Source organism: Henriciella algicola, assembly GCF_003576245.1.
Taxonomy (GTDB): Bacteria; Pseudomonadota; Alphaproteobacteria; order Caulobacterales; family Hyphomonadaceae; genus Henriciella; species Henriciella algicola.
In genome coordinates, this window is sequence record NZ_QWGA01000007.1 from 109968 (window position 1) to 164579 (window position 54612).

Genomic DNA, 54612 nt, shown 5'->3' on the forward strand with positions numbered 1-54612 from the left:
GTTCGCCATGCCGCAGGGCGCTGATTTGAAGCCAGCGGAGCGGCGCAAGGCCATCCGCAAGGTCCTGAAATCGTCAGAGTTGATCAATCAGGGGCATCGCCGGCTTTATGCGGTGGGTGGGTCGTGGCGAGCGCTGGCCAGCATTCACATGGATATGAAGGCCTATCCACTTGCCATTTTGCACGGCTACCGCATGACAGGCCCTGCGATCCGATCCGTCGTACGGACCGTGCTGGCCACACAACGCGACAAGGAACTAGCGAGCCGTATATCCAGCCTTGTCGGGCGTCGCTACGACACGATCATCCATGCCGCGCTCGTCCTTGATGAAGTCTTTGACGCGGGCGGGTTCAAGGAAGTCCTGATTTCGGCGAATGGCCTGCGTGAAGGTGTTCTCTTTGACCGCGGCGAAAAACTTCTTTTTGAGACCATGCGCGAACCGTTCGGCGATGCGCTGATTGATGGCACGATCGCCTTCCTGAGGCTTGAAGCCTCGCAGCTCGCCTTTGGTGAGGCGCTCTACAAATTCATCAAGCCGGTTCTGCCAAGGTCGCATGCGCGCCAGCGCCTATTCAGGGCAGCCTGCCTGATGGCTGATTGCGGTGGGCGATTCCATCCCGATCACCGGGCGGACATGGCCTATTACCTGATCCTGCGCTCTCCCATTCGCGGGATCACGCATGATGAGCGCGTGCTTCTCGCCCACGCGACGGGCGCGCGCTACACGCACAAATTCCAGCGCCCGAAGCCGTTTGCGCGGCTCGGCCTCGAATCTGATGATCAGCTGGCCCGGATCATGGGCGCTGCCATGCGACTTGGGGCGGTCTATTCCGGGCGTTCAGCGCCGCTTCTCAAACAGGTGAAACTGAAAACCTCAAAGTCGAAACTGATCCTTGAGGTTCAGCCGGGCTGTGAGGACATGATTTCCGGCACGGTGAAGAAGCGGTTCGAGCAACTCGCTACCTTCATGGATCTCGACGCGCAGATTGTGACTGCTGATTAAGCTAAGCCGACGAATGCGCGCTTATTGTTCGAACAGCCGAACCTGACCGTTCTCAAAAGATAGCGCGAGTTTGCCTGTGAGCAGCGCGCGCGCCTTCTTGCCGAACACATCATAGCGCCAGCCAGTCAGGGCCGGGATGTCCTTGTCCGTCTCGCCGCGCGCAATCCGTTCGATGTCGGCAGCGTTCGCGATCAGACGCGGGACGACATCCTCGTCTTCGCTGACATACTTCAGAAGAACTTTCAGCATCTCTGGCGCGCCAGCGGGCGTCTGCGGGTTCTGCTTGCGTGGTGGAGCCGGTGGGGCATGCGCGTCAGGGTCTGCGAGCGCGGTTTCAACGGCGCGCATCAGGCCATCTGCATTGCGTGACCGGATAAAGCCCTTCGGTACGGCGCGCAGCCTGTCGAACGCCTCTTCCGATTTCGGCTTCTGGTCCGCGATTTCTTGAATAGCGTCATCCTTCAGGATGCGACGGCGCGGTCGGTCCAGCGTCTGGGCCTGACGCTCGCGCCATTCAGCGACAGACGCGAACACGGCAAGGTATTCCTTGTGCGTCTTGCGGACTTTTAGTCGCTGCCAGGCATTTTTCGGATCGGTGTCGTACAGCGCCGGGTCAGAGATGCTGTCCATCTCTTCGGCGATCCATTCCATCCGACCACGCTTTTCAAGCTCGTCGCGCATCCAAAGATAGGCGTCGCGCAGATGGGTGACGTCGCCAAGCGCATAATCAAGCTGCTTGTCCGACAGGGGACGCCGCTTCCAGTCGGTGAACTGGCTCGACTTGTCGATATGACGGCGAAGCACGCGCTGGATCAGATTGTCGTAGGAGATAGAATCGCCAAGGCCGAGCGCCATGGCGGCGACCTGCGTGTCGAAAACCGGGGCAGGCGGCGTACCGATCAGCTTATTGAAGATTTCCATGTCCTGCCGGGCCGCGTGGAACACCTTTACGCGCGAGGTGTCGGCCAGAAGGTCGAGGAAAGGTTTGAGATCGATCCCATCTGCCTTCGGGTCGATCACGCCTTCGACACCGGGCGCAGACGCCTGGATCAGGCAGAGCTCTGGCCAGAAGGTCGTCTCACGGTGAAATTCGGTATCGACACAGATGAAATCGCTCGCCGAAAGCGAATCGCAGAACTTTTGCAGCTCTTCCTGCTGTGTAATCGGCGTCAGCGTCTTGTCAGTCATGGCGCGCACGCGTATCGCATCCGCACAACAATGGCGAGGGGAAGGTTCACAAATCCTCTCAGGCCTCAAGAATCCTCGGAGTGAGAGAATGCACGCTTACCGCACCCATACTTGCGGCGAACTCACCAAGTCTGATGTCGGCGCCACGGTCAAACTTTCTGGCTGGCTGCACCGCCGCCGCGAGCATGCCGGCGCCCTGTTCATCGATCTGCGCGACCATTACGGCCTGACGCAGGTTGTGGTGTATCCGAATGCAGCCTTCTACGAAGACGCCAAGCGCGCGACTGCCGAAAGCGTGCTGACGGTCACCGGCAAGGTCATTGCGCGCGACGCTGAAGCGGTGAACCCGGAGCTGCCGACCGGTGAGGTGGAGCTTCCTGCCGAGACGCTGAACATTGAAAGCGCCGCAGCCAAGCTGCCGCTGCCCGTGTTCGCAGAGCCTGATTATCCAGAAGAAATCCGCCTGAAGCATCGTTATCTCGATCTTCGCCGTGAGACGCTGCACAAGAACATGATCCTGCGTAGCCAGATCATTGCGAGCCTTCGCCGCCGCATGATCGAACAGGGCTTCACCGAGTATCAGACGCCAATCCTGACGGCATCCTCGCCTGAAGGCGCGCGCGACTTTCTCGTGCCATCACGCCTGCACCCGGGTGAGTTCTATGCCCTTCCGCAGGCGCCGCAGCAGTTCAAACAGCTGCTGATGGTGTCGGGCTTCGACCGCTACTTTCAGATCGCGCCATGTTTCCGCGATGAGGATGCGCGCGCAGACCGTTCACCGGGTGAGTTCTACCAGCTCGATATCGAGATGAGCTTCGTTGAGCAGGAAGACGTCTTCCAGGCGATCGAGCCTGTGATGCGCGGCGTCTTTGAGGAGTTCGCAGACTGGCAGGGCAAGGGTCGCACCATGCCGGAAGGCCCGTTCCCGCGCATTCCATACGCCGAAGCGATGGCGAAATATGGCTCTGACAAGCCTGACTTGCGCAACCCGATCGAGCTTGTCGACGTCACTGACTTCTTTGCTGATGACAGCAAGACGGGCTTCTCCATCTTCGCGAAGATCATTGCAGGTGGCGGCAAGGTTATCGCCATTCCGGCTCCAAAGGCGGCCGAGCAGAAGTCCCGCAAATTCTTCGACGACCTCGACAAGTGGGCGAAGAAGGAAATGCAGGCACCCGGCCTTGGCTATGCGCGCCTGAAAGAGGCCGATGGCGGCGGTGTCGACAGCCAGGACCCTGTCCTGAAGAACTTCGACGCCGATCACCTGAAAGCCTTCCTTGAGCAACTCGGACTTGGCGCCGGCGACGGTATCTTCTTCTCAGCTGGCAATCACGACGCCGCTTACAAGCTGGCCGGCGCTGCCCGCAACAAGGTTGGCGAAGAGCTGGAGCTGATCGAGCAGGGCATCTTCAAGTTCTGCTGGATCGTCGATTTCCCAATGTATGAGTGGGACGAGGACAACAAGAAGATCGACTTCTCGCACAACCCGTTCTCCATGCCACAAGGCGGTATGGAAGCGCTGGAGCAGGCTGATACGGTCGAGAAGCAGCTTGAGCTGAAAGCCTTCCAGTACGACATCGTCTGTAACGGGGTTGAGCTGTCCTCCGGCGCGATCCGGAACCACCGCCCTGACATCATGCTGAAAGCGTTTGAGCTTGCTGGCTATGGCGCAGACGTCGTCGAGGCAGAGTTCGGCGGCATGCTGAACGCGTTCCGCTACGGCGCCCCGCCGCATGGCGGCATCGCGCCGGGCGTTGACCGTATTGTCATGCTGCTCGCTGAAGTCGACAATCTGCGCGACGTCACGCTGTTCCCGATGAACCAGCAGGCACGCGACCTGATGATGCAGGCTCCATCGCCAGTCGATGACAAGCAGCTTCGCGAGCTTCACATCCGTCTGGCCCCACAGGCCAAAAAGGACTGAGCGCGGGCCGGCTTGATTGTCGAGAAATGGAAAAGCGCCCTCTGACTGTTCAGAGGGCGTTTTTTATTGGCCAGCTGTCTGGATCAGGCCGCCGCGCAGCTCTTCAGCTCCTGGTAGCCGTACAGCCTGACAGGACAGCAGCGCGATCCCTGCGGGTACGTTTGTGTTCTCACCTGCGCAACTGCCTTCGAAATTGGTGCTCTCGAGGCCGGTCGCGCCTTCAAAGCTGACATTGATCAGCCGGATATTGGTAATGCGCGCACCGTGCAGGTCTGCATTGGCGAACGAGGTCCCGTTCAGGATTGCGTTATTGAACTGCGCTTCACGCAGGATCGCACCATTGAAAATCGCGCCGGTCAGATTGGCGCCGGTGAAATCTGTTCCCGACGCGCGTGCACGCGAAAAATCTGTCCCCGTCGCGTTCGCTACGCCAAGGCGTGCGCCGGTCAGGTGAGTGTCTGAAAGTGAGGCACCTGAGAGGTTCACATTGAGCAGGCTGGCCCGCTCAAAACGGGACCCTTCGAAACGTGTATTGGACAGTCTGGAGCCGTCGAGGGTCGCGCGGCGGAAATCAGTACCCTTCGCCATGGCGTCCGACAGGTCGATATTCAGCGCCCGCGTGCCACGCAGGAAGGCGCCTGAGACGTTGGCTTTGGGATAGTGCGCTGCCGAGATATCCCCGCCCGACATGTTACGTCCGCGAAGGTCGCAGCTCACGCAGGAGCCGCCATAGGAGGGGGCCCAGGAGACGCGCGTCGACTTTGACTGCGCGTTTGCCGCGCCGGACGCGGCTCCGCAAGCAGCAAGTGCCAGAATGACAGACAAGCGACTAAATCTAAGCATGCAGCGTATTTACGAGGTCTGGAGCCTGCTTTGAACTGAATTCCCGGTAATGACTGTAAACAGATGCAGGGGTGTGTCTCTCTAGCCGCACCGAGGGATGGTCAGCCCGGCAGGCAGGCGCGTTGCCTGATCACCGCATGCCTGACGCAATTGTCCTTGCGTCAGGCCTTTGGCGAGGCGGAAGTCTGCGCCGGACAGATTCGCACCGGCAAGGCTGGCGCCCGCAAAGTTCGAAGACCCGAAATAACCACCGACCAGTGTCGCGCTCTCAAGGTTCGCATTCGAGAAGTTCGAAGCGTTGAACCGCACGCCGAACATGTTGGTGACCGAGAGGTTGGTGCCGCGCAGATTCCAGTTGTCGAAGGTGGACAGCTGCATGTCGCTCTGGCGAAGGCGCGCACCTGAGACGTTGATATTGGCGATATCCAGATAGGCAAGATCTGCCTGGAAGAGGTTGCATCCGGGGCAGGATTGGCCGCTCCGCACCTTGGCGATCTCGCTGGCGTCCTGTGCCGTGGAGGGCAGGGCGAGGGCGGCAAACGCGAAAGCGGTCAGGAAATGTTTCAGCATGGCACACCTGTGGAGCTGGGAATGAGACTTACCCGGCTCTCACGCAATCGCGCTGCCAGATTCCCCACTTAGTTGAATCCGGATTCAGACCGTGTCGGCTCATTACACGTCGCACAATGGGCCACTCGCTCGTCGCCGGTTGCCATCAGGGTGAAGCTTGAACAGTTCGGGCACGGGTCGCCTAGATAGTCTTCTTCGTCCTCATCCTCCTCGCTGGCGGAGGCAGATGCTGCTTCGTCGCGTTCAGCGCGCTTGCGCTCAAGAATGACGATATTGTCTGGCAGCTGTCCGCGAGAGAAGCCGCGCGAGATAAATTGCACCGCCTCATCGGGCAGCGGTTGTGGGCCTTCGCGCGTGCCATCCTTCAGGCCGCGGCCAAGGCCATCATGGCTCACATCGTCGCCAAGTTCAGCAAGGTCATCACGGCGCAGATAGGAGATGGCCAGCTCCCGGAAGATATAGTCGAGGATCGAGGTCGCCTTGGTGATGCGGTCATTGCCCGTGACCTCGCCTGCCGGTTCGAACCGGGTGAAGACAAATGCGTCGACATATTCGTCCAGCGGCACGCCATATTGCAGGCCGAGCGACACGGCGATCGCAAAATTATTCATCAGCGACCGGAAGGCAGCGCCCTCCTTGTGCATGTCGATAAAGATCTCACCGAGTGCGCCATCGGCAAACTCGCCAGTGTGCAGGTAGACCTTATGGCCGCCTACGGTCGATTTCTGGATGTAGCCTTTGCGGCGGTCTGGTAGTCGCGTGCGGCGGGCAGGCTTGCCGGTCGCGTCGAGGCCATCCGCGCCAATGCCTGTGTGGGTCATCGCCCGGGCCTCTTCGGCGTGAAGGTCTTCGGCAAGCTCCATGATCGCGTTCATACGGTCTGATGCTGCGCCGTCTTCGCTGCGGTCCCGCGCGCGAAGATAGAGCGCGATGCCAGCCTCAAGGGCTGCGGTGCGGTCGTCATGCTCTTCCCAGTCGCTTGCATCGACGCAGACCAGCGCGCCGCTGGCTGCCAGCGGCACGGCGACAGCGAACTCGAATGCGCGGGGAACGGGCAGTGTGATGCCATGCTTGAGCAGCACTTCGCGTGCAATCGTTTCCGAAGCGGCACTGACGGCCGCATCTGCAGCGGCGATTTCATCATCCGAAAAGCCGATCATCCGGAGCAGTGGGCGCCCATCGGTATCAAAGCTTTCCGGCGCAAGCTTAAGGCGCGACGCGATGACATCATCGCCCAGCACCCAGCGTGAGAAGGCCGCGCCAAGTGGCAGACCCTCCTTCAGCGCATTGCGCACGCGGATGATCGCTTCGGCTGAAAAACCGCGTGCCTTCAACGCGTCGCTGTCGATGCCGTCCAGCCTGTCGAGGTCACAGCCTGCATCGAGCGCGCTGCGCAATTCGTCTGCGGCTTCAGGTGAGAGGCGCAGCAGCGCCGTGATGGCGGCTGGCGAAGGGCTTGCGCCTGCTTCTTCGGCGGCCTGCACAAGCGCAATCTCGCCCGACAGGCCGTCGCTTGTGGGCGCAAACTCGGTCTCATCGCTTGCGCGCAGCGGCATGGCAGCGAGGCGGAGGCCACTAACAGGTTTGAAATCATCTACGCTCGCGCCAAGAAGCGCCGCTGTTTCAGCAGAGAGCTTCCAGCCCGATACGAGACAGGCAAGCGCCTCACAAAGCGCGCGGCCGTTTTCAACAAATGACGCCTCGTCTGTTGCGCCGAGGGCGAGTGCGCCCGCCGCCACACCGTGGAGGACGACCACCACAGCCTCGTCCGGCACAAGCTGCGGAAGCGCCGACAGTGTGTCATGCAGCAGGCTGGCTTCCAGGCCCTGCTCGGAGATGAATGCTGAAACGTCCACCGCGCAGGCTGGCATGTCGCCAGAGGGGACAGCGCCCGGCCAGACGCTGAGGCTGATTCCTTCGTCGAGGGCGTGATCCGCCAGTGTCGGGACATCCAGATACTGTGACGCTTCGAGACCGATGGGCAGATGTTCGTCTGCGGCCATGGCGCTGCTCCTCAGCCAGCGCTCAAGCCCCGGAAAACCTTCGGGGTGGATAATGCCCGCTTCGATCATCTGCGCTGGCAAGCCTGCGTTCAGTGCTTCGGCCAGCTCTGCATTTTTCGGGGCAACACCCAGCTGCTCGACCAGATCGGCGAGACCCAGCCGTGCTTCCTTTTCGAGCCGCTCGCTTGTGCGCGAATCCATCGCCTCACGAAGCGCAGCCGTTCCGTCTGCGGCAAAACGCCTTTGCGGCAGCAGGACAAGCGTCTCCAGAGGCAGGACCGGACTGACGCGTCCTGACTGCATTGCATCGCGGAAGACCTTGTCTGCATGCTGCTGTCGGCTCATATCGTCTATCTCTCGCATCGGTGTCGGCCGGTCCTCTTCATCGCCAGATGGGTGATGCAGAAGGCTTGACGGCCCGTTACAGATATTGTGAGCCGATCCATAACTGGATTCGCCGCAGGACCTGCTCCATATTCCAGATTGCGCACAGAAGTTTCAGGATCGCGATATGCTCAAACTCTTCACCTGGTGGAATGGCGTCACGCTTGGCGGCCTGTTCGACATCAAACGCCGTAGCGACTTTGTCGGCACCGATGACTACGGCAACAAATACTATGAAGACCGCAAGGTCTCCATTGAGCGCCGCAATCGCCGCTACGTGGTCTATAAGGGCCTCGCTGAGCCGTCCAAAGTTCCAGCTGAGTGGCATGGCTGGCTACACTACACGCTGGATGAGCCACCGACGCAAAAGCCGCTCGATCGCCGTGCTTGGGAAACCGATCACAAGCCAAACATGACAGGTACGCTGTTTGCCTACCGTCCAAAAGGTGCGCTCAGCGAAGGCGGCACACGCCGCAAGTCGGACGCCGATTATGAGGCATGGACCCCAGATGCGTGAATCAGCTCTCGAAACAATTATCGGCGCTGCCGTGCTTGGCGTCGCCGCCGTCTTCATGTGGTTCGCGATCGGCAATGGCACTGATCGCGCAGAGGCTTCCTCCGGCACAGTAGAGCTTGGCGCGCGTTTCAACAGTGCCAAGGGGATCAATGTCGGCACTGAAGTCAGCATGGCCGGCGTGAAAGTTGGCACGGTGCGCAACATTCGCCTGAACACCGAGCGCGCCGAAGCGCTCGTGACGCTCGCTATCAGCCGCGATCTCGTACCCCTGGAAGATGGCACCACGGCACGTATCCAGTCCGAAGGTCTTCTGGGCGGCAATTACATCAATCTTGAGCCGGCATCCGGCTTTGGTCAGATCGAACCTTGCCCGCAAGGCGAGGAGCTTTTCGGCGAGAGCGGTTGCGGCGAGATCCTGTACACGCAGGGCAGCGTCGACCTTCTGACGCTGATGGCATCCTTTGCGAGCGGCGGCGGCGATGACAGCTCATCCTCGTCTGGCTCCTATGATGATGCGATGGACGCGCCAGCGCCTTCGAGCACTGACACCAGCGCGCCTGAAGATGATGCCGATCTCGACACAGAATCTCCGGAATCAGATGGCTCTGTCAGCGAGACCGACGAAGAACCGGCAGGAGACACAGAGTGAAACGCCTTTTCTGCACCGCAGCCATAGCCGCGCTGACCCTGAGCGGGGCTGCCGCGCAGGAAGAAACCACTTTCGACGAGACCGCAACTGACGCCATGACGGCTGAGGATGAGGCGCTCGAAGAGGAAGAAGAGGCGAGTAACGCGCCGACTTATTCTCAAGAGCGGATGGCAACGCTACGGGCGCTGGACAAGATTACAGGTCGTTCTGCTGACTTTGAGATCGAGGTTGGCGAGCCGATCGTCTTTGGCGTCCTCGAAATTGATCTTAAGGTCTGCTTCCAGACGCCGCCTGAAGAGCCGCCGGAGAGCGCAGCCTTCCTTCAGATCGAAGAAGCCGACTATGTTGAGACCAATACGCTTACCGAGCCGCGCCTTGCCTCAGAGGTTCGCGCCGAAATGAGCGACGTCGAAGCACCTGCTGATGCGCCTGCGGTGACTGAAGCTGATGAAGAAGAAGAGGCTGGTCCGCTCTTCTCCGGCTGGATGTTTGCGTCGACACCCGGTCTCAGCGCACTCGAACACCCTGTCTACGATGTCTGGGTAATCAGGTGCAAACAGCCTTCGCCAGAGAGCCTGTCCTCGCCAGTCGTTCCTGACGAATAGAAGTCGCCTTCATGCGATAGCGCCGATTGCAGGCGCGCCATGAAGTCAGCCTTCTTCATCTCGATCAGTCCGAACTGTTCGAGGTGCGGATTGTGAAACTGTGCGTCCAGCAACTCATAGCCACCCGCGATAAGCCGCGCGACGAGGTGAACGAGGGCGATCTTCGACGCATCTGTCGCGCGGGAGAACATGCTCTCGCCAAAGAAAGCCGCGCCGAGCGATACCCCGTACAGGCCGCCTACCAGCTCTCCATCCTCGTCCCAGCACTCAACCGAGTGGGCATAGCCGCGCTTGTGGAGTGAGCTGTAGAGGTTCTGGATCGGCACGTTGATCCAAGTGGTCGGCCGATCAGGCGTATCTTCGGCGCAGCCTTCCATGACGCGGCTGAAGGCTTGGTCGATTGTGACGCGGTACGGGTCCTTGCGGACCGTCTTGCGCAAGCGCCGTGGCACGTGAAACCCGTCGAGCGGAAGAACGCCCCTGATCTCCGGAGAGATCAGGAACAGATTCATGTCCTCGCGCGAATCGGCCATGGGGAAGACGCCCTGCCGATAGCAGTCGAGCAGCATGTCCGCATTGAACCGGTCTGACATGTATCCAGCGTTCGTTGGGGCCGCCTATTTGGCTGCGAGGAAGCGCTCCAGCCAGTGAATGTCGTAATTGCCGTCCACGACGTCCTGGGCTTCCACGAGGCGCTGGTGCAGCGGCAGCGTCGTGTTGACCCCGCCAACGACCATTTCGTCGAGCGCGCGGCGCAGACGCATGATGCACTCATTGCGCGTGCGCCCATGCACGATCAGCTTGCCGATCAGGCTGTCATAGTTTGGCGGGATCCGGTAGCCGGCATAGGCCGCGCTATCGAGCCGCACATCCGGGCCGCCCGGTGCGTGGAAATCGGTGATCGTGCCGGGGGACGGCGCAAACGTCTCAGGGTGCTCGGCATTGATCCGGCACTCAATGGCATGGCCAACCAGCATGACGTCTTCCTGCGTAAAAGACAGTTTCTTGCCATCGGCAATGCGAATCTGTTCGCGCACCAGGTCGATGCCAGTGATCATTTCCGTCACCGGATGCTCCACCTGCAGACGGGTGTTCATCTCGATGAAGTAGAAGTTGCCGTCCTCATAGAGGAATTCCATCGTGCCTGCGCCGAGATAGCCAAGCTTCTCGACAGCGCGGGCAACGATGTTGCCGATCTCTTCGCGCTGCGCCTGATTGAGGGCAGGGGAAGGCGCTTCTTCGAACACTTTCTGGTGACGGCGCTGCAGCGAGCAGTCGCGTTCCCAGAGGTGGGCGACATTGCCATGACTGTCGGCGATCACCTGGATCTCGATATGGCGCGGCGTGCCGAGATATTTCTCGAGATAGACTGCATCATCGCCAAAAGCAGAACGTGCCTCGGTTTTGGCTGCGCGGATCGCGCTTTCGAGCTCTTTTTCGGTCTTGGCAACGCGCATGCCGCGGCCACCGCCGCCAGCAGCTGCCTTGATCAGGACCGGATAGCCGATCTTCTTAGCGATCTTCTTGGCGTCGCCAATGCTGTTCACGCCGCCATCGGAGCCCGGAACAACCGGCACACCAGCGTCGATCATCGCCTGCTTGGCGGCGATCTTGTCGCCCATGGTGCGGATGTGCTGCGCCTTGGGGCCAATGAATTTCAGCCCGTGCGCTTCGACCATCTCCGCGAACTGTGCGTTCTCCGAGAGGAAGCCGTAGCCCGGGTGGATGGCATCAGCATTCGTGATTTCTGCGGCGGCGAGAATTCGCGACTTCTTCAGATAGCTTTCAGAAGACGGCGCCGGTCCAATGCAGACGCTCTCGTCGGCCAGCCGGACTGCCATTGCATCCCGGTCAGCCTCTGAGTGCACGACAACGGTCGCGATGCCCATTTCCTTACAGGCCCGGTGAATGCGCAGGGCGATTTCGCCGCGATTGGCGATAAGGACTTTCTCGATCATGCCGCTAGCCTCACTCGATGACGATCAGCGGTTCGCCGAACTCCACAGGCTGTGCGTCCTGCACGATGATTTCCTTCACCGTGCCGGCCTGCGGTGCCTCGACCGGGTTAAACGTCTTCATGGCCTCGACGAGCATCAGCGTGTCGCCCTTCTTCACCTTGTCGCCAACCTGGACGAAGGCTTTTGAGCCCGGCTCTGGCGAGAGGTAGACAGTACCGACCATTGGGCTGGTCACGGCATTTGCAGAAACGGGTGCAGCGGCAGGCGCCGAAGCGGCGGCTGCAGGCGCTGCGGGCGCGGCTGGCGCTGCGGCCGGAGCTGGCGCAGCTGCGTACTGGACCGGGGTAGGCGCGGCTTGCATCGGGCTTGCCTTGCTGACCCGGATGCGAAGGCCTTCATGCTCGACTTCTACCTCGCCAAGGTCGGCATCCCGAAGGATGGCGGCAAGTTCCCGGACAAGGCCGGTGTCGAGGCTGTTCTTTGCGGTGCTCATCAGATTGCGTGTCCTCAAGCTTTCATTCTTATCGCGGCTTCGAGTGCGACTTCATACCCATGCGGGCCAAGCCCTGCAATCGAAGCCATCGCAGCAGAAGCCACATAATTTGTCTGGCGAAACGCTTCGCGCGCCGCCGGGTTAGACAGGTGAACCTCAATCAGTGGAGCGGTGCAAGCGCGCAAGGCATCATGCAGCGCGATAGAGGTATGCGTATAAGCGCCGGCGTTCAGGATCAGGCAGCTCGCCTCGCGGGAGGCTTCCTGAACCCAGTCGACCAGCTCGCCCTCGCTATTGGTCTGACGGAACTCCAGCCCTCGCTCGCCCGCTTTTTTTCGCAGGCGCGATTCGATGTCTGCGAGCGTGTCATGCCCGTAGATTTCCGGTTCGCGTGTGCCCAGAAGGTTGAGATTAGGTCCGTTAAGGACATAAATCGGCTTGGTCATGGCTCCCGTTTGCGCGTGTTTCCGGGGCAAGGCAAGCCATTGATCCTGAGAGGAGAGCGCCAGATGAAAGTGTTCGTGAACGGCGATGAATTCGAGATCGAGGATGGCGCAAGCCTCTCTGACCTCGTGATGAAGCTCACTGATGATCCGCGCGGCATGGCCATTGAGCGCAACCGCGAGATCGTTCCGAAGTCGCTGCACGCTTCGACGGTGCTGCAGCCCGGTGACAGGTTGGAAGTTGTGCAATTTGTAGGCGGCGGCTGACCTTCCCTAGCGGCCTGCCTTTTAGCTGCCTCAGAGCGGTGCTACGCCTCAAGACTGACAGTTAAGGAGCGTTCCCATGGCCAAGAAGCTGAAGAAACACGAGGAAGTCGGCGAGGAATTCATCGCGGACGCGTCCAAGACCAAGCTCGTGCGCCATGAGTTTCCGTTCCCCCGTGAAGTTGTCTGGAAAGCACTTCTCGATGGCGAGACCTGGACCAAGTGGTTGCCGATCACAAAAGTTGAATGGACGTCGCCGCAGCCTTTCGCGGTCGGCACGACGCGCACCGTATGGATCGGCGAGCAGGCCGTAGAGGAAGTCTTCTTCGCCTGGGAAGACAATAAGCGCATGGCGTTCCGTTTCGACAAGTCGACGCTCCCCGTAAAAGCGTGTGTCGAGGATTATCAGCTGGTGAACACGCCGGGTGGCTGCCGTCTCGACTGGCGTTTCCGGGCCAAAGCGCCCTTCATTCTGGGGCCGCTGATCTCTGGCCAGATGAAGTCAGGCATCAAGAAGGGCCTGCCGCAGCTGGAGACCTATATTCGCGAGCACCCGGAAAAGTTCGGTCTTTCCTGATTGGTATACCAGTTCTGACACCAAGCCCCCTAGCGCCGGGCGCCATTGTCCCATACCTAGCTCGCCATGACAGACGACACGCTCAAGATCGCCGGGCGCGAGTTCAAATCGCGCCTCATTATCGGCACAGGCAAGTACAAGTCCTACGCCCAGAACGCTGAGGCTGCTGAAGCCGCTGGCGCAGAAATGGTCACGGTTGCCCTGCGGCGCGTGAACCTGTCCAACAAGGATGAGGACCGGCTGCAGGACCACGTCTCGCCCGACAAGTACACCTATCTGCCTAACACAGCTGGCTGCTTCACGGCCGACGATGCCGTTCGCACACTGCGCCTGGCACGCGAGGCCGGCGGCTGGGATCTCGTAAAGCTCGAAGTGCTTTCGGACCAGAAGACGCTTTATCCTGACATGGAAGAAACGCTGAGCGCAGCCAAGGCGCTGATCGCGGATGGCTTTCAGGTCATGGTCTATTGCTCTGACGACCCGGTCTACGCACGCAAGCTCGAAGAGGCTGGCTGCTGCGCGATCATGCCACTCGGTTCGCTCATCGGGTCGGGGCTCGGTATCCAGAACCCGCTGAACATCCGGCTGATCGTAGAGCAGGCCCGCGTGCCGGTGATCGTGGATGCAGGTGTGGGCACCGCGTCTGATGCAGCGATGGCGATGGAGCTTGGCTGCGACGGCGTTCTGATGAATACCGCCATTGCTGAGGCCAAGGACCCCGTCCGCATGGCGCGTGCCATGAAGCACGCGGTCATTGCTGGCCGCGAAGCCTATCTGGCGGGTCGGATGGGCCGTAAGCGCTATGCTGACCCATCCTCACCACTTGCGGGTCTGATTTAGCCTAGCTTGCCTGCTCGACGGCGGCGTCCAGCATCTGCGTGACGGCTGCCCGGTTCGCGCCTGAAACGAGCTGGTCGCCAACAAGGAAGGCCGGCGTGCCATCGATACCGAGGCGGCGGGCCAGCATCTTGTTGTCGGCAACAACTTTCTGAAGGCGCACAGAGCCCATGTCAGCACGCATACGGGCGACATCGACGCCTGCACGCTCTGCGGCCGCATCGATCTCGTCAGGTGTGAAACCACTTGAATTGTCGAGGTCCATGAGTTCGCGGTGCATCTCGGCATAGAGATCCTGTTCACCCGCGGCGAGAGCCGCGAGGGCAGCTTTTTCGCTCTCAGGCGAAAGGATCGGGAATTCCTTGAAGATAACGCGGACCTTGCCGTCATAGGCGTCCGGAATGTCCATCGTCCATTCCATCGAGCGCTTGCAGTAGCCGCAGCGATAGTCGAAGAACTCGACGATGGTCACCGGCGCATCATTGGGGCCGATGGAATAATCAGCTTCGTTCTCATAGAGGTCCGCCGATGCCGACGCGATTGCCTGGCGCGAGACCTCAGCCTCTTGGGCCGCCGCGCGCTGCTGGAGTTTGACGATGGCCTGCTCGATGATTTCCGGGTTTTCCAGAATGTAGTCGCGTACAATCGCTTCGATCTCTTCCCGGTTCTGCGGCGCACTATCGTCCTGCTGCGCGCAAGCGGGCGTAAAGGCTAGGAGGGAGAATGCGGCAAGCGGCGCCAGTTTGAAGGTCATGTCTCGTCCTGTATCGAATTTGTTCGGTGGGCGTCGTTACCCGGGAATCATTGAGTTTGTCTCAACACGCCCGCAGACCTGCCGCTGACAATCTCGTGATCTGCCGCCTAGCCGCGGCGGCGCCAGTAGTCCTGATTCTCGGGCAGGGCAGGGTCGGTCACGTTCCGTATGTCGTTCGCCCGCCTTGCTTGCGATGTGCCGTCCTCAAGATCCTCAATCGCGCGGCGCGCGAAGATATGCGCACGCTGATAGTCGCCGATGTGATAGGCGGACTCCGCCGTTGCGAGTTCTGCCTCCGCACGTCTGCCCTGTTTTTCGAGGGCGGATGCCAGCTGATTCCAGGCAAAGGAATTATCAGGCTCCCTGATCAGCGCATCACGCAGGGCTTCCTCACCAGCTTCAAGGTCTCCCTCATCAGCGCGGGCAATCAGCGAACGGCCGTAATTGATGAGCAGGAGCGGGTGGCCGGGCAGATATTCAAGCGACTTGGCGTGAGGCTCAACGGATTCAGCTGCGCGGCCCATCTCAAACAGAGCCTGACCCTTCAATTCCCAATAATACGGGTTCTCGGGGAATTCCTCGAGCAGGGAATCAATCTCGCTTAGCGCTGACGTCATGTCTGATGACTGCATTGCAGCGATGGCGCGGGCGTAGCGGGCTGGCTCACTCTCATCGTCGCGCGGATATTTCTGATAGACCCGGGCGAGCGGCTCAAGAAAACCGATCAGCTTGGCCTGCATAAGCTCAAACTCGCGCACCGTTTGCGCATCAGGCTCAACATCCATGAGGCCCGTGTCTTCGGCGAGGGCCCGCGTTGTCCTGATCCGGTCAGAGGCGAGCGGGTGAGAACGGAAGTAAGGATAGCGGCGCGACTCCGAGAGCACTTCCTGCACGCGGTACTTGTCGAAGAAATCGACGATGCCAGAGGGCGATTGTCCGAGTTGGGCGAGATAGGACACGGCAGCGGCGTCTGCTGTCGCCTCTTCGGCGCGGGTGTGAACGAAGAAGTTGAGCGCTGCGAACTGCTGTGAGCTCGCGATCAGCGCGGCGCCTGCGTCACCTGCGCCAGCGGCCATGGCTAGGACGCCAAGACCGATCGAGATGAGGGCCGGCCGACTGGCCACATTCGCGGCACGGGACCGCGAGATGCTGTGACCGCACGCGATATGGCAGGTTTCGTGGGCGATCACGCCCTTGATCTGCCCCGGCGTGTCGGCGGCAATCAGCAGTCCGGTGTGAAGGTGGATGCGCTGGCCATTTGCGACGAATGCGTTCAGTTCCGGATCGTTGATGATGTAAAGACCGACATCGTCAGGGTCGAGACCAGCAACTTCCAGGATCGGATCGGTCCAGTTGCGCAGCGTCGTTTCGATTTCGGCATCGCGGATCAGGCTCTGCGCAGAGGCCGTCATTGCGGCAGCTGCGGTGAGCGCTGCGGCAAGCGCACCTTTCAGAAAACGTGTCGGCATGGAACCTCACCTCTCATACTAGGGTGGAGCCTATGGGATGATTGCGGCTTTGGCGAGGCCAGCGACCTCAGCTTACTGAAATGTCAGGCAGTGGCAGTCTGCGGCGCGGTGAAGACAAATTCAGGCGCGAGAGACACCGCAAGCTTGTCCCCAGCCTTTGGCGTGAACGGACCCAGCGCAAGCGCGTGTATGGTCTCGGTGTCAGTCAGCTTGAGCTCAATTTCGATCAGCGACGATGTACGTTGCGCGGCGACGACCTCAAGCATCGCGTCTCCGGCTGGATCAAGCCGGACGGCTTCAGGGCGCAGGCAATAGGTTTCTGACGGGGGCACCTTGGACTGCCAGTTCTCTGGCAGCGCGCCCCGCCGCACCGAACGCAGCGGGCCGAGTGCCCGCGCGACAGACATGCTCACAGGTTTGAGATATAGCGCTTCCGGTGTGTCTTCCTGCAGGATGACGCCGTCGGACATGACCGCGACGCGGTCTGCCGCGCGCATGGCCTCTGATGCGTCATGGGTAACGAGAAGGGCAGGGATGCCGGCTTCGGTGACGGCAGCAAGCGCCGTTCGGCGAACTTCTGACTTCAGCGTTACATCAAGACCCGAAAACGGCTCGTCCATGAGGATCGCGATAGGCTGCGCAGCAAGAGCACGCGCGATCGAGACGCGTTGCTGTTCGCCGCCAGAAAGCTCATGCGGATAAGCCTTCGCGCGATGGGAAAGTCCGAGACGATCAAGCCAGTGACGCGCAGACTCGCGTCGCTCTTTCCTGTTCTGCCGCGTCAGGCCAAACCCCACATTGTCGATAGCATTGAGGTGCGGGAACAGCGCGAAGTCCTGAAAGATCAGGCCGATCTGGCGTTCTTCGGCGGGGACGTGTTTGGATAGAGTGGAAACCGGAATGCCGCCGTGGGAAATGTCCCCTGCATCGACCGGTTCGAGTCCGGCGAACAGACGCAGCAGGGTGGACTTGCCTGCGCCAGATTGGCCGAGCAGCGCGGTGATCTTGCCGGGCTCAAGCGTCAGTGACGCGTCCTGCACGACAGCACGGCCATCATAGCGGCGGGTGACGCCGCGCGCGTGAATTGGTTGAAGATTGCTCATCCAGCCGCCCTTGATTGACCGGCCCGTGTTAGCTGCAATGACAGGAGAACAACAGGGCCAAGTCCTGCTGCGGTGATGAGAAGCGATGGAAGTGTCGCTGCCGCGAGACGTTCATCCGACGCATAGGCAAAGGCCTGCACAGCCAGCGTATCCCAGTTGAAGGGACGCAGCATGAGCGTTGCGGGTAGCTCCTTCAGCATCTCGACGAACAGGATGATAGCGGCTGCTGACGCCCCGGACATGGCCACAGGCAGATCGACCCTAACAAGGCGCTGGAACCGGCTCGCGCCGAGGCTGCGGGCGGCGTTTCCAAGGCTCGCTGGCGCGCGGGAGAATGCGGCATTCAGTGGCTCTGCGCCGGCGGCGGTGAAACGGCTCGCATAGATCCAGACAAGGAAGATCAGCGCAGCCGGGCCGGCAACGGAAAACCCCGTCCAGGAAAGGATGAAGAGAGCGCCGAGCGCCAACACGATACCGGGCGCGGCATAGCCCGCGCCTGCTGCAAAGCGGCCTACAAACTGGCTAAAGCGGTTCTGACGTGCGCCGATCGTGATCGTCAGGGCGAGCACGAAGGCCGCGGCAGACCCAGCCAGGGCGAGCGTGAGGGAGTTGAGGAATGGCCGGACAATCTGCCCCTGCCCAAGACCTGTTTCGGCGCTGACCCAGATGAGGCGCGTAACGGGAATGACAAAGCTTAGCAGCAGCACGAGGGAGCAGCCGATCGCGACCGCCCAGCCGCTGAGCGCGCCGAGCTTCTGGCGGCGGGGGGTGCGCCAGCGCGTTGCCGTTTGCTGGATTCCGCCGCGCCCGCGCGCAATGCGCTCAATGAACTGGAGGCCAAATGCAATCAGGATGAGCAGAACGGCAAGGCGCGCGGCAACCGCAGGCTCACTGAAGCTGTGCCAGGCCCGAAAGATGCCAACACTCAGCGTCTGGACGCCAAGATAGCTCGCTGCGCCATAGTCAGCGGCGGTTTCCATCAGGGCGAGGGCCAGACCTGCAAAGATCGCTGGGCGCGCGGCTGGCAGGGCGACTTGCAGGAAAAGCCTGCGCGGTGACGCACCTAGGCTACGTGCAGCCTCCATCGTGCAGAGAGACAGATTGGAGAACGCCGCCCGCGCGGTCAGATAGGCATAGGGAAACAGGGCGCTTGCCATCACAAAGGAAAGACCCGGCACCGAATAGACATTCGGGAACCAGTAATCGCGCGCCGAAAGCCCGGTCATGTCACGCAGCGCCGACTGGATCGGCCCGGCGACGTCGGCTGCATCTGCCCAGGCATAGGCGAGCACATAGCCCGGTGCAGCCAGCGGCAGGATAAGCGCCCACTCAAAGAAGCCGCGCCCGGGAAACTCATTCAAACTGACAAACCAGGCTGTCGGCACCGCAAAGAGAAGGATCAAAGCTGCCGTCAGCGCGATCACCGCCAGTGTCGTCATCGTGTAGCCAAGCAACTGCGTCGACACGATGTGTGTCCACGCATCTCCGCCGCCGCCAATGACGCCGGTGAAGAGCGCAAACGCGACCGGCGCGCCAATCAGACAGGCCGCAGCCAGCGTGATCAGCGCGACCGGATTAAGTCGCGGCGGGTGAAAGGATGATGCCCGTATGGCCTGCATGTTGAAGCGCTAGTTCCAGCCCGCCTCGTCATAGATGCGCTGGGCTTCAGACTGGCGCTCGCCGAACGTGTCCAGCGGCGTGTCGCTGTCCTCAAACTCCGGAATAGCGTCCAGACCCTGTGGCCAGGTTACATCTTCGATCACCGGGATTTCCTTGGTCTCGTCGACAAGACGGTGCTGGCCATCGGAGCTCAGCAGATATTCAACGAACTGGATCGCCTCATCTGTGTTCTGCGCATTCGCAGCCATGGCGACGCCCGTAATGTTCACATGGATGCCCTCGCCGTCACCAAAGCTCGGGAAAGCGATCTGCGTGGCAGCAGCTGCTTCGCGGGTCGCATCGGAACCGCTCTGCGTCATGCGGACCCAGTAGTAGTGGTTCGTAATCGCGATGGAGCAGAGACCAGCGGCCACCGCTTCAACCTGGTCGGTATCGCCGCCCTGCGGCGTCCGCGCCATGTTGGCGACGACGGCATTGGCCCAGTTCTGAGCTTCCTCAGCGCCCCACTGTTCAACCATTTCTGCCATCAGCGACAGATTATAGATGTTGGTGGAAGAGCGAACGCAGATCTCGCCTTCGAGCGACGGGTCAGCAAGGTCCTGCCACTCATCGACCTGGTCCGGGCTGATACGCTCCGGGTCATAGGCGACACCGCGAATACGGCGCGCAAGCCCGACCCATTGACGATCTGGCTCGACCAGACGCTCAGGGATAAGCTGTTCAAACTCGCCTTCCGGCAGTGGCTGGGTCAGGCCTGCATCCTTGAAGCGCCAGAGGGCGCCCGCATCAGACGCGATGATAAGGTCAGCCGGGCTGTTCTCGCCTTCGGCACGCATGGTTTCCAGAAGCTGGTTCGCACCCGCCTCGCGAAAGCGTACGCGGATGCCGGACTGCTCTTCGAAAGCCTCATACATCAGCTTGTCAGAGTCATAGTGACGGGCTGAGTAGATGTTCAGCGTGCCGTTGCTGCCGGCTTCGACCGTTGCAGCCGTTTCGCCGTTTTTCTGGGCGGTTTCAGACTGCGTTCCTTGATCGTTTGAGGCAGGCGCTGCACCGCCATCCGAACACGCGACGAGCAGGGCCGTGAAGCTGACGCTCGCAATTGTTTTCATCGTCGTTTTCATGGCCTTGGCTAAATCACAAATGAGAACCAATCGCAACTAGCCGCTTTCAGTCAATGTCGATCAAGTCAATCTGTCGCGCTTCTTGTGAGGCAAGCTGGTTGAGCGCAGCGGGCGGCTTTGCCTAAAAGTGAGAAATGACCGCAGAGCGCGCCACCTCTCAGACGATCGCCATCGCTGGCGCAGGGCTTATCGGCCTCAGCTGCGCGCTTGAGCTGACCATGCGTGGGCATGACGTGACGCTGTTCGATCCCAACCCGGCAGAGATGTCGACAGGCTGGGCGGCCGCCGGGATGATCGCACCGGCCTATGAGTTGATGCTTCAGCCGGGACCGGTGGATGAAACGTTCGCCGCCTTCTGTTTCGAGAGTGCCCGGCTCTGGTCAGGCTTTGCCCAATCAATCATACGCCACACAGGTAGTCCTGTCGCGCTTTCAACCGCTCCGACCCTGGCGCTGGCCCGGCATGAGGAGGAGCAGACGCGCCTCAATGCTCTCGCTGACGTTCTGGATAGGCTCGGGCATGGCTACCGCCGCATTTCAGCATCTACGCTTCAGAACCAGTTCGGCCTCTCAGCTGCAGTCCACAGCGGCCTGCAGCTGCCAGATGATACGCAGGCCGACAATCGCCGCGTGATCAGCGCGCTCAGGCGCTTTTTTACCGGGCAGGGAAAGCTCATCTCGGCTGCCGTCACAACGCGTAGTGAGATGGAAGAGCTGGCAGCCTCGCCATTCGACGCCGTCATCTGGGCGCGGGGCACGGCGGAGACCGGATCTGAGGCCCAGGTAAAAGGACAGGCCATCGCGCTAAGCCCGGTCTCGGGTCAGCCATCCAACGTCCTGCGCTTTGGTGCCCGCTACATCGTACCCAAAGCCGACCGCACCATCATCGGTGCGACGAGTGAGCCAGATTTCGCAAGCAAGGGGATCGATCCGGCAGTCGCTGACGCGCTCCACGAAGAAGCCGCGCGCATTCTCCCGCAGCTCGCCGAAGCGAACAGGCTTGAGCATTGGGCCGGTTTCCGCCCGCTGGGAACGGTGGAACGCCCTCTTATCGGCTCGAAAGCGCCGGGCGAGTTCATAGCGACAGCACATTACAGAAACGGCGTTCTACTCGCGCCTGCGACCGCGAAGCTGATTGCCGATCAGATCGAAGGGCTTACTTACGAGAGCGCTTACAAAGCTTTCGCCCCGGCGCCCGGACACGGCGCGACGGCGTGACACTGGTTCAAACGACCGCACCATGTTTAGACAGGGCGATTCGAGGAGGAAAAGAGATATGCATTCGATCGGTGAAATGACGGAAGACCAGCTTGCCATCAAGGATGCGGTCGAGAAGACCTGCAGCCAGTTCGGTGAAGATTACTGGGCCAAGACAGACGAGACTGGCGACTGGCCAGAAGAGTTTTGCAACGCCATGGCCGAAGGTGGCTGGCTCGGCGTCGCTTTCCCGGAAGAATATGGCGGCGCGGGCCTCGGCCTGACCGAAGCGGCGCTCGTGATGCAGACGGTCACGCGCTCTGGTGCTGGCTATTCAGGCGCCTCTGCCATCCACCTCAATATCTTTGGTCCAAAGCCGCTCGAAAAATTCGGCACGCCAGAGCAGAAGCAGGAAAACCTGCCGCGTATCATCTCCGGCGAAGAGAAGATGTGTTTTGCCGTCACTGAGCCGAACTCCGGCCTCGACACGTCCAGCCTCGAAACCAAGGCTGAGCGCACGAATACCGGCTACACCATCAATGGCCGCAAGATCTGGACGACGGGCGCGCAGCGCGCTGACAAGATCCTGATCATTGCCCGCACCACGCCAAAGGACCAGGCGTCGAAGCCATACCTCGGTCTCTCACTCTTCTACACCGACTTTGACCGCGGCAAGATCGACGCCAAGCCGATCCCGAAAATGGGCCGTAAGGCGGTTGAGTGTAACATGCTCTACCTCGACGGCCTCGAAGTGCCGAAGGAGCATCTCATTGGCGAAGAGGGCCAGGGCTTCAAATACCTGCTGCAGGGCCTCAACCCGGAACGCGTGCTGTTTGCGGTGGAATCAGTCGGCCTTGGCTTCGCAGCGCTTGAAAGGGCGACCACCTACGCCAAGGAGCGCGTCGTCTTTGGTCGTCCGATCGGCCAGAACCAAGGCATCCAGCACCCGCTCGCCCAGCGCTGGGCAGAGCTGAAAGCCGCAGAGCTTCTCGCCTACAAGGCAGCCGGCCTCTACGATCAAGGCGTCGATTGCGGGGCAGAGGCGAACGCCGCCAAGCTGCTCGGCACCGAAGCAGGCTTCAAGGCGTGCGAGACGGCAGTCCTAAGCCATGGCGGTATGGGCTATGCCAAGGAATATCATGTCGAGCGCTATATGCGCGAAGCCATGCTCGCCCGCATCGCCCCGGTGAGCCGCGAAATGATCCTCAACTTCATCGCCGAACGCGTGCTGGGTCTGCCGAAAAGCTATTAGGCGACTGGCCTGCGGCCTGACACGCTTGTCGCGCACCCAAAGAAATGCTTGCGGAAGGTCACATCGAGGCCTTCCGCTCGCAATTGTGCTGCGAGATTTGAGGCGTCACCGAAATTGGTTGAGTAGGTGCCGATCATGGCAAAGTCGCGCGCACCTTTCAGGAACACTTTCTCGACCATCGGCAAGACCTGTTTGAGATAGAAGATATAGAGCGGCCTTAGCCACCATCCTTTGGGGTCCGAAGCCTCAATGAAACAGAATGATCCGCCAGCCTTCAGCGTTGATGCTGTCAATTCAGCGAGCTTCTGATGCTGATCGCTGTTGAAGGTCTTGAGGCCGAAGGTGGAGACGATGAGGTCGGCGCTTGCAGCAGGCAGATTGCTCGCCAATACATCGTCTTCGATAAAGCCGATCTTGTCCGAACGCATTTCATGTAGCCGTTTCAAGGCGCGCTTGTGCATCCCGCTCGAGATATCGACCGCCACGACTTTTTTGAGATCAGGGTAGCGTTTCAATACATGCGGCCATATTTCGCCGGTTCCCGCCATGAGATCGTAGCATGTTTCCGGCGTGTCGTGGGTCTGCGGCAGCGCGTCCACGCATTCCCTGCGCCAGCGTTCGGTAAACCCCATCGAACACACATAGCTGAAAAGGATGTACTTGGTGGAGCATCGGTCGAAAAGGTCTTTGACGAAGGCTGGATCGTAGATGCCTTTCCCTGGATTGGTCATCATGTGCTTTTCAAAGGTCGGCGCATGATCGTGCCTGAGAAGTTCAGGCATGCCTTGCCGTCGCCCGTAATGAGGCCCCTTACAAAGGTCAGGTTCCGGCCGGACCGCAGCACTTCGCCGCGCGCTTCGATATAGGCGCCTTCGGCGGGCCCCGAAAGGAACTCCGAGGTAAAGGCGACGGTGACCCCGTATTCGCCTTCGAGCTGTTCGTGCGCAATGGCGAAGAGGGAGAAGTCGGCGAAGGCCATCAGGCAGCCGCCATGGACGACCCCGCCCTTGTTCATATGCTTGCGTTCCGCCCTGAAGGCTGCGACCGGGCCCTGTTCGTCGACGCGGAAATAGAAGGGACCTGCCGTTTCGAACTCAAACGGCTCATCCGGCCAGGTTGACCAGCCTTTGAACTCTCCGCTCTCGCAAACTTCTCCTGTCACCATCGATTCCTCCGCAATTTATCTGTTCGCCCCCTCCTAGACGCGCTTGTTGCCTGCTGCCAAGCGACGCGGGGCTTGCCCTTCGACAGAACTCCCCCCAAAGCCTATGTTGACCCGAAATCGGATGGGAGAAGAAACATGGCTTTTGATGCCGAAATTCGTCAGGCGCTTATTGAGCAGGTGCGCCGTTTCGTAACCGAAAAATGCATTCCTCTGGAAAATCAGGTCGGCGAAACTGATGAAGTACCACAGGAAATCGTCGATGAGATGAAGCAGCTCGGGCTGTTTGGTCTGGCCGTACCAGAAGAGTTCGGCGGTCTTGGTCTCGATATGGAAACCGAATGCCTTGTCGCGCTGGAGCTTGGCCGTACCTCGCCAGCGTTCCGCTCTGTCGCCGGCACCAATATCGGTATCGGCTCGCAGGCGCTGGTCCTGTTCGGTACGCCCGCACAGAAAGATAAATGGCTGCCAGGGATTGCTGCAGGCGATCTGATTTCCAGCTTCGCCCTGACAGAGCCGGGCGCAGGTTCGGACGCAGGCAGCCTGACGACGAAAGCCATTCGCGATGGTGATCACTATGTGCTGAACGGCACGAAGCGGTACATCACCAATGCCAACAAGGCCGACCTCTTCACCGTCATGGCGCGCACGGCGCCCGACGTGAAAGGCCCCAAGGGCGTGTCGGCTTTCGTGGTGGAGCGTAACACGCCAGGCGTCAGTGTCGGTCAGCCAGAGAAGAAGATGGGTCAGCAAGGCGCTCATGTATGCGACGTGATCTTTGAAGACGCCCGCGTCCCTGTCGAAAACCTGATTGGCAAAGAGGGCGAAGGCTTCAAGGTCGCGATGAGCGTGCTCGACAAGGGTCGGCTGCACATCTCCGCCGTGGCCACCGGCATGTCCGAACGCCTCATCAAGGAAATGGTGACCTATGCCAGTGAGCGCGTTCAGGGCGGTAAGCCGATCATTGATCATCAGCTTATCCAGGCACTGCTCGCTGACAGTCAGGCCGAAACATATGCCGCTCGCTGCATGATCATGGACGCAGCGCGACGCCGTGATGCCGGTGAGAATGTCACCATACTCGCCTCATCGGCAAAGCTGTTTGCGACCGAGGCAAATGGCAAAGTCGCCGATCGCGCCGTTCAGGTCTTTGGCGGGGCTGGCTATATCACCGACTACGGCATCGAGCGGTTTTACCGTGACGCCCGTATCTTCCGCCTGTACGAAGGTACGAGCCAGATCCAGCAGATCATCATTGCGAGAGAGCTGAAGCGGGCGGCGCAAGCCGACCAGCTTTAATCGCCGCAATCACGCCAGAAGGAAGCGGACCACATGTCAGAAAATGAAGATGGTATTCAGGCATCCGATGTCGGCCTGAGTGAAGAGCGGCTCAACCGGATTCCGGAATTCTTTGCCGACAACTATCTCGACACCGGTAAACTGCCTTGCGTGGCAACGCTCGTGTCGCGCAATGGTCAGATCGTACACGAAGCTTATCGCGGCCGCGATGAGCTTGATGGCGGCAATCCAATCGGTCCTGATACCATCTTCCGCATCTATTCGATGACCAAGCCTATCACATCGGTTGCGGCGATGATGCTGTTCGAGGAGAGCAAGATCCGTCTTGATCATCCAGTTCACAACTACATTCCGGAATTTGCTGATACAGAAATGTGGGTGAAGGGGACGGTCGATGATTATGAGACCCGCAAGCCCCTGCGTCCGATGGAAATACGTGACCTCTTCACGCACACATCAGGGCTGACCTACGGCTTCCTGATGCAGCATGAAGTCGATGCCCTCTATCGGCGTGAGAAGATTGCACGCCCTGACGAGAGCCTCGAAGAAATGTGCAAGCGGCTGGCAAAGCTGCCGCTTCTCTTCTCGCCCGGCACGCGCTGGAATTATAGCCATTCCACCGATGTGCTCGGCCGCGTTGTCGAAGTCGCATCAGGAATGAAGCTGGATGAGTTCTTCCGTGAGCGGATTTTCGAACCTCTAGGCATGGTCGACACAGACTTCTTCGTACCGAAGGAGAAGATCCATCGTCTCATGGCCTGCTATTCCCGCGACCCGCAGACCGGCAAGATCAGCGAAAGTGACGGCAAGGGAGAGGCTTCGCGCGCCTATCGCCATCAGCCGCCGCTTCTCAATGCGGGCGGCGGACTTGTTTCCACGCTACGGGACTATCACAAATTCTGCCTGATGCTGCTTCATGGCGGCGCGCTTCACGGCACGCGGCTGCTCAGCCCGAAAACGGTGGAGTTCATGCGCATGAACCATTTGCCGGACAATCGCACGATCAAGCAGATGGGGGACAAGACCTTCTCCGAGGCGCGCATGGAAGGAAACGGCTTTGGTCTCGGTGGCAGCACGATCGTGAATGTCGCCGATTCCATGCAGCCCGGATCGATCGGCACGTTTAGCTGGGGCGGTCTCGCCAACACCTTCTTCTGGATCGATTATGAAGAAGAGATGATCGCGATCCAGGCGACGCAGATGATCCCGTCAGGTTGCTATCCGCTTCGCCCGCAATTCCAGCAACTCGCCTATGCAGCCATCGAGTGGTGAGCGAGGAAGACCGTAAGCGGCGCCAGAAAGCGTCACTCGATGAGCTAATCATCGAACTCGTGTCTGAGCGCGGCGCAGACAAGACGGTCTGCCCGTCTGAAGTGGCGCGCGCCAAGCGCGATGAGAACTGGCAGCAGCTCATGGGCGAGATCCGCGTGCGCGCGGTGAAACTCGCCGATGCGGGTCAGATTGCGATCTACAGAAATGGTAAGCCGGTAGACCCCCATGACTTCAAAGGGGTCTACCGGCTCGGTCTCCCGGGTACGCAGTAGTGCGCGCTTAGGCTTTCTTGAAGTCTGCCGGGCGCTTCTCGAGGAAGGCTTTCACGCCCTCTGCAAAGTCTGGTGAGCGGCCAGCCGTGCGCTGTGCAAAGCGTTCAGCCTGAAGCTGGGCGTCGAAGTCGTTATCTTCCGCCTGCCAGACGAGGTCGCGGATCAGCGCCAACGCCGTGGTCGGACCATCTGAAAGTTGCTTGGCGTATTTCTTGGCTTCGTCGAGCAGGCTGTCATCAGATACAACGCGGTTGACGAGGCCCCATTCGAGCGCCTGAGCGGCTGGGATCTTCTCGCCGAACAGGGTCATCTCCATGGCGCGGGCACGGCCAATCGCGCGGGTGAGGAGATAGGTCGAGCCGCCATCCGGGACGAGGCCGATGCGGCGGAAGGCCTGAAGGAAATAAGCGCTCTCGGCGGCGACGATGAAATCGCCTGCCAGAGCGATGGAGCAACCAACGCCTGCAGCTGCGCCATTCACAGCCGTGATCACCGGGTGAGGGTGGGTGCGGATCGCCTTGATGAATGGATTGTAGAGCCGGTCCAACTCACGGCCCGCATCTGGCTTACGCTCAGATTTCCCGCCGCCCATATTGCCGGACAAGTTCGCTCCAGAGCAGAAGCCCCGACCATTCGCGGTGATGATCGTGCAGCGCGCTGCGTCACCGGCTTTTTCGAGCGCCAGGCTCATCTCGTCGACAGTGTCGACACCGGCGGCATTCATGGTTTTCGGGTCGTTGAACGCGATGATCGCGACATCGTCCTGGACCTCGTAAGTGATCTTCTCAAAGCTCATCGCAGCTCTTCCTCCTGTAAGATTTGAAGGCGACTGTAGCGTGCTGCGATGACAGCAAAAACCGTGACGCCGGGGCAATCTTTGGATTGGGCGCCAGTTCCGGTACACTACACTCTAATCATATGGGTCTAGGAGGAAATCATGGCACTTGAAGGCGGACCAGGCGAACTCGGTACGATCCTCGCAAAACAGAAGGCCGCGCACCTGCGCGATGGTATCCCGTCGGTGGAAAAGCGGATCGACTGGCTCGACCGTTCGATCGACCTCCTCACGACCCATGGTGACAAGCTGAACGAGGCCATGCGCGAAGACTTTGGTCACCGCTCCGTCGATCAGTCCAACTTCACGGACATCGCTGGCTCCATTGGTGCGCTCAAGCATGCCAAGAAGCATGTGAAGACCTGGATGAAGCCGGAGAAGCGTTCGACCGACTTTCCGCTTGGGCTGTTCGGTGCAAAGGCGCGCATCCAGTATCAGCCGAAAGGCGTCATTGGCGTCATCAGCCCGTGGAACTTTCCGGTGAACCTCACCTTCACGCCGCTTGCTGGCGTGTTTGCGGCCGGCAACCGCACCATGATCAAGCCGTCGGAATTTACAGAGCGCACCTCTGAGCTGATGAAACAGCTCTTTGCCGAATACTATTCAGAAGAAGAGGTCGCAGTCGTGACGGGTGGGCCGGACGTCGGCGCGGCTTTCTCGAAGCTTGCCTTCGACCATCTTCTCTTCACTGGCGCGACCTCAATCGCCTACCACGTCATGCGCGCGGCAGCTGATAACCTTGTTCCTCTGACACTGGAGCTAGGCGGCAAGTCGCCCGTCATCCTCGGCGAATCGGCAGACCTCGAAAAGGCTGCCAAGCGCATCATGGCGGGCAAGACGCTCAATGCCGGCCAGATCTGCCTTGCCCCAGATTATGCCTTCGTGCCGAAAGCGAAAACTCAGGACTTTATCAAGGCCGCCAGCGCCTCAGTTGAGAGCATGTTCCCCACCGGTATCAAAGACAATGAAGACTACACCTCCGTCATCAATCAGCGCCATTTTGAGCGCCTGAACGGTTATATCGACGACGCCCGCTCAAAAGGCGCCGAGGTCATCAATCTGAACCCGAAACAGGAAGACCTGACCCAGCAGCCGCATCACAAGATTGCGCCGACCATCATCGTTGATCCAACCGATGACATGAAGGTTATGCAGGATGAGATCTTTGGGCCGATCCTGCCGATTAAGACTTACGGCTCTACCCAGGAAGCGGTGGACTATATCAACGCCCATCCACGCCCGCTTGGCCTCTACTATTTTGGCCAGGACGCCGATGAGCGCGAACACGTCCTGAACAACACCACTTCAGGCGGTGTCACCGTGAACGACGTCATTTTCCACGTCGCACAGGAAGACCTGCCATTCGGCGGCGTCGGTCCATCTGGGATGGGCAGCTATCACGGCGTCGATGGCTTCCGCGAATTCAGCCACCGCAAGTCGGTCTATACACAGGTTGGACCGGATCTGATGGCAATCGCGCGTCCCCCTTATGGAGAGAAGTACCGCAAACTGGTTGCTGGACGCCTCAAGAAATAGGCCCACGCGCCAGCGCGCCCCTTGAGCAGAGATGGGCCGGAACGCGCGTTTCGGCCCTTTTTTGCGCGCCTAGGTAGTTTCACTATTTTCATTTTTGCGGGATGCTGTTCTATCTCGCCGCTCAGCCACAAGGAATTCGGCGCTTGGAGAATAACCGGGAGAAAATCCAGCTGGCCGTGCTCGACCAGCTAGGCGAGGGCATCATCCTCGCTGACAAGGATGGCAAGATTGTCACCGTGAACCGCGCCGCCGAAGTGATTCATGGTCGCAGCGAGCTGGATGTCGAGCCGGACGACTATAGTGAAAGCTACCAGCTACTGACGCTGGATGAAGACCCATATCCGCCTGAAAAACTGCCCCTCACGCTCGCGGTCAAGGAAGCCCGCACGGTCGTCGACGTGCCGTGGAAAATCCGCCGGCCCGATGGCTCCATCGTGATTGCAGTCGGCACCGCGCGGCCGGTGTTTGGCAAGGATGGCAAACAGGTCGCGTCTGTCTTGACGATGCGGGACGAGACTGCGCGCTACCATGCAGAGCACAAGCTCAAGGACGCGCTCGAAGTGAAGGAGACGCTGCTTTACGAGGTCAATCACCGCGTCAGAAACAGCCTCCAGGTCGTCTCATCGCTGGTGACTATGCATATGCGCACGGTCGAGGATGCAGATGCCCGTGAAGCGCTCGACGCCGCGCGCCGCCGTATCGACGTGATCACCGCGACCCATCGAAGTCTTTATGAGCTTGGCACACATGACTGGGTGGACTGCTCCTATCTCCTGCCGGACCTTTGCAAGCAGATCGTCGAAACCTTTTCGGCAAAGCAGAATATCGTGCTGAAAACCCGCAAGACGGGCGTCGTCATTCTCGCGGTCAGCCAGGCGGTCTCGCTCTGCCTCGCTGTGACAGAGCTGATGATCAATGCCTGCAAATACGCCTTCAAGGGGCGGGCCGCCGGTCGGATCAATCTTGTCATGGAATGCTGCGATGATGAGCGCGTGCTCGTTAGCGTAGAGGATGACGGGATTGGTATCGAAGATGCGGACACCGACAGCCGCAAGGGTATCGGCTCCATGATTGTGAGCAGCCTGACCCAAAGCCTCGATGCGACTGTTGAGCGGGAGACGGGCCCCCTCGGCACGAAATTTACGATAAGCTTTGTGCGCACCGAAGAAGGAAAGCGTTCTGCGCTGGGTCTTCCAACCTCACCACAGAACGACCCCCTCGATCACTGGCAAAAGAACCGCCTGGCCTGACGCCGCTTCGTTAGCGCTTCAGGAAGTCGGGAATATCGTCGCCAAAGCCGCGAACGCCGTCAGAGGCTGGCTGCAGCTTGTCAGATTTGTCCGACTTGTTCGACCGGCCGCCGCGCGAAGATGACCGCGAATTGCGTGGTTTGGCGTCCTTGGCTGGACGCTCATCCTTGCGCTCTTCTTTCGGTGCGCTCTTCTTTTCTGGCGCATCATTGGTCTTGGCGTCCTGCTTCTCAGGCGCTGCCTCTTCTGACTGAACTCTGTCGCCGCCGCGCGAACGCCCGCGTCCGCCGCTGCGGCCACCGCGACCACCGCCGCCATCGCGGCCTCGGCCACGTCCGCGTCCGCGACCACGTCCGCCAGTGTCCTCGGGCAGGCTTTCGATTTCTTCGGCAAGGCCGGGCAGGTCCAGGTCCTTCACGTCCTGCTTGATGAGTTTCAGCACACCGTCCCAGGATTGCTCATCTTCAGGCGTCACGATCGTTACGCTTTCGCCCTTGCGACCCGCGCGGCCCGTGCGGCCAATGCGGTGGACATAGTCCTCATCCTTTGGCGGCGGGGCATAGTTGAAGACGTGGCTGACGTCCGGCACGTCGAGACCGCGTGCAGCAACATCAGATGCGACGAGAAGCTTGAGGTCGCCGTCACGGAAACGGTCCAGCGTCTGCGTGCGATAGGCCTGTGGCAGGTCGCCATGAATGGCGGCAGCATCAAAGCCATGCTTGTTCAGCGACTTGGTAACGATGTCGACATTGCGTTTGCGGTTACAGAAGACGATGCCGTTCTTCACTTCGCGTGATTCGATGATGCGACGCAGCGCGGTGCGCTTCGCCTTGTCATCATTGCGCGACAGCTTCACCACATATTGCGTGATCGTCTCCGCCGTTTGCGCCTGGCGTGCCACCTCGACCTTCATCGGGTCCTTCTGGAAACGCTGGGCCAGCTTGTTGATCTCAGGCGGCATCGTCGCAGAGAAAAGCAGCGTCTGGCGGCGCGGCGGCAGCAGGCCGCAGATTTTTTCAATGTCAGGGATGAAGCCCATGTCGAGCATGCGGTCGGCTTCGTCGATGACGAGGACTTCAACACCGGTCAGCAGAATCTTGCCGCGCTCAAACTGGTCGATCAGGCGGCCGGGCGTCGCGATCAGAACGTCGACGCCGCGCATCAGCTTCTGTTCCTGTTCCTTGAACGACACGCCGCCAATCAGCAGGGCCATCTCAAGCTTCAGGTTCTTGCCGTACTTCTCGAAATTCTCCGCGACCTGAGCCGCCAGCTCGCGTGTCGGCGCCAGAATCAGCGTGCGCGGCATGCGGGCCCGTGCGCGGCCACGCTCCAGGCGGTGGATCATCGGCAGAACGAAAGCGGCCGTCTTGCCGGTACCGGTCTGTGCAATGCCGGTTACGTCGCCGCCAAGGATGACTTGTGGGATAGCCTTCGCCTGGATCGGCGTTGGCGTGTCATAGCCCGCTTCCTCAATGGCCTGCAGGATTTTTGGGCCAAGGCCAAGGGCGGCAAAGGTCGTTTTCGGGGTTTCGTTTTGGGTATCAGTCAAATTTGTCTCTTTTCCGGAGATTGGATGAATTACGCTCGGGGTGAGAGCCGTCCGTATGACGGCTATGGACCGGGCGCTTTTCCATGCCCGGAAGAACATATGGCGCCGCAATAGCCGAATTTCCGCAGGTGCGAAAGGGTCTGCATGTCGCGCTAAAGAATTGGCCCGCTTCCAGACCGGAAGCGGGCCATTCGAATACTGTCGATTTAAGCTCGACTAGCTCGCATCAGCGAGGTTCTGGTTGACGAAGTCCCAGTTCACCAGATTCTCAAGAAACGCGTCCATATAGTTCGGGCGCGAGTTCTGGTAGTCGAGATAGTAAGCGTGCTCCCAGACATCCATCGTGAGCAGCGGCGTTGCGCCAGCTTCGGTCAGCGGCGTCTCGGCGTTCGGCGTCTTGCGGATACCCAGCTTGCCATCCTTCAGCACCAGCCATGCCCAGCCCGAGCCGAACTGACCGCCGCCGGCAGCCTTGAATTCTTCAGCGAACTTTTCGTAGGAGCCGAAGTCCTCGTCGATCTTCTTGGCGATCGCACCGGTCGGCTTGCCGCCGCCGCCTGGCTTCATCGAGTGCCAGTAGAAGGTGTGGTTCCAGACCTGCGCGGCATTGTTGAAAAGGCCAGCCTTGGAGCTGTCGCCAGAAGCGTCAGTGATGATCTTCTCAAGCGGCGCATCGGCGTGGTCGGTGCCTTCGATCAGCTTGTTGAGGTTATTCACATAGGCCTGGTGGTGCTTGCCATAGTGGAAGTTCAGGGTCTCTTCAGACACATGCGGCGAGAGGGCGTCGCGCGAATACGGAAGAGGGGGAAGATCAAATGCCATTAAGTCACTCCTTGTTATCTTGCTGCCTTTTTATTCAGGCGTTTGCTCACAGATATGGTTTCCATGACGCATAGTTCCACCCCGCCGACCCCTGAAATATGGTTGAATATTGATAGAAGGCTGCGGACAGGCGACGAAGACCGCTGGCTTTCGTCCCGCTATGCGCAATCAGAGGCCCGCAATGACCTGATCGCGCTCTATGCTTTCTGCTGGGAGCTTGCCCGTGTCCGCCTCATCGTGACTGAGCCGACGCTCGGCGCCATTCGCTTTCAATGGTGGCGCGATGCCCTGACAGAGCTGGAAGAGGGGCGCCCGCCGCGCGCCCATGATGTGGTGTCAGTTGTCGCGGTGATGCTGGATCGGTCCACCCTGAATACGGCTGATCTCATGTCGATTGTCGACGGCTATGAAACAGCCTTCGAGCAAAAGGACCGCGCCCTTGAGCCGGAAGCAGCCATTGCCGGCTTCGCGTCGAGAATCGTCGCGCCGTCTGTCGACCTCGGCGCTGACATCGAAAAACTCGCTCACGAATTTGCTGCGGCGCGCCGGGGCGAGGCAGTTGCGTCGCCTGCGCCTATCGTCCGCTTGCCGACCGCTGTCCTGCCTGCGCTAGCGCATTTTCGCCTGCGTAAGCTCTATGCCCGAGAGGTCTCGCCGCGTCCGTTATCAAAGCGGCTCAGCGTGTTACGGGCCGTCCTGTCGGGCAAGGTCTAAGCATCCCCAGCTTGGTGCGTGACATCGAAAATCAATAAAGCTACAGTCTTCTGATCGGCCCTTCGTCGGCCACGCGCTGCCCGCTACGGCGCATCAAACTTGATCAAAGGACACGTCATGAAGCTCAGGGCCTGCACAGCGCTTGCAACCATACTCACTCTGGCCATCGCGCCTGCGACCGTCGCCGCGCAGCAAGCTGGACCTGCCGAGGCGCAGACCAGCGTCGCAGAAGAGGTCGCCGCGGCACCTGAGTTTGAAATCGAGTTTGAGAAATTCACGCTGGAAAACGGCCTCGAAGTCATCCTGCAGGTCGACAGGTCTGACCCGATCGTCGCCTTCTCCACCGTTGTCCATGTTGGCTCTAACCGTGAGCGTCCGGGCCGGACCGGCTTTGCACATTTCTTTGAGCACATGGCGTTCAACGATTCTGAAAACGTGCCGCGCGGCTGGAACCGCAAGGCCATCCCCGATTGGGGTGGCAGCCGCAATGGTGGCACCTGGTCGGACGGGACGATCTATTATGAGGTCGTCCCGAAAGACGCCGTCGACAAGATCCTCTGGATCGACTCCGATCGGCTTGGCTACATGATCAATACGGTGACCGAAGCGGCGCTGGAGCGTGAGAAACAGGTCGTCAAGAATGAGAAGCGCGAGCGGGTCGACAATCAGCCTTATGGCTACACCCAGGAAGTCATCCGCAAGGCGCTTTATCCTGAAGGCCACCCCTATAGCTGGACCGTCATCGGTCAGCTGCCGGACCTGCAGGCCGCAACGCTTGATGACTTGAAGGAATTCTACACCGAATATTACGGGGCAGGGAATGCGACGCTCGCCATTGTGGGCGACATCGACATCGAAGAGATGAAACAGAAGGTCCAGCGCTGGTTTGGTGAAATCCGCCGCGGGCCAGACGTCGAACCGCTTACGCCGATGCCTGTCTCGCTGGAAGAGACAAAGTCCTTCTGGTTCGAGGACAATTTCGCGACGCTGCCAGAACTTCGTCTGACCTTCCCGACGGTCGCCTCCTATGACGAAGACGAGCAGTCGCTCAATGTCCTCGCGCGCCTCATCGCAGGCACCAAGAACTCGCCGCTCTACCGTGAGATCGTAGAGGAGCAGGCGCTCGCCCCGGATGTCTCGGCCTACAATAACAGCATGGAGCTCGCTGGAGAGTTTGTGTTCCGTGTACGTGCAAAGTCCGGAACGGACCTTGATGCCGTGAAGACTGCCCTCGATACCGCGCTCACCGACTTTGAAGAAAACGGCGTCAATGAGCTCGACCTGCAGCGTATCAAGGCCGAACAGGAAACAATTCTGTATAATGAGCTTTCGACGGTTCTTGGCAAAGCCAACCAGCTCGCTACGGATAATGAGTTCGCAGGCGATCCGGCCAACTCCATCCGCACGGCCGAGCTGCTTCGTGCCGTGACGGCTGAAGACGTGATGCGGGTCTATGAGACCTACATCAAGGACAAGCCATCCATCATCACCAGCTTTGTGCCGCAGGGCGAAACGGCTCTCGCGCTGGAAGGCGCCGAACAGGCCGAAGTCTGGATCGAGGATGTCCGCTCCGACGTCGCCAGCGAAGAAGTCTCACAGGGCGAAGAGGCTGACTACGAAAAGACGCCGAGCCAGTATGACCGCTCTGAGCCACCATTCGGTGAGGTACCGCTGATCGAGATGCCCGAAGTCTGGCAGGCATCGCTGGGCGAGGGCGCAGAGCTTTTCGGCATCGAGAATGATGAGCTGCCGCTGGTCACGTTCGATATTGTGTTCGATGCCGGCTCCTGGCTCGATCCGCAGGACAAGGTTGGCACGGCAAATCTCGTTGCTGAAATGCTGAACGAGGGCACGGCCACGAAGACGCCTGCCGAACTGGAGCAAGCCATCGGTCTGCTAGGCTCCGGTGTCAGCATCAGCGCTGGCGCGACCAGCGTCACGATCAGCGCCACCTCGCTTGCCCGCAACTTCGAGGAGACACTCGCGCTCATCGAGGAAATGATCTCGTCGCCGCGCTGGGATGCGGAAGACTTCGAGCGTGAGAAGTCTGCGGCCCTCACGACCATCCGCGACCGTCAGGCCAATCCGCAATACATCGCTGCTGGCGCTTTCGCGCAACTGATCTATGGCGCGAACCATCCGCAGGGCCGCTTCAGCATCGGCACCGAAGAGAGCGTCAGCGCAATCGAGCTCGATGATCTCAAATCCTACTTCGACCAGATGCTGGCCAGCGACGTGCGCATGCATATTGCCGGCGACGTCTGGCAGGCCCGCGCCGAAGCCGCCTTCGCTGGCGTCGCAGACTTGCTCTCTAATGAAGACATCGCTCGGCCTGAATATCAGGTCGCCGAACAGGATGATGAAGGCAAAGTCTACTTCATCGACGTGCCGGGATCGAAACAAAGTGTACTGAATATCGGTAAACTGATTGTCCCGACTACGGATCCTGACTACAAGCCTATCGACTTCGCCAATGAGAAGCTCGGCGGCGGTATCAGCGGCGACCTTGCCCAGGTCCTGCGTATTGAGAAGGGCTACACATACGGCGCCTATTCCTATCTGAGCGATGGTACCGAGCCGCAGACCTTCAGGATCGGCACCAGCGTCCGCGCCAATGCGACGGGCGCGTCCCTCGATGTCATCCGTGAGATGCTGCAGGATTACGGGCCGAGCTTTGACAATGACGCGGTAGAGCTCACCCGCCAGAAAGTCGTGAAGGCGAACACGCGCGCCTTCGAAAGCCTCAACGCCAAGCTCGGCATCCTGCATGAGATCAGCGAATATGACCGCCCGGTCGACTTCGTGGAGCAGGAACAGCAGGCGCTCCTCTCCATGCCGCTGGAGGAGTATCAGCGCGTGATCAGCGAATATCTCGCAGAGCCTCAGATGACCTGGGTCATCGTCGGCGATGGCGAGACGCAGCTTGAGCCTGTGGCCGAGTTTGCGGGTGGGGACGTCAACGTCCTCGATATTCACGGCCAGCCTGTCGAGCAGGCCGCCGCAGACGAATAAACTAGCGCGCGCCGGACGCCCAACCTCGTCCGGCGCCCCTATCTCGCCTGGGATGGATCGAGCCTCGGCTTCGGCATCAGGGCCAGGAAACCGAGCACGATGACGAACCAGATCCCGATGACGAGGAAGCAGTCCCGGAAAGCATAGACCGCCGCCTCATTCGAGATCTGGCGCCCTAGCTCTCCGAAAGCGGATTGAAACGCCGGCAGCTGCGGCATGCCGCTCCGCTCCAGCTCACGCGCAATCTGGACGTGCGTGTAGGAGAGCTGCGCATTCGATTCATTGACGCCGGATGCCAGATGCTCGCCATGAAAGATGAGCCGTCTCTGCAGAAGGATGGCGAGCAGATTGACCCCAAACGCCCCGCCAATCTGCATAAGGAAGGACGCACCGCCCGTCGCGGATGCCAGGAGCGGCGGCGGCACCGCGCGCACAGCTGTCGTATTGGCGGGCGGCATGCAGAAGCTGATGCCAACGCGGCTGAGGACGATCCAGAAGACCAGCGTCCAGTAAGGCGTCAGCGCCGTCACATGCGACAGCAGGAAGGCCGATGTCCCGAACGAGATAATGCCGAAGGCGAGCAGCCAGCGCACATCCACCTTGTCTGTCAGCCGCCCCGCAATTGGAAACCCGATCACCATGGCGAGGCCCGCCGGGATCATCATCACGCCCGCAGCTGTGGGGGAGTAATGCTGCACCAGCTGCACGAAGAGCGGGATCATATATGTCGATCCGTAGATCGCGATGCCGGTCGCCGAGATGACAAGCCCTGCCGACCAGAACTGCCGATAGGTGAAGATCTTCGGGTTCAGCGCGGGGAAGGGATGTCGTCGCTCCCAGAAATAGAAGGCGATCCCGGCGATGAAGCCGACCGAAAACTTTATGAGCGAGATGTCCGAATCCCAGCCATCACGATTGCCGCCCGCAAAGCCTGACAGGAAAGACACCGCTGAGACACTGAGAAGGATCAGGCCCTGCCAGTCGAGCGGTCGCTTTTCTGCCTGTTGCGCCGGGTCTGCCTTTGGCATCAGCAAGGGCGCTGCGGCCAGTGCCAGAAGGGCGAGCGGCACCGTCGCGACAAAGACCAGTCGCCAGCTCGACAGGTCCACAGCGACCCCGCCCAGTGCCGGACCAAACGCAGGCGCTAGCACGACCCCGATCGAGAAGATGCCGATCGCCGTCCCGCGCTGCTTGTCGGGGAAAGTCTGGAAGATCAGGAACATCGACATGGGCTGCAGCAGGCCCGCCGCCATGCCCTGCATCGCCCGCGCCACGATAAGGAGGGCCAGCGTGTTGCTGACCGCGCCGAGAAGCGAGCCAGCGACAAACATCAGCATACCGAATATATAGGTTGCGCGCGGTCCGTATGCGGACATCGCCCATGCGTTGGCGAGCATGGCGATTGTGGAGGAGGCAAGAAACGCCGTCGACATCCATTGCGCCTGATCCTGTCCAAGGCCGAAGGCGCCGATAATGGCGGGCAGGGCAACATTGATCGTCGTCGCCGCCAGTAGCGTCGACATGGACCCGATCAGCATGGAGAAAAGCAGGAGCCAGCGATATGACGCGCCGAACTGGGCAAATCGCTCGCGGATCGCGCTATTGGCAAGCGGCGGGATGTCAGCGGGCAGGGGCAGCGGCGCGCGAAATCTGCCCGGCCCCGGCGCTCCTGACGTGACGCTCACCCCGCATCCCCGGCTTCTGTCTTCTCGATCCGCACATACGCCATCGTACCCGGGCGCAGCGGCACGCCCGCAGCCTCCAGATCAATACGCACCGAAATGCGTTGTGTGATCTTGGTGAAGACGCCATTGGCGTTCGGGTTCGGCATCAGGGCCGCTTCAGCCAGTGTCGAATCATTGATCGCCGTCACGCGGCCTTCAAACTCGCGCCCCGGATAGCTGTCGATCTTCACGGTTACCGGCGCGCCGGGCTGAACGTGCCTGATCTCGGTTTCCTTGATATTCGCCGACACCCATGCCGCATCGGGGTCGTGCACCAAGGCCATGCGGAAGCCGCGCAGAGAATGCTCGCCGACATCGTAGAAAAGCTCATCCACCACGCCGTCGATGGGGCTGCGGATGGTGTGCTGGTCGACCACGACTTCCTGCGCCTCCACCCGCGCCTCTGCCTGGCGCAGCGCAGCGCGAAGGACCGACAGGTCGTACTCGATCAGGGCGACTTCCTCGCCCGCAATACTCGCGGTGCGCTGTTCTGCGAGCGCCCGGTCGGCATCTGCCTCTGCGCGCCTGACGGCCTGCTGCGCCGTGTCGAGTTCATTCTGCGCGCGGTCCAGCGCGGCCTGCGTCACTCGCCCGCGGGCGAAGAGATCCTCGGTGCGCGCAAAGTCGGACTGCGCGGTCTCGAAGTCCGACATGGCGGCAGCCACCGATGCGCTGGCTGACAATGTGCCGGCCCGGCGGGCGGCGACTTCGCTGCCTGCCTTGGATGTCGACAGATTGGCGCGCATTTCCTCGCGCTGGATTTCCGCACGCAGCCGGTCAGCTTCGGCCTGATACTGCGCCAGCGCGAGTTCAGCCTCGCGCCGGTCGATCTCGAAAATAACGTCGCCTGCCGCAACGCGGTCGCCCTTGCTGACGGCCAGTGTCGTGATGCGGCCCGAAATGTCGGTTGAGACAGCCACCATATCGGAGGCGATGCGCGCATCGGCGGTGGCAACATAGCCCGCACGCTCACTCAGGAACCGGAACAGAAAGATGGCAGCAAGCGCAATGACCGCCAGAATCACGGCCAGCCTTATGCGCCGCGCCGTCAGCCATGGCCAACGCCTTGAGAGACCGGACGCCCTGCCGGTTTCGGTCTGTGCGGCCCCGCCATCCATGAGCGTGTAGCCTTCCTGGTTTCCATCCCTGAAGGCTATCTAACGCCAGTTCTGACGATTGTTCGAGAGGTGACGCGAAGGCAACTCGCTTGCCCGCAGGCCTAGTCTTCGAAGCCGAGGAAGGTCGCTGCCTCGTCGACCGATTTGCGGTTCGACACGACAGAGTTTGCCGGGAACTCATCATCCGGCCAGCCCATGGCAATACAGGTCTGGATCACCTGATCATCCGGGATTTTCGCATGCTCGCGCACCACGGGGCTCTGCATAATGCCCTGGCTGTTGATGACGCAGCCTAGCCCCTTCGACCAGGCCGTGTTGACGATACAGTTCACGACGCCGCCGCAATCGAAGGGCGCGATATCGCTGCCTTGTATCGACTTGTCATAGGTCACCACGATGGACACCGGCGCGTCGAACTGACGAAAGCCGCGCAGCACCCAGTCCATGCGCGCTTCCTTGTCGTGGCGCTCGATCCCCATCACGGCGAAAAGCTGTTTCGCGATTTCGATCTGGCGCTCGCGGTGCGCGCCTTCATAGCCCGGGCCCATACGGAACTCGCGGCTGTCAGGCACGCCCGCCACATTGCGCTCCACATTGCCCTTGCGGATCTTGTTGAGCACATCGCCAGCGACGACATAGAAATTCCAGGGCTGGGTATTGAGAGAGGTTGGCGCCCGCATGGCAATCTCCAGAACTTCGCGCACAAGCTCCTTCGGCACAGGCTTCTTCTGGAAACCCCTGATGCTGCGCCGTTCGCGTACAACCTGTTCGTATTCCATGCTCAGTTTCTCCCTCGTGCCTGAATCGTCCTTGTCTGGCGCGCAAGCTAGTGTGCTACCGCTGCGGCAGCCAAGGCCTGTTCAGCGGCAAAATCTTCGCCAACGATCAGTTAGTCCCGGAAGGGTCTGGAACCCGCCGCCAGCTCAGGCCATTACTATCTCGACCTACACAACAGGGGGAAAGAGTTGGCTGATTATCTTGCAGTGTTTGCAACGCCAGAGGCATGGGCGGCGCTCGCCACCCTGATTGTTCTCGAAATCGTTCTCGGTATCGACAATCTTGTCTTCATCTCGATCCTCACAAACAAGCTTCCTGAAAAGCAGCGGCCTGCTGCGCGGCGCATCGGTATCGGCCTCGCGCTCATCCTGCGTCTGGCGCTGCTGGCAACGATCGCCTGGATCGTCGGGCTGACAGCGACGGTCTTTGACCTCGGCATTTCCGGCCCGCCGGGCGATCACGGCGAGGTCACTTTTGAAACCGCCTTCTCCTGGCGCGACATCATCCTGGTTTCTGGCGGCCTCTTCCTTGTCTGGAAGGCGACTACAGAGATCCACCACCATATCGACCCGGAGCCGAGCGACAGCGTCTTTGGTGACAAGCGCGCCAGCATTGGTTTCGCCAGCGTCCTGGTCCAGATCATCCTGCTCGACATGGTTTTCTCGATCGACTCGATCCTGACCGCCGTTGGCATGACCGATCAGGTGCCGATCATGGTCGTCGCTGTCGTCATCGCCGTCCTGGTCATGCTGCTCGCGGCGGGGCCGCTTGCGCGCTTTATCAACAACAACCCGACTGTCGTCATGCTCGCGCTCGCCTTCCTGCTGATGATCGGCATGGTGCTGATTGCAGACGGTTTCGGCGTTCATGTGCCAAAGGGCTATATCTACGCGGCCATGGCCTTCTCGGTCTTTGTCGAGGTGCTGAACCTGATCGCCCGCAAGCGCCGGAAGGCGGGCGACACCGCCCACTAGGTAACAGGCCTGATGTGCGCTCGCGCCGCACTATCGGCGCGGGCGGGCAGGGTGCATATCTATGTGATGATAACCGATCCGATCAAACGTGGCATCCAGCTTCGCTGCCCCAATTGCGGCGAAGGCAGGTTGTTCAGCCGTTATCTCGTCTTCCGAGATGAGTGTGAGGCCTGCGGCCAGGATTTCCGCTCCGCCGACACCGCCGATGGCCCAGCCTTCTTTGTGGGCTTTCTGGTCATGATCGTCTTTGCGCCGTTCTATTTCATTCTGCCAATGATCGATATGGCGTTGTGGCTGAAAATCCTTGGCTTCATCGTCCTGCTCAGCGCCATGGTCGGCACCGCGCTCGCCCTGTTGCCGATGTTCAAGGGCGTGCTGTTCAACCTCCAGCTTTCAAACAAGGCTGAAGAGGCTCAGTGGGAGAGCACGGGCAAACACGGAGCGCCGCCTCGCAACTGGAAGGGCTGATCTGCTGCAAACATTGCAGATTAGCGCCTTGCCCGGTCGCCGCAATCGGGCTCTAAATACACCCGGGACGCATTCACTAAAACCGGGACAAATTCATGAAATCGTTAGAGTACCTGCTCGCTGCGGCTGTTGCCGCAACCCTGCCGAATCTGGCCTGTGCACAGACTGACCCGCAGCAGGATCAGCAGCTATCGGCCTTCAGGACCGTCACTTACGGGCTGGAGGCGGACAATCACTGCCAACTCTTCGACTATGTTCAGCGTGAGACGATTTCCTACGTTAAATCGACCATGCTCAGCACGCTCCGGTCGCGCTACAATCCTCAGGGGCTAGAGGCTGAAGAGGCGCGCATTGTCGGCCTGGCCGCTGAACACTGGGATGGCTGCCTGCCGCGCGAACTGAGCGACAAGTGGCAACTCGCTGAACAGGCTGCGCTCTACGGCAACAGTGTGCTGGCAGCGGGCGGCGCCATACCAGAGAGGGTTCTCCCCTGCGCAATCAGCTCAGAGGGGCCTAGCCTGACCTATCCTGAATTGCTCGCGATCCGGGAAGACGTGGTCGCGCACTATGCTGACCGCGCAGACCGCCCGGCCTTTGAAGCGATGAGCGCAAGTATTTCCCATGGCATGACGGCCCAGTGCGAAGCCAACGGCTTCTCGCAAGACCTGAAGCCCGTCTACACCTGGAAGACGCAAAAGGTGCTGGCAGAGAAGACCGCAGCGGGTGAGGAAACCTCGATCACCGAATTCGGCCCGTGGACCAGCTACCGCTATTTTCCGTTCCAGGGGTTCAAAGAGTTTCTGGTGTCGGCCTATCGCACGCCAACAGGCGGGACTGGGCGTATCGTGTCGGTAGCCCTGGCCACTGAGAGCGCGTTGGGCGCTAGCGGTAAACTCTATGGGCGCGATGACGGTACGCTATCGATCGAACTGTCTGGCTCTGCAGACGCGATTGAGTTCCGCGCAGCAGGAATGGAGCCGGTCAGATTTCAGAAGACCGGCGGCACAGGCGGCAACAACTTCCTCGCCGAAGGGTCGTTTTCGCTCGATGAAGCCGCCACGCGGGCCCTGCTCGAGCTGCCTGAAGAGACGAAGCTGGCGATCTACTACCAGCCCGGCGGCCGCAATACCTGGATACAGTTCCAGAACTATTCAGATCAGGACGCCGTGCTGCCTGTGGGCCGGCTGAAGGCTGCCATCGACTGGGCCAGTGCGCCGGTGCCTGAATAGAACAAAGCGAGGGGCAGGGCGGCTTTGCGCCTACCAGCGCGGCCGTTTCGGCCCCACCATGTCCCTGAAGGCCTCGAACGTGCCGCGCGCAATCTGCGTCACGGTCGGCTTGCGGCCATGCGCGCCGCGCACGAAGTGGACACAGTTTGAGCCGGTGAGATGGTAGTCATGTCCGATGCGGCGGCTGGCGCGGTCTATTGCGGTGAAGTCACAGGCCGAGGCGCTGCGACCATGATTCCTGATTTCGCGGCCATCTGCGAATTCCGCGATCGATTGGGTGACAACGCCATGATGCCGGCGTGTGTTCGAAATGATCCGGCCATCCCAGCCGACGATGCCATAATGTCGAAGCACGCCGCCAAAGCGGACAGAGACAACATCGCCGGGCCGGAAGTCATTCTTATCGTTCATCGATAAATGCTATGCCGGTTTCTATGAGGCGTCAAGCAGGCTGATTTCGAGTGCGCTTTCAGACACTGTCCAGAAACACCGCCAGTACACCGTCACTGCACCATGATTTTCAGGCAAATAGCGGGATTTCCCGGTGGGAAAGTGTTCCTAGAAGCCCTTGAGTTCGGCAAACTCGTCGACGTCGGCCCGCTCGGCGCGAAGCTGGTTCACCGGATGGTCCGGGTCCGGGTAGCCGACAGCCATGCCGCAATAGAGCATCTCGCTCTCACCAAGCCCGAAATGCTCTTTCAGCGTTGGGCGAAGAATGCCCCAGCACTCCTGGAAACAGCTGCCCCAGCCACGCTCTTCGGCGAGCAGCGCCAGCGTCTGCATGAACATCCCAGTATGTGCCCACTGGCCATGACCCATCCGCTCATCGATCACGAAGAAGACGGCCAGCGGTGCATCGAAGAACCGGAAATTGCGTGAAAACCATTGAATTCGCTTGGCTTTATCTTCGCGAGGGATCTCAAGCTTCTCATACATCATCTCCCCGACCTTGCGGCGCCGCGCTTCATGCGGCTCCCACAGGTCCTTGGGATAGATCGGCCGATCCGTCCTCTCGCCGCGCGGGTCTTCGGCGAGCTTTTTCTGCGCCAGATCAATGACCGCCTGCTTTTCAGCACCCGTCACCGCGATCACCCGCCATGGCTGGAGGTTGCCGCCAGACGGCGCGCGCTGCGCTGTCGCCAGCCAGTCACGCACCTCATCGGCGGTGATCTGCTTGTCGAGAAATGCGCGCGTCGAGATGCGCTGATTTACGGCCTGGCTGACATCCATGGGTCGAGTCTCCTTGCTTGAGAGAAGCGGTCTAGGACAGCGACGCTGGGGAAGGGAAGAGCCTGCGCTTCAGAGGCGTGGAAGAAACAGATAGCGAAGCATCAAAATGGCGGTCGGGATGGCAATCCCGACAAGTGCGAGAGCCAGGACGAGCCAAAGCGAGGTGTCAAAGAGAAGGCCTGCGCAAAGCGCTGATATGGCCGCAACCTGGCAAATATCCAGCCAGTTCCCGTATCTTGCGAAATCGATCATCATGACAACGATCAATGCGATAAAGGGGGGAAGCAGCAGCGCTATCAACAACCAACCACCTGCGATCTGCCTCGCCTCCAGCCAGCCAAGCAGGGGTGCACAGACAAAGCTGCAGATGAAAACCGGAAGATCCCGCTTCCGCGGCGGCTCTTGGCGTGCGGTATACTGCGCGCGCAATTCGTCCGTCATCGTGGCACTGTTCAGGACCGCACCATTAGGCCCGAAAACTGGCGCGTGCTGTTCGGCATCAGTCATGCTGTGAAGTTACGACAGCATGCCGGTCATGAACACAAAAAAGAAGGCGCCCCGTCTGGAGCGCCTTCTGATCAATGAAAATGGTCAAAGCCTACTAGCTGTCGTCCATCTCCATCATGTCGTCGTCATCATGGTCCATATCGTCATGGTCCATCATGTCATCATGGTCTTCGGCTTCCGGTTCATCGTCATGCCAGATGCGCAGCGCGTTAACGCTCAGCTCTGCATTCAGGCCTTCGGCGTTGATGATGTAGATGCGCGGATCGCCGGTCGCGGCCATCGCATTCGCGTCAGCGTCGACGACGGTTGCGCCAGCTGCTGCGCCGACTTCCCATTCGTCGCCGTCCATCAGCTCATCGAGCGCGTCCTGTTCCTGGAACACGTAGACCATCTGGGACTTGTCGACGCCAGCCTGAAGGCCAACGGATGCCTTGCCGATATAGTATTGGCCGGTCGGCTCGCCATCGATGAAGAGAACGCCTTCGCCGCCAGCGCCGCCAACGATCAGGTCGGCTTTCCAGACTTCCGGGAAGACGAGCACGCCAGCTGCAGCATCAATGTCTGCGCCGCAGGTTTCTGCCACGGTGCGGCAATTGTCGAGGGTAGCTTGCGCTTCGGCAACATTCTCGAACTTATAGGCTTTTTCGCCGCCTTCCTTGTGGTTGTCGGCGAATGCCGGAGCACCTGCGAAAAGCACGGCTGCGCCAGCCGCGAGCGTAGAGTTACGAAGAAGGGTTTTTGATAGGGTCATGGCGTTCTGCCTCCTGAACTTGCGTTCACTCCGAGCCTTATTGCTCAAAGCTTGGTGTGGCAGAAGAAACCCTCACACGCGGGGCGTGTTCCAAAAAATGCAGGAAACGCCTGTCAGCTGATCAGAGAGAAAAGCTCGTCCCGCAGCCGCAGGCCGCGGTGGCGTTCGGATTGTTGATCTTGAACGCTGCGCCGATCAGCTCGTTCGAGAAGTCGATTTCGGAGCCGCGCATGAATTCCATGCTCATCTCATCGACGAGAACGCGCGCGCCATCGCGCTCGACGATGATGTCATCGTCGTTCTTCGTGTCCTCAAGGTCGAACTTGTAGGAAAAGCCCGAGCAGCCACCACCTTCGACTGACACACGAAGGTAGTCCTTGCCGGACTGTTTCGCCAGAATCGCATTAATGCGCCGGGCAGCATTCTCTGAAAGGGTGACGTCGGTCATGAGTCACAAGATAGGTAAACCTGCGCTTCCAGAAAAGAGAGCGGTGTTTGCGACACTGTGGGAAACCTCTCGCGGGCGTTTCCACGAAGAGGCTGAATCGGCCACCCGCACGCCGTTTCAGCGCGACAGGGACCGCATCATCCACTCTTCCGGATTTCGTCGCCTGAAGCAGAAAACGCAGGTTTTTGTGGCCCATGAGGGCGATCACTACCGCACGCGGCTCACTCATTCTCTTGAGGTTGCGCAGATCGCGCGCTCCGTTGCACGCAGGCTTGGTGTCGATGAAGATCTCGCAGAGGCGATGGCACTGGCCCATGATCTTGGCCATCCGCCCTTTGGCCACGCTGGTGAAGACCAGCTCGACGCCTGTATGGAGGCCTATGAGGGCTTCGATCACAATGCGCAGACCCTGCGCGTCGTGACACGGCTGGAACAGCGCTACCCCAACTTTGACGGCCTGAACCTGACATGGGAGATGCTGGAAGGGCTTGTGAAGCACAACGGCCCGCTGATTACCGACGGCACGCCTGTTTCCGCGCTGCCGGCCGCGTTCCGCGACTTCCCGCAGCTTGAGCGGCTGGAGCTTGACCAGTTCGCGGGCCCGGAAGCTCAGATCGCAGCGCTGGCGGACGACATCGCCTATAACAATCACGACATTGATGACGGCATCGCGGCGGGCCTTTTCACCATCGACGACATGCTGCACCTGCCAATGGTCGGAGATGTATTCCGGTCGGTGCGCATTGAGCATCCGGTGCTCGATACGCAGCGGACCGTTTATGAAGCGGTGCGCCGACTGATTGGTCTCTGGGTCGATGATCTTGTGACGGAGACGAGCGCCCGCGTGGCGAAGTACAATCCCCAATCTGCCGCTGAAGTGAGAGCGCTGCCAGAGCCTCTGGTCGCCTTCTCAGAGGATTTTGACGCGCAGCAGAGGGCGCTGCGGGCCTTCCTGTTTGAGCGGATGTACAAGCATTACAAGGTCAATCGGATGCGCAGTCAGGCCAAGCGTGTGCTGAAAGAGCTGTTTGAGCTTTTCCTCGCAGAGCCAGACATTCTGCCGCCGCCGCTGCGACAGGACGCTGAGCAGGCGCCAGAGGCGCGCCGGGCAAGGCTGGTCTGCGACTATATCGCTGGCATGACTGACAATTACGCCATCGACCTGCACCGAAAGGTTTTCAGCATTGAGGGCATTGTCTGAGCGGCCAGCAGGGCGAAGGACACGCTGATTCAAGGATCGTTAACAAAGCACTGGCAATTTCTTAACCAATAATCAAAGGCGACGAAGGGGCAGGCGTGCGATGAGCCACGGCAGCAACAGATACGACTACGCGTCCTATGAGGATGAATATCGCGGCTTCGAGATCCGCGACGACGAGTCTGCGCGTGGGCCGCTGATCCTCGCTTTGGCGATCGGGGTGCTGATCGTCTTCGCGGCTGTCGTCTGGAACACCTATCGCCAAGGGCTTCGCGAAGAAGATGGCGAGCTGCCAATGGTCCTGGCGGACGCTGAGCCATTCAAGTCGGTGCCAGAAGACCGCGGCGGCATCCAGATCGAGGACCTCGACCGCAGGCTTTACGACAATATGGACGGGTCGACCCGCCCGCCAGAGCCACAGCCTGTCGCTGGCGAGCGCGAGCTTGCCATGCTGGCAGGCCCGCCAATGGACCTTCGCGGTGGGTCTGGTTCAAGCTCATCGCAGGGCGCAGCCCCGGCAGAGGTGCAGGCAGATGACCTGCCACCGCTGGAGCAGCCAGTGCCAGTCGCCAGCGAAGAGCGCCATGATGAGCCTGCGATCGACCCGGCACCACCTGTTGAGCCGGTCAGAAACAATGGGCGCTTTGCCTTCACCGCCAATGGGCCATTCCTTGTCCAGATATCGGCCGTTCGCACGCAGGCAGCCGCTGACGAGGCGTGGAGCCGCGTCCTGAGCCGCTATCCGGATGTGTTTACCGGTGCCCAGAAAGTGGTCGAACGCGCTGATCTTGGCGCAGATGGCATCTTCTTCAGGGTCAGGGCAGGGCGCTTTGATACACGAAGCGATGCAAGCGAATTCTGCGAATCCTATAAACGTGCTGGTGGAGACTGTATCATCACTCGCGAGACGCCATGACCAACAAGGCTTGTATATTGAGCATTTCGGGGCCGGTTCTTCAAAAGGAGGAATCGGCCCTTTTCGCAGATCAGAAGCCCTGGGGCGTGATCCTCATGGGCAGGTCCTGCCAGACGCGCGACCAGGTGCGTCGCTGCGTAGACGATATCTGGGAGGCGGTTGGCCGCGAGATCCTGATCTTCATCGATCAGGAGGGCGGCCGCGTCGCGCGCCTGAAATCGCCTGAATGGCCGCTCTTCCCGCGCGGGGAGCTCTATGGTGAGCTTTATGGCCGCGACAGGGAGCTCGGGCTGGAGGCGACCTGGCTGGGCTATCGCCTGATGGCGGCGGAGCTGACGGCTATGGGTATCCACGCAGACTGCGCGCCGGTGTGCGACCTGCCGCAGCCGGGCGCGCATGACGTTATCGGCGACCGCGCATTCGGCACCGATCCGGATGTGGTTGGAGCGATCGCGACGGCGGCGCTGAAGGGGCTAGAGGATGGCGGCGTTGCGGGTGTGATCAAGCACATTCCCGGCCATGGCCGCTCGACAGCAGACAGCCACCTGGAGCTGCCGCGCGTCACGGCAGGCGACAATGAGCTCGCCTCCGATTTCGCCGCCTTTGCCCATGTTACCCATGCGCCAATGGCCATGACAGCCCATATTTCCTATGATCATTTCGATGAAGGACGTGCTGCGACGGTCTCTCCAATCATGATTAATGAGGTCATCCGGAAGCGAATCGGGTTTGATGGTCTCCTTATGACAGACGATCTTGGCATGCAGGCTCTTGGCGGAACGCTCACCGAGCGCGCTGACGCGTCCATTGCGGCGGGCTGCGATATGCTGCTCCATTGTTCAGGCTTCATGCATGACGCTGACGCTATCCTCACGGAAATGCGTGAGGTTGCCGAAGCTGCGCCTGAACTCTCTGGCAAGGCACTTGCGCGTGCTGAGGCTGCAGAAGCCGCGGCTCAGCGTGAAAAGCCGTTCGACGTCGAGGCAGGCTGGGCGCGTTTCAAATCGCTCATTCCGAACACAGGCTCCATTAGCGTATGAGTTCGCAACTTGTATCCAGCGACCTGATCGACCGCGATGACCTCGAAAACGGGGATTATTTCGCGGTTGATATCGATGGATATGAGGGGCCGCTTCACCTGTTGCTGGACCTTGCGCGCCGTCAGAAGGTCGACCTTCTGAAAGTGTCGATGCTGGAGCTGGCGAACCAGTATATCGACTTCATCGAAGACGCCCGGAAAAAGCGGATCGATCTTGCTGCTGACTATCTCCTGATGGCGGCATGGCTTGCCTTCATGAAGTCGCGCCTGCTGCTGCCGAAGTCTGAGAAGGCCGCCAATGATGAGATCGATGGCGAGGAGATGGCTGCGCGGCTCGCCTTCCGCCTGAAGCGACTTGAGGCGATGCGCGAGGCTGGCGAGGAGCTGATGGATCTCGCCCAGCTTGGGCAGGAAGTGTTCCTGCGTGGGGCGCCTGAACAGCCGCGCGTTATCAAGCATACCGAATACGATACATCGCTCTGGCACCTGATGCAGGCCTTTGGCGGTATCCGTCAGCGCCGCGAAGACGCCGCCCCGCACAAGGTTGTGCATCAATATGTTCTGCCACTGGAGCATGCGCGCGACTCGCTCAAAAGCTTGAGCAAGATGATCGATAGCTGGGCCAGCCTTGATGAACTTCGCCAGCGCATGAAGGATGTCGCAGGCGACATTCCTCCCCGCTCGGTCACAGCGAGCGTCTTTGCGGCCGCACTGGAACTGGCGCGCGATGGCGACATTGAGATTCGGCAGGGAGCTCACTTCCAGCCGCTTTACCTGCGCGGCAGCCAGGACAGACAGGAAGGGATAGGCGGATGACCGCAATACCCCGTTTTGAAAACGAGAAGCTGGAAGACGCGCCGGAGGAAATCCGAGACGCGGTACGCCAGCTATCGTTTGCCTATAAGCGCTCTGAAGAGCTGCTGAAGCGTGAAGCTGAAGGCGGCGCCGATGTTATCGCAGACGCACTCCGCCGGGCTGAAGCCATTCTTTTTGCTGCGGGTGAGCCGCTGAGCGCCGAACAGGTCGCTGAAGTGCTTCCGCAAGGTATCGATGCTGCAACCGTTCTGATGTCGCTCAAGGCGGCCTACGCCCATCGCGGCGTGACGCTGGTCGAAGTGGCTGGCAAGTGGCGTTTCCAGACGGCTGAAGACCTTGCCTATCTCTTCGTTGAAGAACGTCAGGAGCAGAAGAAACTGTCTCAGGCTGCGCTTGAGACGCTCGCCATCATTTCATACGGTCAGCCGGTTACGCGCGCCGAGATCGAGGCCGTGCGCGGCGTTGCCGTATCCAAGGGTACGATCGACCAGCTGATGGAAGCGGGCTGGGTCAAGATCAAGGGACGTCGCCAAACGCCGGGCCGCCCGGTGACCTATGGCACGACGAATGGCTTCCTGGAGCATTTCGGGCTGGAAAGCCTCGATATGCTGCCCGGCCGCGCCGAGCTGCAGGCTGGCGGTCTCCTCTCTGACGTCGTTCCGGCTGATTTCGACCCGGGCGACATGGATATGCCTATGTCGGATGGCGAAACCGACGACCACGCCAATGATGAGGACGGCGCCTTCATGACCGACTTCATGGATGGCGAGGACGATTGACCGCACGCCTTTGTGTGATCGTTACCCATTGAGACTTATCTGGATGGGCGCTACTTGTTCAGAAGAACTTCTGGAGACCTTCCATGGCCCCTAGCTGGATGCAGCTTCTTATCGTGCTGATCGTTGCCCTTCTGCTGTTTGGCGGACGTGGGCGTATTTCATCCATCATGGGTGACATGGCCAAAGGCGTCCGCAGCTTCCGCAAGGGGCTGAATGACGATGAGGAGGCAGACAGCGAGGACAAGGAAAAGTCCAAACAGTCGCGCCACCTCAGTGATGACAAGATGGTGAACGTCACGCCTGAGAAGGACAAGTCGAAAACCTCCAGCTGACAGGCAAGTGAGGCCGGCTAAGCATGCTTCCACAATTTGGTCTCACCGAGTTCATGCTCGTGGCGATCGTCGCATTGATTGTCGTGGGTCCGAAGGACCTGCCGCTGATGATGCGCAAGCTCGGCCAGTTCGTCGCCAAGGGCCGCGCAATGGCGCGCGAATTTCAATCCGCTTTCGATGACATTGCCCGCCAGGCGGAGCTTGATGAGCTGCGCAAGGAAATCGAGGATCTTCGCCGCGACAATGCGCTGACCGAAGCGGTCAATGACATGAAGAAGGCCGAAAGCGACATCAATCGCCGCGTCATGATGGAAAACCCCTGGCCTGAAGCAGGCAAGGAAGGCGGACCTGGCGTCGTTGCGGACGACAAGGCGGCGCCAGCAGTGTCCGGCGAGAGCGCTTCGAGTGAGAAGCCCGCTTCGACGGATGAGAAGGCCAAAGCCGAGCCGGACGCACCAGCCAAGCCTGACGATGATGGCAAGAAGGCTGCGTCCTCATGAGCAAGGACATGCGGGCCGACGAGCAGCCGAACTTCACCGATGAAGACAACGAGATGGAATCGTCGCGCGCGCCGCTGCTCGACCATCTTATCGAGCTGCGCACCCGGCTGATCTGGTCGATTGCGGCGCTGGCCGGGGCGACGCTGCTCTGCTTTTTCTTCGCGCGGCCCCTCTACAACATCCTGCTCGACCCGCTGGTTCAGGTTGCCGAGATCGAGCGCGGTGAGACGCGCTTCGAGCTGATCTATACCGCGCCGCTGGAAGTGTTCTTCGTCGAGCTGAAGCTCGCGCTATTCGCCGGTGTGTTCGTCGCCTTTCCGGTGATGGGCTGGCAGATCTATTCTTTCGTGGCGCCGGGCCTCTATAAGCGGGAGAAGGGCGCTGTCCTGCCGTTTCTCATCGCCGCACCGGTCCTGTTCCTGCTTGGTGCATTGTTCGTCTATTGGGTCATGCTGCCGCTGATTTCGAACTTTGCGCTTTCGTTCGAGCAACAGGCAGCAGAAGGCCGCGCGGCCATCACGCCGCAGATCAAGGTGTCGGAATACCTCTCGCTTGTCATGGCGCTGATGCTGGCCTTTGGATTGAGCTTCCAGCTGCCCGTCGTGCTCAGCCTGCTCGGTCGGGCAGGGATCATTGGCAGCGACACGCTGCGCTCTGGGCGCAAATATGCCGTTGTCGGCATTCTGGTCGCGGCCGCCTTCTTCACGCCGCCTGACCTTATCTCTCAGGTGATGCTCGCTGTGCCCGTCTTCCTGCTCTACGAGATATCGATCATCTGCGTCTCCATGATGGAGAAGAAGGCAGCTGAGGACGAAGCGATCGACACAGGCGAAAATTGACGGCCAGAGGTTCAGTTCAGACGGTTCCGCTTGCGCGCCAATTAGACTAGACGCATCGGCAAGACACAAAGAACTGCCTGAAAGCCCAACCAATGTTCGATCTGCGCGCCATTCGTGAGAACCCCGACCACTTTCGCAAGGCCTGGAACCGGCGGGCGTCCGGCCTGGGCGACAAGGTCGACGACATCCTCGCCCATGATGCGGCCCTGCGTCAGGCACTGACGGACAAGCAGGAGGCCGAAAGCGCACGCAACGCCAATTCCAAGCTGATCGGCAAGGCGAAGGCGAGCGGCAATGAGGCCGAGTTCGAACGCCTTCGCGATGAGGTCGCCGAAGCCAAGAAGACCATCGAGGTCGCCGGTGAGCAGGAAGAGGCCGCCCGCAACGAGTTGGATGATCTGATCCTTGGCCTGCCGAACCTACCGCTGGAGGAAGTTCCGGAAGGCAAGGACGAGGCAGATAATGCCGAGCAGAAGAAGGTTGGCACGCCAACCGCGCTCGCCTTCGCGCCGAAGGACCATGCTGACCTTGGTGAAGCCCTTGGCATGATGGACTTCGAGACCGCCGCCAAGATGTCTGGCTCGCGCTTCGTCGTCCTGCGCCACCAGCTTTCACGGCTGGAACGCGCGCTCGCGAACTATATGCTGGACGTCCAGACGGGCGAGCATGGCTATCAGGAAACCAGCCCGCCATTTCTCGTGCGCCCGGACGCGCTTGAGGGCACGGGCCAGCTGCCGAAATTTGGTGAGGATTCCTTTGAGACGACCGATGGCATGTGGCTCATCGCCACCTCGGAAATCTCACTGACGAATACGGTTCGCGAAGAAATCCTTGAGGGCGACAGCCTGCCGCGCCGCATGACCGCACACACGCCATGCTTCCGTTCGGAAGCCGGCAGTGCAGGGCGCGACACGAAGGGCATGATCCGACTGCACCAGTTCAACAAGGTGGAGCTTGTCTCGATCGTGAAGGACGAAGCCGAAGGTCTTGAAGAGCTGGAGCGCATGACGCGCTGCGCCGAGACGATCCTGGAGCGGCTGGAGCTGCCATACCGGCGCATGCTGCTTTGCACGGGCGATATGGGTTTTGGTGCCCGCAAAACCTATGACCTCGAGGTCTGGCTTCCGAGCCAGGATACCTATCGTGAGATCAGCTCGTGCTCCTATTGTGGTGACTTCCAGGCCCGCCGGATGAATGCCCGCTGGCGTGCCGCGCCGAGCGCTGACAATCCAAAACCGAAACCTGAATTCGTTCATACGCTGAATGGCTCTGGCCTTGCCGTTGGCCGTACGCTCGTCGCCGTGCTGGAGAACTATCAGCGCGAGGATGGCACGATTGGCGTCCCGGCTGTCCTCCAGCCTTATATGGGCGGGCTTGAGGTGATTGGGTAGGTCACTTCCCGTCTCCCCACCGAAAGGTGGGGCCCATGGCGGCTGGAAACTTTTGTCTCAACCGCCATGGATCCCAGCTTGCGTTGGGAAGGCGGAATAAGAAGTAAGCTGAATGAACCTCATCCTGAGCTTGTCGAAGGATGTGAAGCGAGCAGGATAAGCGAATGAGAATTCTCCTCACCAATGATGACGGGATCCATGCGCCGGGACTATCGGTGCTGGAGTCGATTGCGAGAGAGCTCTCTGACGACATCTGGATCGCCGCGCCTGAGGTCGAGCAGTCTGGTCAGTCGCGATCCATCACGCTGACCCAGCCTGTGCGCACGCGCGAAGTGCGTGAAAAATGCTGGGCTGTCATGGGTACGCCGACCGACTGTGTGCTTCTGGCGGTGCATGATTTGATGCCGGAAAAGCCTGACCTCATCCTGTCCGGCGTCAATCGCGGCCAGAACATTGCTGAGGATACGAGCCTCTCAGGCACGATCGCAGGTGCCATGTTCGGCATGCATCTCGGTGTGCCGTCCATCGCGCTCAGCCAGGCTCAGAGCTTTCGCGAGCGCGGCTCTCTACCTTGGGAAACCTCGAAAAGCTGGGGCGCCAAGGTGATCAAGCCGCTGATCGAGAAGGGCTGGCCGGATGATGTCGTTATGAACATCAACTTCCCGGACCGTGAGCCAGAAGATGTCGCTGGTATCGAGGTCACCCGTCAGGGCTTTCGCGACGAGCAGATCATCCACACCGAACGGCGCGAAGATCTGCGCGGCAATGACTATTTCTGGATCGGCTTCAAAGGCAGGCTGTCGCGTCCGCCGGAAGGCACTGATCTGAGAGCGATCTATGAGGGGCGCATTTCCGTCACGCCGCTACACGTGGACCTCACCCACAACCGTTACCTCGAAACCCTCAAGGCCGAGTGGAAACAGTGAGCACTGACCCGTTTCGCGCCGCACGCTTCATCCTGCAGCTCCGCCAGCAGGGCATACGGGACGATGCGGTCCTGTCGGCAATGGAGACTGTCGACCGGCGGGATTTTATCGACAAGTCGCTGCACAAGCTTGCGGCCGAGGATGCCGTCCT

General features: G+C 60.1%; 57 protein-coding genes (2 of these 57 running past the window's edge). 31 read left to right on the plus strand and 26 right to left on the minus strand.

All coding sequences use genetic code 11. From position 1 onward, the window contains the following. A protein-coding gene (locus D1222_RS10215; protein WP_119454171.1) for a Ppx/GppA phosphatase family protein crosses the window boundary here: on the plus strand, window positions 1–1003 show its 3' portion. It extends 497 nt beyond the left edge of the window; 1003 of the gene's 1500 nt are visible here — the last part of the coding sequence; the start codon falls outside the window, past its left edge; it ends in the stop codon at window positions 1001–1003. Between the two features lie 21 nt (window positions 1004–1024). Here the strand turns inward: D1222_RS10215 and rnd are convergent, their stop codons facing one another. Further along, window positions 1025–2191 (minus strand): ribonuclease D, encoded by a 1167-nt coding sequence (rnd, locus tag D1222_RS10220; RefSeq protein WP_119454172.1) that lies wholly within the window; start codon window positions 2189–2191, stop codon window positions 1025–1027. An 88-nt stretch (window positions 2192–2279) separates the two neighbouring features. Here rnd and aspS point away from each other — a divergent pair, with 88 nt between their 5' ends. Next, a complete protein-coding gene (gene aspS, locus D1222_RS10225) occupies window positions 2280–4115 on the plus strand; it encodes an aspartate--tRNA ligase (RefSeq protein ID WP_119454173.1) in 1836 nt (611 codons plus the stop codon). Window positions 4116–4178: 63 nt separating this feature from the next. Here the strand turns inward: aspS and D1222_RS10230 are convergent, their stop codons facing one another. The 3 genes from D1222_RS10230 to D1222_RS15875 all read right to left on the minus strand — a co-directional run bounded on the left by D1222_RS10230 (window position 4179) and on the right by D1222_RS15875 (window position 7876). Next, the gene (locus tag D1222_RS10230; protein WP_119454174.1) at window positions 4179–4958 is read right to left on the minus strand and encodes a pentapeptide repeat-containing protein; all 780 of its coding nucleotides are present in this window, start codon (window positions 4956–4958) and stop codon (window positions 4179–4181) included. A gap of 81 nt (window positions 4959–5039) precedes the next feature. Then, window positions 5040–5528 (minus strand): pentapeptide repeat-containing protein, encoded by a 489-nt coding sequence (locus D1222_RS10235; RefSeq protein ID WP_119454175.1) that lies wholly within the window; start codon window positions 5526–5528, stop codon window positions 5040–5042. 68 nt (window positions 5529–5596) lie between these two features. After that, entirely contained in the window at window positions 5597–7876 is a 2280-nt protein-coding gene (locus tag D1222_RS15875) for a TSCPD domain-containing protein (RefSeq protein WP_233348666.1), read from the minus strand. A 166-nt stretch (window positions 7877–8042) separates the two neighbouring features. Here D1222_RS15875 and D1222_RS10245 point away from each other — a divergent pair, with 166 nt between their 5' ends. From D1222_RS10245 to D1222_RS10255, 3 genes are read left to right on the plus strand one after another with little or no spacing between them, the layout of a single operon-like run. Beyond that, complete coding sequence (locus tag D1222_RS10245; RefSeq protein WP_119454176.1) at window positions 8043–8432, plus strand: NADH:ubiquinone oxidoreductase subunit NDUFA12; 390 nt, start codon at window positions 8043–8045, stop codon at window positions 8430–8432. Beyond that, window positions 8425–9081 (plus strand): MlaD family protein, encoded by a 657-nt coding sequence (locus D1222_RS10250; protein WP_182481947.1) that lies wholly within the window; start codon window positions 8425–8427, stop codon window positions 9079–9081. Before D1222_RS10245 ends, D1222_RS10250 begins: the two co-directional genes overlap by 8 nt. Beyond that, the gene (locus D1222_RS10255) at window positions 9078–9686 is read left to right on the plus strand and encodes a DUF2155 domain-containing protein (RefSeq protein WP_233348668.1); all 609 of its coding nucleotides are present in this window, start codon (window positions 9078–9080) and stop codon (window positions 9684–9686) included. Before D1222_RS10250 ends, D1222_RS10255 begins: the two co-directional genes overlap by 4 nt. Here D1222_RS10255 and aat read toward each other — a convergent pair. Genes aat through D1222_RS10275 form a run of 4 tightly spaced genes read right to left on the minus strand, consistent with a single transcriptional unit; the run spans window position 9611 to window position 12583 of the window. Continuing rightward, complete coding sequence (aat, locus tag D1222_RS10260; RefSeq protein ID WP_119454178.1) at window positions 9611–10279, minus strand: leucyl/phenylalanyl-tRNA--protein transferase; 669 nt, start codon at window positions 10277–10279, stop codon at window positions 9611–9613. The genes D1222_RS10255 and aat overlap by 76 nt on opposite strands. Window positions 10280–10303: 24 nt before the next feature. Beyond that, window positions 10304–11644, minus strand: coding sequence for an acetyl-CoA carboxylase biotin carboxylase subunit (accC, locus tag D1222_RS10265; protein ID WP_119454179.1), 1341 nt, complete (start codon window positions 11642–11644; stop codon window positions 10304–10306). Window positions 11645–11654: 10 nt separating this feature from the next. Beyond that, window positions 11655–12137, minus strand: a complete 483-nt coding sequence (accB, locus tag D1222_RS10270) for an acetyl-CoA carboxylase biotin carboxyl carrier protein (RefSeq protein WP_119454180.1) — start codon at window positions 12135–12137, stop codon at window positions 11655–11657. A 14-nt stretch (window positions 12138–12151) separates the two neighbouring features. Continuing rightward, complete coding sequence (locus D1222_RS10275; RefSeq protein ID WP_119454181.1) at window positions 12152–12583, minus strand: type II 3-dehydroquinate dehydratase; 432 nt, start codon at window positions 12581–12583, stop codon at window positions 12152–12154. Window positions 12584–12646: 63 nt separating this feature from the next. Between D1222_RS10275 and thiS the strand changes: the two genes are divergently transcribed. The 3 genes from thiS to D1222_RS10290 all read left to right on the plus strand — a co-directional run bounded on the left by thiS (window position 12647) and on the right by D1222_RS10290 (window position 14261). Beyond that, window positions 12647–12847, plus strand: coding sequence for a sulfur carrier protein ThiS (gene thiS, locus D1222_RS10280; protein WP_119454182.1), 201 nt, complete (start codon window positions 12647–12649; stop codon window positions 12845–12847). A 76-nt stretch (window positions 12848–12923) separates the two neighbouring features. After that, complete coding sequence (locus D1222_RS10285) at window positions 12924–13421, plus strand: SRPBCC family protein (protein ID WP_119454183.1); 498 nt, start codon at window positions 12924–12926, stop codon at window positions 13419–13421. A gap of 66 nt (window positions 13422–13487) precedes the next feature. Beyond that, window positions 13488–14261: a thiazole synthase gene (locus tag D1222_RS10290; protein ID WP_119454184.1), complete on the plus strand. Its 774-nt coding sequence runs from the start codon at window positions 13488–13490 to the stop codon at window positions 14259–14261. 1 nt (window position 14262) lies between these two features. On the opposite strand, the gene D1222_RS10295 is transcribed toward D1222_RS10290, so the two are convergent. The 5 genes from D1222_RS10295 to D1222_RS10315 form a co-directional block, all read right to left on the minus strand. After that, complete coding sequence (locus D1222_RS10295) at window positions 14263–15012, minus strand: DsbA family protein (protein WP_119454185.1); 750 nt, start codon at window positions 15010–15012, stop codon at window positions 14263–14265. Between the two features lie 107 nt (window positions 15013–15119). Next, complete coding sequence (locus tag D1222_RS10300; protein ID WP_119454186.1) at window positions 15120–16481, minus strand: M48 family metalloprotease; 1362 nt, start codon at window positions 16479–16481, stop codon at window positions 15120–15122. An 83-nt stretch (window positions 16482–16564) separates the two neighbouring features. Next, window positions 16565–17584 (minus strand): ABC transporter ATP-binding protein, encoded by a 1020-nt coding sequence (locus D1222_RS10305; protein WP_119454187.1) that lies wholly within the window; start codon window positions 17582–17584, stop codon window positions 16565–16567. Then, window positions 17581–19203: an ABC transporter permease gene (locus D1222_RS10310; RefSeq protein WP_119454188.1), complete on the minus strand. Its 1623-nt coding sequence runs from the start codon at window positions 19201–19203 to the stop codon at window positions 17581–17583. Before D1222_RS10310 ends, D1222_RS10305 begins: the two co-directional genes overlap by 4 nt. 9 nt (window positions 19204–19212) lie before the next feature. Beyond that, complete coding sequence (locus tag D1222_RS10315) at window positions 19213–20316, minus strand: extracellular solute-binding protein (RefSeq protein WP_119454189.1); 1104 nt, start codon at window positions 20314–20316, stop codon at window positions 19213–19215. Between the two features lie 146 nt (window positions 20317–20462). On the opposite strand from D1222_RS10315, the gene D1222_RS10320 reads away from it, so the two are divergent. Together D1222_RS10320 and D1222_RS10325 are read left to right on the plus strand one after the other, a co-directional pair. After that, entirely contained in the window at window positions 20463–21545 is a 1083-nt protein-coding gene (locus D1222_RS10320) for an FAD-dependent oxidoreductase (RefSeq protein WP_119454190.1), read from the plus strand. Window positions 21546–21603: 58 nt separating this feature from the next. Beyond that, a complete protein-coding gene (locus D1222_RS10325) occupies window positions 21604–22776 on the plus strand; it encodes an acyl-CoA dehydrogenase family protein (RefSeq protein ID WP_233348670.1) in 1173 nt (390 codons plus the stop codon). Here the strand turns inward: D1222_RS10325 and D1222_RS10330 are convergent. Together D1222_RS10330 and D1222_RS10335 are read right to left on the minus strand one after the other, a co-directional pair. Further along, window positions 22773–23510 carry a class I SAM-dependent methyltransferase gene (locus D1222_RS10330; protein WP_233348672.1) on the minus strand — a complete coding sequence of 246 codons (738 nt, stop codon included), beginning with the start codon at window positions 23508–23510 and terminating at the stop codon, window positions 22773–22775. The two genes, D1222_RS10325 and D1222_RS10330, sit on opposite strands and share 4 nt — an antisense overlap. Then, the gene (locus D1222_RS10335; protein WP_119454191.1) at window positions 23507–23941 is read right to left on the minus strand and encodes a PaaI family thioesterase; all 435 of its coding nucleotides are present in this window, start codon (window positions 23939–23941) and stop codon (window positions 23507–23509) included. The genes D1222_RS10330 and D1222_RS10335 overlap by 4 nt, the downstream gene beginning before the upstream one ends. Before the next feature lie 135 nt (window positions 23942–24076). On the opposite strand from D1222_RS10335, the gene D1222_RS10340 reads away from it, so the two are divergent. Genes D1222_RS10340 through D1222_RS10350 form a run of 3 tightly spaced genes read left to right on the plus strand, consistent with a single transcriptional unit; the run spans window position 24077 to window position 26781 of the window. Next, on the plus strand, window positions 24077–25237 hold the full coding sequence (locus D1222_RS10340; RefSeq protein ID WP_119454192.1) for an acyl-CoA dehydrogenase family protein: 1161 nt from the start codon (window positions 24077–24079) through the stop codon (window positions 25235–25237). A 33-nt stretch (window positions 25238–25270) separates the two neighbouring features. Then, complete coding sequence (locus tag D1222_RS10345; RefSeq protein ID WP_119454193.1) at window positions 25271–26509, plus strand: serine hydrolase domain-containing protein; 1239 nt, start codon at window positions 25271–25273, stop codon at window positions 26507–26509. Continuing rightward, window positions 26506–26781 (plus strand): DUF3253 domain-containing protein, encoded by a 276-nt coding sequence (locus tag D1222_RS10350; protein WP_233348674.1) that lies wholly within the window; start codon window positions 26506–26508, stop codon window positions 26779–26781. Before D1222_RS10345 ends, D1222_RS10350 begins: the two co-directional genes overlap by 4 nt. 7 nt (window positions 26782–26788) lie before the next feature. Here the strand turns inward: D1222_RS10350 and D1222_RS10355 are convergent, their stop codons facing one another. Next, window positions 26789–27577 carry an enoyl-CoA hydratase/isomerase gene (locus D1222_RS10355; protein WP_119454195.1) on the minus strand — a complete coding sequence of 263 codons (789 nt, stop codon included), beginning with the start codon at window positions 27575–27577 and terminating at the stop codon, window positions 26789–26791. Between the two features lie 141 nt (window positions 27578–27718). On the opposite strand from D1222_RS10355, the gene D1222_RS10360 reads away from it, so the two are divergent. Beyond that, a complete protein-coding gene (locus D1222_RS10360; RefSeq protein WP_119454196.1) occupies window positions 27719–29152 on the plus strand; it encodes a coniferyl aldehyde dehydrogenase in 1434 nt (477 codons plus the stop codon). A gap of 143 nt (window positions 29153–29295) precedes the next feature. Continuing rightward, window positions 29296–30402 carry a sensor histidine kinase gene (locus tag D1222_RS10365; RefSeq protein WP_182481948.1) on the plus strand — a complete coding sequence of 369 codons (1107 nt, stop codon included), beginning with the start codon at window positions 29296–29298 and terminating at the stop codon, window positions 30400–30402. A 10-nt stretch (window positions 30403–30412) separates the two neighbouring features. Here the strand turns inward: D1222_RS10365 and D1222_RS10370 are convergent, their stop codons facing one another. Together D1222_RS10370 and D1222_RS10375 are read right to left on the minus strand one after the other, a co-directional pair. Next, window positions 30413–31951: a DEAD/DEAH box helicase gene (locus D1222_RS10370; RefSeq protein WP_233348675.1), complete on the minus strand. Its 1539-nt coding sequence runs from the start codon at window positions 31949–31951 to the stop codon at window positions 30413–30415. 216 nt (window positions 31952–32167) lie between these two features. Further along, complete coding sequence (locus D1222_RS10375; RefSeq protein WP_119454199.1) at window positions 32168–32773, minus strand: superoxide dismutase; 606 nt, start codon at window positions 32771–32773, stop codon at window positions 32168–32170. Between the two features lie 102 nt (window positions 32774–32875). Here D1222_RS10375 and D1222_RS10380 point away from each other — a divergent pair, with 102 nt between their 5' ends. Together D1222_RS10380 and D1222_RS10385 are read left to right on the plus strand one after the other, a co-directional pair. Further along, window positions 32876–33487, plus strand: a complete 612-nt coding sequence (locus D1222_RS10380; protein ID WP_182481949.1) for a squalene/phytoene synthase family protein — start codon at window positions 32876–32878, stop codon at window positions 33485–33487. Between the two features lie 117 nt (window positions 33488–33604). Further along, window positions 33605–36499 (plus strand): M16 family metallopeptidase, encoded by a 2895-nt coding sequence (locus tag D1222_RS10385; protein ID WP_119454201.1) that lies wholly within the window; start codon window positions 33605–33607, stop codon window positions 36497–36499. A gap of 38 nt (window positions 36500–36537) precedes the next feature. On the opposite strand, the gene D1222_RS10390 is transcribed toward D1222_RS10385, so the two are convergent. The 3 genes from D1222_RS10390 to D1222_RS10400 form a co-directional block, all read right to left on the minus strand. Beyond that, window positions 36538–38184 (minus strand): DHA2 family efflux MFS transporter permease subunit, encoded by a 1647-nt coding sequence (locus D1222_RS10390; protein ID WP_119454202.1) that lies wholly within the window; start codon window positions 38182–38184, stop codon window positions 36538–36540. Beyond that, complete coding sequence (locus tag D1222_RS10395) at window positions 38181–39341, minus strand: HlyD family secretion protein (protein ID WP_119454203.1); 1161 nt, start codon at window positions 39339–39341, stop codon at window positions 38181–38183. Before D1222_RS10395 ends, D1222_RS10390 begins: the two co-directional genes overlap by 4 nt. 101 nt (window positions 39342–39442) lie before the next feature. Then, complete coding sequence (locus D1222_RS10400) at window positions 39443–40120, minus strand: nitroreductase (protein ID WP_119454204.1); 678 nt, start codon at window positions 40118–40120, stop codon at window positions 39443–39445. A 186-nt stretch (window positions 40121–40306) separates the two neighbouring features. Here D1222_RS10400 and D1222_RS10405 point away from each other — a divergent pair, with 186 nt between their 5' ends. The 3 genes from D1222_RS10405 to D1222_RS10415 all read left to right on the plus strand — a co-directional run bounded on the left by D1222_RS10405 (window position 40307) and on the right by D1222_RS10415 (window position 42789). Continuing rightward, window positions 40307–41092 carry a TerC family protein gene (locus D1222_RS10405; protein ID WP_119454205.1) on the plus strand — a complete coding sequence of 262 codons (786 nt, stop codon included), beginning with the start codon at window positions 40307–40309 and terminating at the stop codon, window positions 41090–41092. A gap of 12 nt (window positions 41093–41104) precedes the next feature. Continuing rightward, window positions 41105–41560 (plus strand): DUF983 domain-containing protein, encoded by a 456-nt coding sequence (locus D1222_RS10410; RefSeq protein WP_119454206.1) that lies wholly within the window; start codon window positions 41105–41107, stop codon window positions 41558–41560. Between the two features lie 95 nt (window positions 41561–41655). Further along, window positions 41656–42789 (plus strand): hypothetical protein, encoded by a 1134-nt coding sequence (locus D1222_RS10415; RefSeq protein WP_119454207.1) that lies wholly within the window; start codon window positions 41656–41658, stop codon window positions 42787–42789. 30 nt (window positions 42790–42819) lie between these two features. On the opposite strand, the gene D1222_RS10420 is transcribed toward D1222_RS10415, so the two are convergent. The 5 genes from D1222_RS10420 to erpA all read right to left on the minus strand — a co-directional run bounded on the left by D1222_RS10420 (window position 42820) and on the right by erpA (window position 45725). Continuing rightward, the gene (locus D1222_RS10420; protein ID WP_119454208.1) at window positions 42820–43200 is read right to left on the minus strand and encodes a hypothetical protein; all 381 of its coding nucleotides are present in this window, start codon (window positions 43198–43200) and stop codon (window positions 42820–42822) included. Window positions 43201–43347: 147 nt separating this feature from the next. Next, a complete protein-coding gene (locus tag D1222_RS10425; protein WP_119454209.1) occupies window positions 43348–44019 on the minus strand; it encodes a nitroreductase in 672 nt (223 codons plus the stop codon). A 69-nt stretch (window positions 44020–44088) separates the two neighbouring features. Beyond that, window positions 44089–44460: a hypothetical protein gene (locus D1222_RS10430; protein WP_147371860.1), complete on the minus strand. Its 372-nt coding sequence runs from the start codon at window positions 44458–44460 to the stop codon at window positions 44089–44091. 160 nt (window positions 44461–44620) lie between these two features. Beyond that, window positions 44621–45277, minus strand: a complete 657-nt coding sequence (locus tag D1222_RS10435) for a lipid-binding SYLF domain-containing protein (RefSeq protein ID WP_119454211.1) — start codon at window positions 45275–45277, stop codon at window positions 44621–44623. A 121-nt stretch (window positions 45278–45398) separates the two neighbouring features. Continuing rightward, a complete protein-coding gene (erpA, locus tag D1222_RS10440) occupies window positions 45399–45725 on the minus strand; it encodes an iron-sulfur cluster insertion protein ErpA (RefSeq protein ID WP_119454212.1) in 327 nt (108 codons plus the stop codon). Between erpA and D1222_RS10445 the strand changes: the two genes are divergently transcribed. The 11 genes from D1222_RS10445 to D1222_RS10495 form a co-directional block, all read left to right on the plus strand. Then, complete coding sequence (locus D1222_RS10445) at window positions 45724–46926, plus strand: deoxyguanosinetriphosphate triphosphohydrolase (protein WP_233348676.1); 1203 nt, start codon at window positions 45724–45726, stop codon at window positions 46924–46926. The genes erpA and D1222_RS10445 overlap by 2 nt on opposite strands. A gap of 100 nt (window positions 46927–47026) precedes the next feature. After that, window positions 47027–47839, plus strand: a complete 813-nt coding sequence (locus D1222_RS10450; protein ID WP_119454213.1) for an SPOR domain-containing protein — start codon at window positions 47027–47029, stop codon at window positions 47837–47839. Continuing rightward, window positions 47836–48879, plus strand: coding sequence for a beta-N-acetylhexosaminidase (gene nagZ / locus D1222_RS10455; RefSeq protein WP_119454214.1), 1044 nt, complete (start codon window positions 47836–47838; stop codon window positions 48877–48879). Before D1222_RS10450 ends, nagZ begins: the two co-directional genes overlap by 4 nt. Continuing rightward, complete coding sequence (locus D1222_RS10460; protein ID WP_119454215.1) at window positions 48876–49694, plus strand: segregation and condensation protein A; 819 nt, start codon at window positions 48876–48878, stop codon at window positions 49692–49694. Before nagZ ends, D1222_RS10460 begins: the two co-directional genes overlap by 4 nt. Then, window positions 49691–50473, plus strand: a complete 783-nt coding sequence (scpB, locus tag D1222_RS10465; RefSeq protein WP_119454216.1) for an SMC-Scp complex subunit ScpB — start codon at window positions 49691–49693, stop codon at window positions 50471–50473. Before D1222_RS10460 ends, scpB begins: the two co-directional genes overlap by 4 nt. An 83-nt stretch (window positions 50474–50556) precedes the next feature. Next, window positions 50557–50805 carry a twin-arginine translocase TatA/TatE family subunit gene (gene tatA / locus D1222_RS10470; protein ID WP_182481950.1) on the plus strand — a complete coding sequence of 83 codons (249 nt, stop codon included), beginning with the start codon at window positions 50557–50559 and terminating at the stop codon, window positions 50803–50805. A 23-nt stretch (window positions 50806–50828) separates the two neighbouring features. Beyond that, window positions 50829–51305, plus strand: a complete 477-nt coding sequence (tatB, locus tag D1222_RS10475; RefSeq protein WP_119454218.1) for a Sec-independent protein translocase protein TatB — start codon at window positions 50829–50831, stop codon at window positions 51303–51305. Further along, a complete protein-coding gene (gene tatC, locus D1222_RS10480; RefSeq protein ID WP_119454219.1) occupies window positions 51302–52144 on the plus strand; it encodes a twin-arginine translocase subunit TatC in 843 nt (280 codons plus the stop codon). The genes tatB and tatC overlap by 4 nt, the downstream gene beginning before the upstream one ends. Before the next feature lie 92 nt (window positions 52145–52236). After that, window positions 52237–53535, plus strand: a complete 1299-nt coding sequence (gene serS, locus D1222_RS10485) for a serine--tRNA ligase (RefSeq protein WP_119454220.1) — start codon at window positions 52237–52239, stop codon at window positions 53533–53535. A gap of 164 nt (window positions 53536–53699) precedes the next feature. Next, complete coding sequence (gene surE / locus D1222_RS10490) at window positions 53700–54461, plus strand: 5'/3'-nucleotidase SurE (RefSeq protein WP_119454221.1); 762 nt, start codon at window positions 53700–53702, stop codon at window positions 54459–54461. Next, on the plus strand, window positions 54458–54612 hold the 5' end (the start) of the coding sequence (locus D1222_RS10495; protein ID WP_182481951.1) for a protein-L-isoaspartate(D-aspartate) O-methyltransferase. Its footprint extends 490 nt past the window's final position; 155 of the gene's 645 nt are visible here — the first part of the coding sequence; it begins with the start codon at window positions 54458–54460; the stop codon falls past the right edge of the window. The genes surE and D1222_RS10495 overlap by 4 nt, the downstream gene beginning before the upstream one ends.

Excerpts from the sequence above, each read along its gene's own strand:
- D1222_RS10435 (WP_119454211.1), bottom strand. The coding sequence starts at position 45,277 with ATGACCCTATCAAAAACCCTTCTTCGTAACTCTACGCTCGCGGCTGGC.
- surE (WP_119454221.1), top strand. The coding sequence starts at position 53,700 with ATGAGAATTCTCCTCACCAATGATGACGGGATCCATGCGCCGGGACTA.
- D1222_RS10335 (WP_119454191.1), bottom strand. The coding sequence starts at position 23,941 with ATGGTGACAGGAGAAGTTTGCGAGAGCGGAGAGTTCAAAGGCTGGTCA.
- D1222_RS10450 (WP_119454213.1), top strand. The coding sequence starts at position 47,027 with ATGAGCCACGGCAGCAACAGATACGACTACGCGTCCTATGAGGATGAA.
- erpA (WP_119454212.1), bottom strand. The coding sequence starts at position 45,725 with ATGACCGACGTCACCCTTTCAGAGAATGCTGCCCGGCGCATTAATGCG.
- D1222_RS10295 (WP_119454185.1), bottom strand. The coding sequence starts at position 15,012 with ATGACCTTCAAACTGGCGCCGCTTGCCGCATTCTCCCTCCTAGCCTTT.
- tatC (WP_119454219.1), top strand. The coding sequence starts at position 51,302 with ATGAGCAAGGACATGCGGGCCGACGAGCAGCCGAACTTCACCGATGAA.
- accC (WP_119454179.1), bottom strand. The coding sequence starts at position 11,644 with ATGATCGAGAAAGTCCTTATCGCCAATCGCGGCGAAATCGCCCTGCGC.
- D1222_RS15875 (WP_233348666.1), bottom strand. The coding sequence starts at position 7,876 with ATGAGCCGACAGCAGCATGCAGACAAGGTCTTCCGCGATGCAATGCAG.
- D1222_RS10430 (WP_147371860.1), bottom strand. The coding sequence starts at position 44,460 with ATGACGGACGAATTGCGCGCGCAGTATACCGCACGCCAAGAGCCGCCG.
- D1222_RS10330 (WP_233348672.1), bottom strand. The coding sequence starts at position 23,510 with ATGATGACCAATCCAGGGAAAGGCATCTACGATCCAGCCTTCGTCAAA.
- D1222_RS10305 (WP_119454187.1), bottom strand. The coding sequence starts at position 17,584 with ATGAGCAATCTTCAACCAATTCACGCGCGCGGCGTCACCCGCCGCTAT.
- D1222_RS10385 (WP_119454201.1), top strand. The coding sequence starts at position 33,605 with ATGAAGCTCAGGGCCTGCACAGCGCTTGCAACCATACTCACTCTGGCC.
- D1222_RS10245 (WP_119454176.1), top strand. The coding sequence starts at position 8,043 with ATGCTCAAACTCTTCACCTGGTGGAATGGCGTCACGCTTGGCGGCCTG.
- D1222_RS10340 (WP_119454192.1), top strand. The coding sequence starts at position 24,077 with ATGGCTTTTGATGCCGAAATTCGTCAGGCGCTTATTGAGCAGGTGCGC.
- D1222_RS10345 (WP_119454193.1), top strand. The coding sequence starts at position 25,271 with ATGTCAGAAAATGAAGATGGTATTCAGGCATCCGATGTCGGCCTGAGT.
- D1222_RS10410 (WP_119454206.1), top strand. The coding sequence starts at position 41,105 with ATGTGCGCTCGCGCCGCACTATCGGCGCGGGCGGGCAGGGTGCATATC.
- D1222_RS10235 (WP_119454175.1), bottom strand. The coding sequence starts at position 5,528 with ATGCTGAAACATTTCCTGACCGCTTTCGCGTTTGCCGCCCTCGCCCTG.
- D1222_RS10315 (WP_119454189.1), bottom strand. The coding sequence starts at position 20,316 with ATGAAAACAATTGCGAGCGTCAGCTTCACGGCCCTGCTCGTCGCGTGT.
- D1222_RS10230 (WP_119454174.1), bottom strand. The coding sequence starts at position 4,958 with ATGCTTAGATTTAGTCGCTTGTCTGTCATTCTGGCACTTGCTGCTTGC.
- D1222_RS10395 (WP_119454203.1), bottom strand. The coding sequence starts at position 39,341 with ATGGATGGCGGGGCCGCACAGACCGAAACCGGCAGGGCGTCCGGTCTC.
- D1222_RS10325 (WP_233348670.1), top strand. The coding sequence starts at position 21,604 with ATGCATTCGATCGGTGAAATGACGGAAGACCAGCTTGCCATCAAGGAT.
- D1222_RS10290 (WP_119454184.1), top strand. The coding sequence starts at position 13,488 with ATGACAGACGACACGCTCAAGATCGCCGGGCGCGAGTTCAAATCGCGC.
- D1222_RS10360 (WP_119454196.1), top strand. The coding sequence starts at position 27,719 with ATGGCACTTGAAGGCGGACCAGGCGAACTCGGTACGATCCTCGCAAAA.
- tatB (WP_119454218.1), top strand. The coding sequence starts at position 50,829 with ATGCTTCCACAATTTGGTCTCACCGAGTTCATGCTCGTGGCGATCGTC.
- D1222_RS10460 (WP_119454215.1), top strand. The coding sequence starts at position 48,876 with ATGAGTTCGCAACTTGTATCCAGCGACCTGATCGACCGCGATGACCTC.
- aat (WP_119454178.1), bottom strand. The coding sequence starts at position 10,279 with ATGTCAGACCGGTTCAATGCGGACATGCTGCTCGACTGCTATCGGCAG.
- tatA (WP_182481950.1), top strand. The coding sequence starts at position 50,557 with ATGGCCCCTAGCTGGATGCAGCTTCTTATCGTGCTGATCGTTGCCCTT.
- D1222_RS10415 (WP_119454207.1), top strand. The coding sequence starts at position 41,656 with ATGAAATCGTTAGAGTACCTGCTCGCTGCGGCTGTTGCCGCAACCCTG.
- D1222_RS10425 (WP_119454209.1), bottom strand. The coding sequence starts at position 44,019 with ATGGATGTCAGCCAGGCCGTAAATCAGCGCATCTCGACGCGCGCATTT.
- D1222_RS10375 (WP_119454199.1), bottom strand. The coding sequence starts at position 32,773 with ATGGCATTTGATCTTCCCCCTCTTCCGTATTCGCGCGACGCCCTCTCG.
- D1222_RS10320 (WP_119454190.1), top strand. The coding sequence starts at position 20,463 with ATGACCGCAGAGCGCGCCACCTCTCAGACGATCGCCATCGCTGGCGCA.
- D1222_RS10250 (WP_182481947.1), top strand. The coding sequence starts at position 8,425 with ATGCGTGAATCAGCTCTCGAAACAATTATCGGCGCTGCCGTGCTTGGC.
- rnd (WP_119454172.1), bottom strand. The coding sequence starts at position 2,191 with ATGACTGACAAGACGCTGACGCCGATTACACAGCAGGAAGAGCTGCAA.
- scpB (WP_119454216.1), top strand. The coding sequence starts at position 49,691 with ATGACCGCAATACCCCGTTTTGAAAACGAGAAGCTGGAAGACGCGCCG.
- D1222_RS10445 (WP_233348676.1), top strand. The coding sequence starts at position 45,724 with ATGAGTCACAAGATAGGTAAACCTGCGCTTCCAGAAAAGAGAGCGGTG.
- D1222_RS10300 (WP_119454186.1), bottom strand. The coding sequence starts at position 16,481 with ATGCCGACACGTTTTCTGAAAGGTGCGCTTGCCGCAGCGCTCACCGCA.
- thiS (WP_119454182.1), top strand. The coding sequence starts at position 12,647 with ATGAAAGTGTTCGTGAACGGCGATGAATTCGAGATCGAGGATGGCGCA.
- nagZ (WP_119454214.1), top strand. The coding sequence starts at position 47,836 with ATGACCAACAAGGCTTGTATATTGAGCATTTCGGGGCCGGTTCTTCAA.
- D1222_RS10310 (WP_119454188.1), bottom strand. The coding sequence starts at position 19,203 with ATGCAGGCCATACGGGCATCATCCTTTCACCCGCCGCGACTTAATCCG.
- D1222_RS10400 (WP_119454204.1), bottom strand. The coding sequence starts at position 40,120 with ATGGAATACGAACAGGTTGTACGCGAACGGCGCAGCATCAGGGGTTTC.
- accB (WP_119454180.1), bottom strand. The coding sequence starts at position 12,137 with ATGAGCACCGCAAAGAACAGCCTCGACACCGGCCTTGTCCGGGAACTT.
- D1222_RS10355 (WP_119454195.1), bottom strand. The coding sequence starts at position 27,577 with ATGAGCTTTGAGAAGATCACTTACGAGGTCCAGGACGATGTCGCGATC.
- D1222_RS10420 (WP_119454208.1), bottom strand. The coding sequence starts at position 43,200 with ATGAACGATAAGAATGACTTCCGGCCCGGCGATGTTGTCTCTGTCCGC.
- serS (WP_119454220.1), top strand. The coding sequence starts at position 52,237 with ATGTTCGATCTGCGCGCCATTCGTGAGAACCCCGACCACTTTCGCAAG.
- aspS (WP_119454173.1), top strand. The coding sequence starts at position 2,280 with ATGCACGCTTACCGCACCCATACTTGCGGCGAACTCACCAAGTCTGAT.
- D1222_RS10285 (WP_119454183.1), top strand. The coding sequence starts at position 12,924 with ATGGCCAAGAAGCTGAAGAAACACGAGGAAGTCGGCGAGGAATTCATC.
- D1222_RS10275 (WP_119454181.1), bottom strand. The coding sequence starts at position 12,583 with ATGACCAAGCCGATTTATGTCCTTAACGGACCTAATCTCAACCTTCTG.